The sequence below is a fragment of the Stenotrophomonas sp. CASM110 genome (assembly GCF_049384345.1).
GTDB lineage: Bacteria > Pseudomonadota > Gammaproteobacteria > Xanthomonadales > Xanthomonadaceae > Stenotrophomonas > Stenotrophomonas muris.
Genome location: NZ_JBMRGI010000005.1, coordinates 113,190 through 170,860 on the forward strand (window position 1 = coordinate 113,190; position 57,671 = coordinate 170,860).

Annotated in this window: 47 protein-coding genes (1 of these 47 only partly in view); 21 read left to right on the forward strand and 26 right to left on the reverse strand. The window is 66.7% G+C overall.

The window, feature by feature from the left end; genetic code table 11:
* The first annotated feature begins 354 nt into the window (after positions 1–354).
* Positions 355–1,716 (forward strand): glucosyltransferase domain-containing protein, encoded by a 1,362-nt coding sequence (locus VG561_RS05620; protein ID WP_188239221.1) that lies wholly within the window; start codon positions 355–357, stop codon positions 1,714–1,716.
* A gap of 193 nt (positions 1,717–1,909) precedes the next feature.
* On the opposite strand, the gene VG561_RS05625 is transcribed toward VG561_RS05620, so the two are convergent.
* The 6 genes from VG561_RS05625 to VG561_RS05650 all read right to left on the reverse strand — a co-directional run bounded on the left by VG561_RS05625 (position 1,910) and on the right by VG561_RS05650 (position 9,317).
* A complete protein-coding gene (locus VG561_RS05625) occupies positions 1,910–2,881 on the reverse strand; it encodes an NAD-dependent epimerase/dehydratase family protein (protein ID WP_069118022.1) in 972 nt (323 codons plus the stop codon).
* Between the two features lie 3 nt (positions 2,882–2,884).
* On the reverse strand, positions 2,885–3,262 hold the full coding sequence (locus tag VG561_RS05630; protein ID WP_053494798.1) for an SMR family transporter: 378 nt from the start codon (positions 3,260–3,262) through the stop codon (positions 2,885–2,887).
* 29 nt (positions 3,263–3,291) lie between these two features.
* Positions 3,292–4,698 (reverse strand): UbiA family prenyltransferase, encoded by a 1,407-nt coding sequence (locus VG561_RS05635; RefSeq protein ID WP_053494813.1) that lies wholly within the window; start codon positions 4,696–4,698, stop codon positions 3,292–3,294.
* 106 nt (positions 4,699–4,804) lie between these two features.
* A complete protein-coding gene (locus VG561_RS05640; RefSeq protein ID WP_423179444.1) occupies positions 4,805–7,486 on the reverse strand; it encodes a sulfatase-like hydrolase/transferase in 2,682 nt (893 codons plus the stop codon).
* A gap of 146 nt (positions 7,487–7,632) precedes the next feature.
* Positions 7,633–8,571: an electron transfer flavoprotein subunit alpha/FixB family protein gene (locus VG561_RS05645; RefSeq protein WP_014645853.1), complete on the reverse strand. Its 939-nt coding sequence runs from the start codon at positions 8,569–8,571 to the stop codon at positions 7,633–7,635.
* Complete coding sequence (locus VG561_RS05650; RefSeq protein WP_014035896.1) at positions 8,571–9,317, reverse strand: electron transfer flavoprotein subunit beta/FixA family protein; 747 nt, start codon at positions 9,315–9,317, stop codon at positions 8,571–8,573. Before VG561_RS05650 ends, VG561_RS05645 begins: the two co-directional genes overlap by 1 nt.
* A gap of 247 nt (positions 9,318–9,564) precedes the next feature.
* Between VG561_RS05650 and VG561_RS05655 the strand changes: the two genes are divergently transcribed.
* From VG561_RS05655 to rfbD, 5 genes are all read left to right on the forward strand, one after another.
* Entirely contained in the window at positions 9,565–10,782 is a 1,218-nt protein-coding gene (locus VG561_RS05655) for an ArnT family glycosyltransferase (protein WP_423179445.1), read from the forward strand.
* 68 nt (positions 10,783–10,850) lie between these two features.
* Positions 10,851–11,906: a dTDP-glucose 4,6-dehydratase gene (gene rfbB / locus VG561_RS05660; protein ID WP_069118021.1), complete on the forward strand. Its 1,056-nt coding sequence runs from the start codon at positions 10,851–10,853 to the stop codon at positions 11,904–11,906.
* 14 nt (positions 11,907–11,920) lie between these two features.
* Positions 11,921–12,808, forward strand: a complete 888-nt coding sequence (rfbA, locus tag VG561_RS05665; RefSeq protein WP_053494803.1) for a glucose-1-phosphate thymidylyltransferase RfbA — start codon at positions 11,921–11,923, stop codon at positions 12,806–12,808.
* Positions 12,805–13,362, forward strand: coding sequence for a dTDP-4-dehydrorhamnose 3,5-epimerase (gene rfbC, locus VG561_RS05670; protein ID WP_423179446.1), 558 nt, complete (start codon positions 12,805–12,807; stop codon positions 13,360–13,362). Before rfbA ends, rfbC begins: the two co-directional genes overlap by 4 nt.
* Positions 13,359–14,252 (forward strand): dTDP-4-dehydrorhamnose reductase, encoded by an 894-nt coding sequence (rfbD, locus tag VG561_RS05675; protein ID WP_423179447.1) that lies wholly within the window; start codon positions 13,359–13,361, stop codon positions 14,250–14,252. Before rfbC ends, rfbD begins: the two co-directional genes overlap by 4 nt.
* A gap of 103 nt (positions 14,253–14,355) precedes the next feature.
* On the opposite strand, the gene VG561_RS05680 is transcribed toward rfbD, so the two are convergent.
* Positions 14,356–15,759 (reverse strand): mannose-1-phosphate guanylyltransferase/mannose-6-phosphate isomerase, encoded by a 1,404-nt coding sequence (locus tag VG561_RS05680; RefSeq protein WP_053494806.1) that lies wholly within the window; start codon positions 15,757–15,759, stop codon positions 14,356–14,358.
* A 13-nt stretch (positions 15,760–15,772) separates the two neighbouring features.
* Entirely contained in the window at positions 15,773–17,119 is a 1,347-nt protein-coding gene (locus VG561_RS05685) for a phosphomannomutase/phosphoglucomutase (protein WP_053494807.1), read from the reverse strand.
* A 657-nt stretch (positions 17,120–17,776) separates the two neighbouring features.
* Between VG561_RS05685 and VG561_RS05690 the strand changes: the two genes are divergently transcribed.
* On the forward strand, positions 17,777–18,508 hold the full coding sequence (locus tag VG561_RS05690; protein WP_053494809.1) for a CoA transferase subunit A: 732 nt from the start codon (positions 17,777–17,779) through the stop codon (positions 18,506–18,508).
* A gap of 1 nt (position 18,509) precedes the next feature.
* Entirely contained in the window at positions 18,510–19,139 is a 630-nt protein-coding gene (locus VG561_RS05695; RefSeq protein ID WP_142235414.1) for a CoA transferase subunit B, read from the forward strand.
* A gap of 30 nt (positions 19,140–19,169) precedes the next feature.
* Here the strand turns inward: VG561_RS05695 and VG561_RS05700 are convergent, their stop codons facing one another.
* Positions 19,170–21,062: a glycoside hydrolase family 99-like domain-containing protein gene (locus tag VG561_RS05700; RefSeq protein WP_197574385.1), complete on the reverse strand. Its 1,893-nt coding sequence runs from the start codon at positions 21,060–21,062 to the stop codon at positions 19,170–19,172.
* Positions 21,063–21,180: 118 nt separating this feature from the next.
* Here VG561_RS05700 and VG561_RS05705 point away from each other — a divergent pair, with 118 nt between their 5' ends.
* Positions 21,181–21,768, forward strand: coding sequence for an alpha-ketoglutarate-dependent dioxygenase AlkB family protein (locus tag VG561_RS05705; protein ID WP_014645863.1), 588 nt, complete (start codon positions 21,181–21,183; stop codon positions 21,766–21,768).
* Positions 21,769–21,843: 75 nt separating this feature from the next.
* On the opposite strand, the gene VG561_RS05710 is transcribed toward VG561_RS05705, so the two are convergent.
* The 4 genes from VG561_RS05710 to VG561_RS05725 are packed head-to-tail and all read right to left on the reverse strand — an operon-like array spanning position 21,844 to position 25,362.
* Positions 21,844–22,485, reverse strand: a complete 642-nt coding sequence (locus tag VG561_RS05710) for an ABC-type transport auxiliary lipoprotein family protein (protein WP_014645864.1) — start codon at positions 22,483–22,485, stop codon at positions 21,844–21,846.
* Positions 22,482–23,408 (reverse strand): MlaD family protein, encoded by a 927-nt coding sequence (locus tag VG561_RS05715; protein WP_014645865.1) that lies wholly within the window; start codon positions 23,406–23,408, stop codon positions 22,482–22,484. Before VG561_RS05715 ends, VG561_RS05710 begins: the two co-directional genes overlap by 4 nt.
* A 3-nt stretch (positions 23,409–23,411) precedes the next feature.
* On the reverse strand, positions 23,412–24,239 hold the full coding sequence (locus tag VG561_RS05720) for an ABC transporter ATP-binding protein (RefSeq protein WP_014645866.1): 828 nt from the start codon (positions 24,237–24,239) through the stop codon (positions 23,412–23,414).
* A gap of 1 nt (position 24,240) precedes the next feature.
* Positions 24,241–25,362 (reverse strand): MlaE family ABC transporter permease, encoded by a 1,122-nt coding sequence (locus tag VG561_RS05725; protein ID WP_423179448.1) that lies wholly within the window; start codon positions 25,360–25,362, stop codon positions 24,241–24,243.
* A gap of 92 nt (positions 25,363–25,454) precedes the next feature.
* Here VG561_RS05725 and VG561_RS05730 point away from each other — a divergent pair, with 92 nt between their 5' ends.
* Positions 25,455–26,714, forward strand: coding sequence for a threonine/serine ThrE exporter family protein (locus tag VG561_RS05730; protein ID WP_046428410.1), 1,260 nt, complete (start codon positions 25,455–25,457; stop codon positions 26,712–26,714).
* A gap of 92 nt (positions 26,715–26,806) precedes the next feature.
* Here VG561_RS05730 and VG561_RS05735 read toward each other — a convergent pair whose 3' ends face one another.
* From VG561_RS05735 to VG561_RS05745, 3 genes are all read right to left on the reverse strand, one after another.
* A complete protein-coding gene (locus tag VG561_RS05735) occupies positions 26,807–27,190 on the reverse strand; it encodes an H-NS family nucleoid-associated regulatory protein (protein WP_010480700.1) in 384 nt (127 codons plus the stop codon).
* Between the two features lie 221 nt (positions 27,191–27,411).
* Complete coding sequence (locus VG561_RS05740; protein ID WP_046428415.1) at positions 27,412–29,115, reverse strand: proline--tRNA ligase; 1,704 nt, start codon at positions 29,113–29,115, stop codon at positions 27,412–27,414.
* On the reverse strand, positions 29,055–29,468 hold the full coding sequence (locus tag VG561_RS05745; RefSeq protein WP_423179449.1) for a DUF4124 domain-containing protein: 414 nt from the start codon (positions 29,466–29,468) through the stop codon (positions 29,055–29,057). The genes VG561_RS05740 and VG561_RS05745 overlap by 61 nt, the downstream gene beginning before the upstream one ends.
* 80 nt (positions 29,469–29,548) lie before the next feature.
* On the opposite strand from VG561_RS05745, the gene pssA reads away from it, so the two are divergent.
* Genes pssA through rimI form a run of 3 tightly spaced genes read left to right on the forward strand, consistent with a single transcriptional unit; the run spans position 29,549 to position 31,319 of the window.
* Entirely contained in the window at positions 29,549–30,325 is a 777-nt protein-coding gene (gene pssA / locus VG561_RS05750; RefSeq protein ID WP_005415206.1) for a CDP-diacylglycerol--serine O-phosphatidyltransferase, read from the forward strand.
* On the forward strand, positions 30,322–30,825 hold the full coding sequence (locus tag VG561_RS05755) for a hypothetical protein (RefSeq protein ID WP_014645872.1): 504 nt from the start codon (positions 30,322–30,324) through the stop codon (positions 30,823–30,825). Before pssA ends, VG561_RS05755 begins: the two co-directional genes overlap by 4 nt.
* Positions 30,822–31,319: a ribosomal protein S18-alanine N-acetyltransferase gene (gene rimI, locus VG561_RS05760; protein WP_014645873.1), complete on the forward strand. Its 498-nt coding sequence runs from the start codon at positions 30,822–30,824 to the stop codon at positions 31,317–31,319. Before VG561_RS05755 ends, rimI begins: the two co-directional genes overlap by 4 nt.
* 45 nt (positions 31,320–31,364) lie before the next feature.
* Here rimI and VG561_RS05765 read toward each other — a convergent pair whose 3' ends face one another.
* From VG561_RS05765 to VG561_RS05785, 5 genes are all read right to left on the reverse strand, one after another.
* The gene (locus VG561_RS05765; RefSeq protein WP_032962266.1) at positions 31,365–32,186 is read right to left on the reverse strand and encodes an EamA family transporter; all 822 of its coding nucleotides are present in this window, start codon (positions 32,184–32,186) and stop codon (positions 31,365–31,367) included.
* A 183-nt stretch (positions 32,187–32,369) separates the two neighbouring features.
* Positions 32,370–35,198, reverse strand: coding sequence for a valine--tRNA ligase (locus VG561_RS05770; RefSeq protein ID WP_046428421.1), 2,829 nt, complete (start codon positions 35,196–35,198; stop codon positions 32,370–32,372).
* A gap of 33 nt (positions 35,199–35,231) precedes the next feature.
* On the reverse strand, positions 35,232–35,408 hold the full coding sequence (locus tag VG561_RS05775) for a YqaE/Pmp3 family membrane protein (RefSeq protein ID WP_423179450.1): 177 nt from the start codon (positions 35,406–35,408) through the stop codon (positions 35,232–35,234).
* Between the two features lie 19 nt (positions 35,409–35,427).
* A complete protein-coding gene (locus VG561_RS05780; RefSeq protein ID WP_014645876.1) occupies positions 35,428–35,853 on the reverse strand; it encodes a DNA polymerase III subunit chi in 426 nt (141 codons plus the stop codon).
* Positions 35,854–35,935: 82 nt separating this feature from the next.
* Entirely contained in the window at positions 35,936–37,414 is a 1,479-nt protein-coding gene (locus VG561_RS05785; RefSeq protein WP_197574388.1) for a leucyl aminopeptidase, read from the reverse strand.
* A gap of 104 nt (positions 37,415–37,518) precedes the next feature.
* Here VG561_RS05785 and lptF point away from each other — a divergent pair, with 104 nt between their 5' ends.
* A complete protein-coding gene (gene lptF / locus VG561_RS05790) occupies positions 37,519–38,601 on the forward strand; it encodes an LPS export ABC transporter permease LptF (protein WP_032962260.1) in 1,083 nt (360 codons plus the stop codon).
* A complete protein-coding gene (gene lptG / locus VG561_RS05795) occupies positions 38,598–39,704 on the forward strand; it encodes an LPS export ABC transporter permease LptG (RefSeq protein WP_032962258.1) in 1,107 nt (368 codons plus the stop codon). Before lptF ends, lptG begins: the two co-directional genes overlap by 4 nt.
* A 179-nt stretch (positions 39,705–39,883) precedes the next feature.
* Here lptG and VG561_RS05800 read toward each other — a convergent pair whose 3' ends face one another.
* Complete coding sequence (locus VG561_RS05800) at positions 39,884–40,375, reverse strand: RDD family protein (RefSeq protein ID WP_423179451.1); 492 nt, start codon at positions 40,373–40,375, stop codon at positions 39,884–39,886.
* Between the two features lie 56 nt (positions 40,376–40,431).
* Here VG561_RS05800 and xerD point away from each other — a divergent pair, with 56 nt between their 5' ends.
* Together xerD and VG561_RS05810 are read left to right on the forward strand one after the other, a co-directional pair.
* Entirely contained in the window at positions 40,432–41,409 is a 978-nt protein-coding gene (xerD, locus tag VG561_RS05805) for a site-specific tyrosine recombinase XerD (RefSeq protein ID WP_423179452.1), read from the forward strand.
* Between the two features lie 100 nt (positions 41,410–41,509).
* Positions 41,510–42,295, forward strand: a complete 786-nt coding sequence (locus VG561_RS05810) for a thioredoxin fold domain-containing protein (RefSeq protein ID WP_014645882.1) — start codon at positions 41,510–41,512, stop codon at positions 42,293–42,295.
* A 121-nt stretch (positions 42,296–42,416) separates the two neighbouring features.
* Here VG561_RS05810 and VG561_RS05815 read toward each other — a convergent pair whose 3' ends face one another.
* Positions 42,417–44,516, reverse strand: coding sequence for a glycosyl hydrolase family 18 protein (locus tag VG561_RS05815; RefSeq protein ID WP_241887265.1), 2,100 nt, complete (start codon positions 44,514–44,516; stop codon positions 42,417–42,419).
* Between the two features lie 769 nt (positions 44,517–45,285).
* Complete coding sequence (locus VG561_RS05820) at positions 45,286–45,834, reverse strand: Dps family protein (protein WP_049440318.1); 549 nt, start codon at positions 45,832–45,834, stop codon at positions 45,286–45,288.
* An 86-nt stretch (positions 45,835–45,920) separates the two neighbouring features.
* Here VG561_RS05820 and hrpA point away from each other — a divergent pair, with 86 nt between their 5' ends.
* Complete coding sequence (gene hrpA, locus VG561_RS05825; protein ID WP_423179453.1) at positions 45,921–50,003, forward strand: ATP-dependent RNA helicase HrpA; 4,083 nt, start codon at positions 45,921–45,923, stop codon at positions 50,001–50,003.
* Positions 50,004–50,078: 75 nt separating this feature from the next.
* On the opposite strand, the gene VG561_RS05830 is transcribed toward hrpA, so the two are convergent.
* Positions 50,079–50,603, reverse strand: a complete 525-nt coding sequence (locus VG561_RS05830) for a hypothetical protein (protein ID WP_014648104.1) — start codon at positions 50,601–50,603, stop codon at positions 50,079–50,081.
* 130 nt (positions 50,604–50,733) lie between these two features.
* On the opposite strand from VG561_RS05830, the gene VG561_RS05835 reads away from it, so the two are divergent.
* Both VG561_RS05835 and VG561_RS05840 read left to right on the forward strand, forming a co-directional pair.
* Positions 50,734–52,890, forward strand: a complete 2,157-nt coding sequence (locus VG561_RS05835; RefSeq protein ID WP_032958977.1) for a RelA/SpoT family protein — start codon at positions 50,734–50,736, stop codon at positions 52,888–52,890.
* Between the two features lie 30 nt (positions 52,891–52,920).
* Positions 52,921–54,486, forward strand: a complete 1,566-nt coding sequence (locus VG561_RS05840; protein ID WP_046432065.1) for a hypothetical protein — start codon at positions 52,921–52,923, stop codon at positions 54,484–54,486.
* Here the strand turns inward: VG561_RS05840 and VG561_RS05845 are convergent.
* Positions 54,483–56,582, reverse strand: coding sequence for a glycosyltransferase (locus VG561_RS05845; RefSeq protein ID WP_423179454.1), 2,100 nt, complete (start codon positions 56,580–56,582; stop codon positions 54,483–54,485). The genes VG561_RS05840 and VG561_RS05845 overlap by 4 nt on opposite strands.
* Positions 56,583–56,678: 96 nt before the next feature.
* On the opposite strand from VG561_RS05845, the gene mrcB reads away from it, so the two are divergent.
* Positions 56,679–57,671 carry the 5' end (the start) of a penicillin-binding protein 1B gene (mrcB, locus tag VG561_RS05850; protein WP_014648100.1) on the forward strand. 1,446 nt of this gene lie beyond the right edge of the window, so 993 of the gene's 2,439 nt are visible here — the first part of the coding sequence; its start codon is at positions 56,679–56,681; its stop codon lies off the right edge, out of view.

Here is a 57,671-nt window from a genome sequence, read left to right on the forward strand (position 1 = left end):
TCCTGTGATGCACGAGACTGTCCATGGGGCAATGTGCCCTATCGCTCGCTGGATCGGCTGCAGGTAGCCGCGCGGGCCTGCCCAACCATGCCGTTGGCTCACAAAGGATTGGCTTGGCCATCATCCAGTCGAGTAGCATTCCGCACGGGATACGACGTCTTCAGGGCAGTCAAAGAGCCGATTGGGCCCGTTCACGGCCATCGGTACCTCGGCCTGGATGATGCTAGGCCGGTCAAATTCAGTTGGGCGAATCTGGAGTTAGGGGAAGATATGGATTGGAGTAACTTGGCTGGGCGGGCGCGGTCGCAGCTGCACTCGATGTGCACTGATGCCCCGAGCCATGGCGGATTCAAGATGGTGGCTGCGCTTCTGTCCATGCTGCTCGTGGCATCCGCTTATAGCCAACTATCGAATCTGCATGTGTTCGGTCACGATGAAGTTCACTACAACCACTATTTCCAGCTGAAGCTGTTGCAGGATGGCCGGTGGCTGAACTACATCTTCAAGGATGTGCTTGTCAGTATTGACGCGTCGGCTTGGTTCGCCGCGTATATCGCCGCACATCTTTTGCTGGTCTATCGCATTGCGCGCCGCGCAGGCCTGTCGGTTGCACTGGCACTGATCATTTCGGCCGTCGTTTCGATCTCTCCGCCAGTCGTGGAACAAAGCATGTGGCCGGCCACTGCGTTCTCGGCAGTTGCAGTCCTGATCCTGGCCGAGGTGGTCACGCGGCGAGTGGCGATAGCACCGGTTGCGGTCTATGCGGCGCTCGGGATCCTTCTGTTCGGGACGATGCAGAGCTACTACTTCCTGGTCCCGCTCCTGTTCATCGGCGAATTCGCGTCCGAACAGCGGAGTGCTCGAGATCGATGGAGGTTGTGGTTGCAACACACGCTCAGCTGGGTGGGAGGGGCGGTACTCGGCGCTTTGGTCATGTCGATGATGCTGCTGCTGCTGGCAGGGCATTTCGGTCCGCAGGTGGATGACTGGCGATCGCCACATCCGGCCAAGGATCTTCCCTCTTTATGGCAGAACGTAAGCTACGTCATTGGATCATTCGGGAAGTGTGTAGCTTCCATTGGCAAGGCCTCGAACCTGGATGGTTGGTTGCTGTTGGCAACCGTGCTGCTGCTCGTTCCATTCGCCGTTCGCCGGAAGGGTTCAATCCAGATCCTGTTGACGCTCGCAATGGTCGCTGCGGCGTTCCACGCATTCTCTATTCCGTTGGCACCAGTAATTACCACGCGCAGCCTGATCGCGCTGGTACTTGGACTGGCGCTGTTTTTCGGCCTTCTTGGAGGCGGGAATCGTATCTCACGGGCGGTCGTATTCCTCCTCCTGCTGGCGGGCGGTATTGGATTCCAGGCACAGGCCCGTACGTTCCTCCAGACCCAGGTGGAAACGACCTCCTTCCTGTTTGAGAAGATCCACACGCTATTGCCATTGCCGGCAGACCGGTATTCAGTACTGGCGGTTTCCGGCCGCATGCCGGGTGGCAAAGAGCCAGCTGCCACTTTCAACAACGAATACTTGATGAATTCGGTGGTGGTGGCTACCGGGGCCAGGAGTTTTGTTGATTGCCGGACGCACGAGGCAGAAGTGTGCGCGATGGCGGTGGAAGGTGACGCCGTGAATGAAACCGGGCTGGGTGAAGGGCGACTGAGGCTCTTCCAGGATGCAAAGGGTGGCGCGGTCATCGTCTATAGCGATGACTGATCAGGCGCCGCCAGTGCGTCCGGCCCGACGTAGATCGCAGCGGCTCCCGTGCAAGGAGGTCATCGCCATTTCCTTGCTGGGGCAGCATCGTGGTGGTTTGCCGCGCTGATCTCTATCCCGCCTCGCCGGACTTTTCTCCGGCGAGGCCAGTGATACGGAGGCGACCCCATCCAGGTCCCTCCATGCAGATCATTCAGATCTGCTTCCGGTAATGTGCGTACGCTGCAACGAGCATGTCCTCGTCATTGCGTGTGGGATGCCAATCCAGAACTTCCTGCGTAGGTGCAATGTCGACCACGTAGTTGATGTCGGCGATCTGATACTGCTCCCGATGCAGCAGCGGTTTGCCCAGCTTTTCCAGAAGCGACAGGGTCATCTTCAACGGCTTGGCGGGTACCGGCACTACAATCGAGCGCGAGCCGATACGCTTGATCGTATTGCGCAGCAACTGGCGAACTGGTGGTGCATCGCCCGATCCCAAGCTCAGTGCGACGGCGGGGAATCCCTTCTCGACCGCAGCAAGAATTGCGCTGACGACATCCTCCACGGCGATCATCTGGTAGCGGTTCCGACCGCTGCCGATGGTTGGCACGGGAAGGCCAAGGTCCATCAGCCGGAACAGCTTGATCAGGATGCCAAAGCGTCCGGGGCCCACAATCATGCGTGGACGCAGGACGGTAATCAGGTAGCCCTCGGTTCGTGCTTGTTCGCACAGTTGTTCCGACGCCGCTTTGCTGCGTCCATACGGCCCCAACGGGTTGCGTCGGTGCGTTGGAGGTACAGGCAGCGATTCCGGCAGCCCGTACACCATGTCCGTGCTGGTATAGATCAAGCGTGGCTGGCGCAGTTTACGCATCCACTTCAGTACATTGGCTGTACCGGTAACGTTGACCTCGGCGAACCAGGCGTCCTGCTCTTTTGCCGGCACGGCGTTATGGAATTGCCTTGCCGCAAGATGGTGGACGACATCACCTTCATCCAATGGCACGCGCGACAGCGCCGCAGTATCCAGAATATCCAGCTGGTGATGGACGACCCTGCCGGAGAATTCTGCAGGCAGAGGCAGCAGGTCAACGGTCTGAACCTGCTGGCCCTGTGCAAGGAGGGTCCGGACGAGATGCGATCCGGTGAAGCCTGAGCCACCAATGACAATATGCTTGGTCACGGCTCAGCCCCCACGCGCGACGAGAACGACGCCAGCACAGATCAGCGCGATTCCAGCCAGCTTCATTACGCTGACCGGTTCACGGAAGAACAGATATGCAGCACCAACGACAATCACGTATCCCACGCTCAGGAAGGGGTAAGCGAAACTCACCTGGACCTTGGAGAGGACGTACATCCAAAGCACGATGCTGATCGCATAGCACGACAGTCCGCTGAAGACCCACGGATTGAGGACAACGCGGATGGCGCCCTGTGCGAGCTCAAGCACGCCCTGGTTGGTCACCAGCGAAACATTTGGCATGCCTTTGCGAAGGAAAAGCTGCGCACTCGCATTGAGGGCTACGGAGAACAGAATGAGTGGGATGAATTTGAGATACATGCGATCAACTTTGGAATGATGAGGAGGCATTACCAGTGGCGTGTCGCCGCCATTACGATGATCAGCCCGGCGAGGCCGACGCCCTGGCTGACGCGGTCGCGCGCTGCGAACACGATGGGGTCATCATGCATGTCGCCCCGGTGGGCGACAAACCAGGCACGGCTGATCCAGTACAGCAGCACAGGACAGAGCAGCCAGAGCACTTGGGGCGTGGCGTACAGTCTGAGGCTGTCAGGGCTGTTGATGTAGAGGGCGAAGACCAGAACGCCGATGTAGCCCGCAGCTGTCCCGAATGACTGCACCAGCGGCAGATCGGCCACGGAGTATCCGCGACCGGAGGCTTTCTGCTTTCCCTGCGTTGCAGCCGCGGTTAGTTCGGTATAGCGCTTGAGAAGGGCAAGGCTGAGGAAAATGAACATCGAGAACGCGAGCAGCCAGAATGACCGTGGCGAATCGATTGCAAAAGCGCCGCCGATGATCCGCACGGTGTAAAGCGCCGCCAACACCACGACATCGATCATCACGATGCGCTTGAGCGTGAACGAATAGGCCAGGGTCGTGATGAAGTAGATCAGCAGGACCAGTGCAAACGCAGGACTTGTCCACAGCGCCAGTGCGAAACCGGCCAGTGTCAACAAGGGGGTGGCGACCAGGCCATGAAACAGGGGCAAGGTCCCGGCCGCGAATGGTCGCTTCCGCTTCCGTGGATGCTGCCGGTCTGGCGCCAGATCCAGCAGGTCGTTCAGCAGGTAAACGCCGGATGCGCACAGGCCGAAGGCAAGGAAGGCGAGCGCCGCGTTTACTACGGCTTCTGGTTCGAACAGACGGTGCGCGGTAAGCAGTGGAACCAGTACCAGAAGGTTCTTCAGCCACTGGTACAGCCGCAGGGCCTTGATCCAGGTGCGGAGCCCTCCGGGCTGTCCAGGCAGGTGGTCGATCAACCGGGTTTGCGCGCGGGCCTGGTTTGCCAGCGATCCGGTGGCGTTGACGACGACAGCACCTGCGGCGTGCTTCCAGACCGGCAGGTCAACGCGGTGGTTGCCAAGATAGTCGAACCCCCGTTCCCCATAGCGCTCGACAAGGGCTTCAGCCTTGGCGTGCCCGGCCAGATTGCGGGCCCCATCGCTGGCGATGACCTCGTCAAAAACGCCGAGATGATCGGCGATCGGCTGGACCAACAGCCGGTCCGAGGCGGTGCACAGGACACGCGGACGCTGCGGTGTCGCGCGCAGCATGGCCACGACACGCTCATCGTATGGCAGGGTTTCAACCTGCAAGGCCACCCGGGAAGCGAGCTGGCGCTTAACATAGGCCTTGCCGCGCAGCAGCCAGAACGGTACCAGCAAAGCAAACAGCGGGTTGCGCGCCAGCAGGGCCAGCAGTGATTCGTACAGCAGGTCGCTACGCAGCAGCGTCCCGTCCAGATCGACGCACAGGGCTGCTCCCGGCGTCAACTCACCGGATCCAGCCGGTACATCATTGTGATGCGACATATGCCGCAGTTCCCCTCATCCAATAGTGCGGGGAGTATACGAGGGGGAGTTACATTGCGACAGATTCAGGTACCAGCGCGGGGGCGTGAAGGCAGCGCATCCCGGGACAGGCTGGAGCAGCCGGTTGAGCCGTCGCAGCCGGGGCCAAGTGCAGGCGGTGCAGGGTAATCAGCTCGCAGTCCTCCGTAGCGCAGGTCGTTTGTCCAGGCACCAGCGTCAAGGTGAGCTGCCCGCCGGCGGCGCTGGACAGGCCTGCCAGGTCGACGGGGTATTCACGCGTCCCTGCTTCGATCTGAAGCAAGCCGAGCGGGGCGTCGTTGGCCAGCACCGTGAGCTCGCGAGGTGACTGCGCCGACAGTGAAAGGACTGCCTGCAGCCGGGCGGGCTCGGATGGCAGGCGCAGTCGTAGCGAGGCGGCCGCGCCACGAACGCTGCGCCCTTGGGGAGAGGGACCGTGCCAGCCACAGGAAATGAAACGATTGCTGGCATCGGCGCTGAAATCCACCGACGATCCCACAGGCAGTGCCTCGTAGGCAGGCAGCAGGGTATAGCCATCCAGTCGCACCGCAGCGTCTGGCGATACGCCGACACGGACTTCAGCCAGGGGCAGGTCTTCAGGGAATACATACCTGGCTTCCAGCATCGTCCCGTCACGTCCATCGGCCGTGTCCAGCAGCGCATGGCGGTCGTAGGTCTGTGCCCCGTAACTGGCAACGACGTCGGCCCAGGCACCGTTGGCGGGGTGGGCCACGCCCTGCAGGCTGAGGGTGTAGTTGCCTGCGCACAGATCCTGGTAGGCGCCATAGGCCAAGGTCCCTTCCGCACCCTGCGAGAACAGCTTTCCATCCATCACTTCACCGACGATCGTATGGCTCGCATCGAAGTGGGTGCGGATGATGAAATCGTTGCGCAGCTGGGATGCCGGGGGCGCTTCGCGTGCAGCCTGCAGCAGTTCCGGCACCAACGCGCCGGCCTTGAGCGATTGTTGTGACACCACGCGAGCCGTTCCGTCAGCGCTCCCCCACAGGCACCACTCATCGGCGGGCTGTCGTTCGTCGAACGCAAAGCAACGATCAATGTAGAGGACCTGCTGGGAATCACCGCCGGCCAGAAGGTGGCCAGAGCGGATGCCGTTCGTGCCAAGCTGGGCAATTCGGCCGCGGTCATCGGCAGCGATGGCCAAGGGCGGAGTCAGCGTCTGCTTACCCAACTGGATGACGCCATCCACCAACTGCAGGTGATCGTCGATCCGGCCCAGCTCCCATAGCGTGCTGGAATAGGCCATGAAACCTGGCAGGTGGTCCTCGCTGGCATCTGGTTCCCGACCGGGTCGGACACTCAATGAAGTACCTGCGCCCTTCACGGAAAGCTGTGAGCGGCCAAAGCCGAGTGCCACTCCCCCTTGCAGGGCATCAAGCAGTGAGGCGCCGGTATCGAGGGTGGTCGCGGGTCGATCAACCTGCCTCGCGCGCAGGTCGCTGCCGAACATGAGAAGAAGGTTGCTGCGATCAGCATCTCGCAACAGGTCGGCAATGTCGTTGGGCAGGGCCAGATGGTCCGATGCAACAACAATGATTGTATTGCGAGCGTAGGGACTGGCGCGGATGCGGCGTACGAAATCAGCAACCAGTCGGTCCGAGCAATGGATTGCGTCGAGCATCGGCCTGCGCTGGCCAAGCCCCTCATAGGCGACATCGAGGCAGGCATGGGGGATGTGTCCGCTTGGATGATGTGTATCCAGAGTCAGGCCGACGAGGGCGAAAGGCGTGGTCTGCTGCGAGAGCGCAGCGAAGCGGTCCCAGAGCGCATCCAACAGGACATCATCGTGGACGCCCCATGGCGAGAAACGGTTGTCGCCCAGCTTCAGGCTCTTGAAATAGGAGCGATCGCGTACCGTGCCGAAGCCGTGGCTGGCGAGGAACTGTCCCTTTCCAGCGAAATCAGAAGCGGCGCCACCGATGAACTCGACGTCGTATCCGCGCTCGCGCAGGTGATCGGTCAGGCAGTACGCGCCAGGCAGGAAGCGGCCGATGCTTGCATAGCCATTGGCGTCCTGGCTGAGGGAAAGGGGGACGCCGCACAGGGAACTGACCATGCCGGCGATCGTCCACGTGCCGCCTTCGCGCGAGTCCACGTGCCGGAAATCCACGGCCTCGCTGCGCAGCTTGTTCAACTCTGGCGCAAGGCCAGGGAATCGCGACTCATCGAGATAGGTGCGCTCGAAGCTTTCGGCGTAGAGAATCACCACGTTGCGGTGATTCCCGAGCGGGGCGTCGGGACGTACGTACTGGTCCCCTTGTGCCGGTGCAAGACGTGCCTGCCGATCCTGGCGTACCAGTGTCGCGACGTCGTAGACGATCGGATTGAAAACCAGCGTCGCCAGCAGAGAAGCCGCGAACAGGGGACCGGCGGGTGCCCACCTCCGTGCCGAATGCAGGCGGGGCATGAAAGCGAGGGCCAGGCATGCCACCAGTGCTGCCGAAAGCAGGCCGATGGGCAAGCTGAAATCAGCGGCGCCTGCGCCGCGCATGCCTGCGCGCAGATGATAGATCACGGCGTAATCGATGCCGTTGACACTGAGTGCATCAATGAAAAGCCAGATCGCCAGCAGTGCTCCGCAGAGCGCAGTGACCAGCAGCTTCCATCGCTGTCCATGTGTGCAATGTCGCGCAAGCAACGCGAGCATTCCGATCCATGCCGCAAAAAACAGGCATTTCATCGCCATCTGCATTCTCTCCCTCCGGTTGGAGCGATGGGAGGGGAAATGCTACAGAATCAAGACAGCGCAAAAGGCGTGTTGCAATATGCCGACATGTTTTGACGAGTGGCAGGGTGGGCAATGTCTGCCCACCCTGCGAGTTGCTACGCAGGTTTCGACTACAGCGCCTTTTCCAGCTCCGGCAGGATTGCAAACAGATCGCCCACCAGGCCGATATCGGCAATCTCGAAGATCGGCGAATCCGGATCCTTGTTGATCGCGACGATCGTGCCGGCATCCTTGATACCGGTCAGGTGCTGGATGGCGCCACTGATGCCGACGGCCACGTAAAGTTCCGGCGCGATGATCTTGCCGGTCTGGCCGACCTGCAGGTCGCTGGGCACGTAGCCGGCATCAACCGCAGCGCGCGAGGCACCGACGGCGGCACCGAGCTTGTCGGCCAGCTGGAAGATGACCTTGAAGTTCTCTTCCGAACCGACACCACGGCCACCGGAGACCACGCGCTTGGCGCTCTGCAGGTCCGGGCGGTCGCTGGCACCAGCGGCGAGGCCGACGAAGCGGGTGTGGGTCGGCAGGGCAGCATCGACGCTGGCCGCTTCGATGGTGGCGCTGCCGCCCTGGGCGGCTTCCGGCCACGAGGCGGCACGCACGGTGGCAACCACGATCTGGTCGGCCGGGGCTTCCACGGTGATGATCGCGTTGCCGGCGTAGATCGGGCGCTTGAAGGTGTGGCTGCCTTCAACGCTCATCAGGTCGGAAACCTGGTTGACGCCCAGCAGGGCGGCCACGCACGGCATCAGGTCCTTGCCGAAGGTGGTCGACGGGCCGAACACGTGGGTGTAACCCTTGGCCAGCTGCGCGATCTGCGGTGCCAGCACCTGGGCGATGGCCTGCGCGTTGGCAGCGTTGGCCACGGTCAGGACCTTGGCGACGCCAGCGATCTTCGCGGCCTCGGCAGCCACGGCAGCCGGATCGGCGGCCAGCACCAGCACGTCGATGCTGGCGCCGCTGATGGCGGCAGCAGCGCTGACGGTCTTGGCGGTGGCGGCGTTGAGCTTGCCGTCGTGGTGCTCGGCGATGACGAGAATCCTGCTCATTACAGCAACCCCTTCTGCTTGAGTGCGGCAACCAGTTCGGCCGCGTCCTTGACCATCACACCCTTGCTGCGCTTGGACGGCGCGGCGTACTGGGTGGTCTTGAAGGTGTCGGCGGCTTCAACGCCGAGGTCGGCCAGCTGCAGGGTCTCCAGCGGCTTGGCCTTGGCCTTCATGATGTCCGGCAGCTTGATGAAGCGCGGCTCGTTCAGGCGCAGGTCGGTGGTGACCACGGCCGGCAGATCGACTTCCAGCGTTTCCAGGCCGGCGTCGACTTCGCGGGTCACCGTGGCCTTGCCGTCGGCAATGTCCAGCTTGCTGGCGAAGGTCGCCTGCGGGCGCCCCCACAGCGTGGCCAGCATCTGGCCGGTCTGGTTGGCGTCGTCGTCGATCGCCTGCTTGCCCAGGATCACCAGGTCCGGCTGTTCCTTCTCGATCAGCTTGAGCAGGGTGCGCGCGGCGGTCAGCGGCTGGATGGCCTGGTCGGTGACCACATGGACGGCGCGGTTGGCGCCCATGGCCAGGCCGTTGCGCAGGTGCGCCTGGGCATCGGCCGGGGCGATGGTGGCGACCACGACTTCGCTGGCGATGCCCTTGTCGCGCAGGCGCAGGGCCTCTTCCAGGGCGATTTCATCGAAGGGGTTGGGGGACAGCTTGACGCCGTCGGTGACCACGCCGGAACCGTCCGGCTTGACCTGAATGCGGACGTTGTAGTCCACCACGCGCTTGTACGCGACGAGGATTTTCATCTGGTACGGGGTCCTTCAATAACGGAGAGAACGTCCGGTCCTCGCACAGCAACCGGTTCGGGGGTGGGACCCCGATTCTAACTGGCCTTTGTCGACCATGCGAATGCGTATGGTGAAACGGCGTCCTGTATCCACGTCGCCTGAGTGGCTACTCTAGCGGCCGGTTCCGCTGCCCCGCCACATGCCTTCATTGACCTCGCCCCCTCCATACCGCCTGCTGCTGGCGATTGCCGTTGCTGGTGTGGCCATGCGCCTGCTGTTCGTGCAATGGATCCCCTTGCAGCCCGTTGCCGATTTCGGCCGCTATCTGGAGGTTGCCAGCAGCGTTGCCAGCGGTGGCGGCTTCCGGATTTCAGGCATTCCCTATGTGTCCCAGCCTCCGTTGTACCCCGGAGTGCTCGGCGCCTGGTTCATGCTCACCGGCGTGAACGTGGGCGCGGGCAAGATTCTCAATGTCCTGCTCTGGGCCGGCACGCTGGTTTCGTGGATCGTTCTGGGGGTGCGCCTCCAGCTGCGCCCGGCCTGGCAGGTTGCCTCTCTGGCAGTGCTGGCATTCCATCCGGCGCTGGTCGCCTACAGCAATGTACTGGGTACCGAATCGCTGTCACTGTTCCTTGCCGTGTTCGGCATGCTTGTGGCGGTCGTGCGTTTTCCGGGCCGATGGCTGCTGCTGGGAGCCGTGCTGGCACTTACCGCGTTGAACCGGCCACAGATGCTGCCGTTGCCGGGAGCCGTGGCACTGGCGTTGCTCCTGCGTGATGGGATGCGCATCGCCACCTGGCGGCGGATCAGCATGGTGGTGCTGGGTTTTCTGCTGGTACTGGGGCCGTGGACCCTGCGCAACGCAGTTCTTTTCGGCCAGTTTGTGCCCGTCAGTGCAAACAGCGGGTATGTGCTGATGGTCAACAACAACGATGCCAATGCGCATGGCGGGTGGATGCCCTTGAAGGATGTCCCGCTCCAGGCTGACGACAAGGCCCGGTTCGCCGATGCTGGATTTCCCCAAGGGTTCTTCAGCGGAGAAAGCGAGGACTGGAAGCTCCGCCACTGGACGCCTGCGGCCGACGTGATTGGCTCAGCAATTGGCCGCCGTTGGATTTCCGAACACCCCGGCCGCTTCCTGGAGTTGGCGCTGCTGCGCGTGCGCGGATCGTTCGATGTCGGCAGCCTCCTGCATTGGCCGTTCCTGGAGAGAGGCGGTGCTCCGGTGTGGCTGGGTAGGTTGACGCTGGCACTCAACATTGCGTTGACGGCCTGGACGATGGTTGCGCTGCTGCGCATCTGCCTCCACCTGCGCCGCTGGCAGCCCGTTCATTGGCTTGCCGTGGCCACACTTGGCCTGGGAATGGTGTCGATCCTGCTGTTCGAGGGGCAGGGACGCTACCTCCTGCCACTGGTCCCAGGGGCGCTGTTCATCATTGCCGCCGCGGGCAGGCTACGCTTGCCCAGCCGGATCAACGCTTGATATCCCGTGGTCCTCCGAACCCTTCGCTGCAGACACGTCCCAACCCGTACCAATCAGGAGAACAGGTAGTGCCCACATGGCTTGTCACCGGCGGTGCCGGATTCATTGGCGGTAACTTCGTTCTCGAAGCGGTCGCCCGTGGCATCAAGGTCGTCAATCTCGACGCACTGACCTACGCCGGCAACCTGAAGACCCTGGCCAGCCTGGACGGCAACCCGCGGCATGTGTTCGTGCAGGGCGATATCGGCGACAGCGCGCTGGTCGCCCGCCTGCTGACCGAGCACCAGCCCGATGCAGTGCTGAACTTCGCCGCCGAAAGCCACGTGGACCGTTCCATCGACGGCCCAGGCGCCTTCATCCAGACCAATGTGGTGGGCACCCTGGGTTTGCTTGAAGCGGTACGCGACTACTGGAAGGCGCTGCCGGCCGGACAAGGGGCGGCCTTCCGCTTCCTGCATGTGTCCACCGATGAGGTGTATGGCACCCTGGGCGAGACCGGCAGGTTCAGTGAAACCACCCCGTACGCCCCGAATTCGCCGTACTCGGCGTCGAAGGCCGCTTCGGACCACCTGGTGCGTGCGTTCCACCACACCTACGGGCTGCCGGTGCTGACCACCAACTGCTCCAACAACTACGGCCCGTATCACTTCCCCGAGAAGCTGATCCCGCTGGTGATCGCCAAGGCGCTGGCTGGCGAACCGCTGCCGGTGTACGGCGATGGCAAGCAGGTGCGCGACTGGCTGTTCGTGTCCGACCACTGCGAAGCGATCCGCACCGTGCTGGCCAAGGGCCAGGTCGGCGAGACCTACAACGTCGGCGGCAACTCGGAAAAGCAGAACATCGAAGTGGTGCAGGCGATCTGCGCACTGCTGGACCAGCGCCGTCCGCGCGAGGACGGCAAGCCGCGCAGCAGCCAGATCACCTATGTCACCGACCGTCCTGGCCATGACCGCCGCTACGCGATCGATGCTTCCAAGCTGAAGAACGAGCTGGGCTGGGAACCGGCCTACACCTTCGAGCAGGGCATCACCTTCACCGTCGACTGGTACCTGGACAACCAGGACTGGGTCAACGGCGTGCTCGACGGCAGCTACCGCCTGCAGCGCATCGGCACCACGGACTGAACCCAGGAGACACCATGACCCAGCGCAAGGGCATCATCCTCGCCGGTGGCTCCGGCACCCGCCTATATCCAATCACCAAGGGTGTCAGCAAGCAGCTGCTGCCGGTGTATGACAAGCCGATGATCTACTACCCGCTCAGCGTACTGATGCTGGCGGGCATCCGCGAAGTGCTGATCATCAACACCCCGCACGAGCAGGCGCTGTTCCAGCAGCTGCTGGGCGACGGTTCGCAGTGGGGAATGGACATCCAGTACGCGGTGCAGCCGAGCCCAGATGGCCTGGCCCAGGCCTACCTGATCGGCCGCGACTTCGTGGCTGGCAAGCCGAGCTGCCTGGTGCTGGGCGACAACATCTTCCACGGCCACGGCCTGCGCGAGGTGCTCAAGCGTGCTGACGAGCGCGTGCACGGCTCGACCGTGTTCGGGTATTGGGTCAATGACCCGGAACGGTATGGCGTGGCCGAGTTCGACCAGGGCGGCAAGGTGATCGATCTGGTGGAGAAGCCGGAAAAGCCGCGCTCCAACTATGCGGTGACCGGCCTGTACTTCTATGACGGCAAGGCCTGCGATTACGCGGCCGAATTGAAGCCGTCACCGCGTGGCGAACTGGAGATCACCGATCTCAACAAGCGTTACCTGGCCGAAGGCGACCTGCACCTGGAGGCGCTCGGCCGTGGCTATGCGTGGCTGGATACCGGTACCCACCAGTCGCTGCTGGAAGCATCCAACTTCATCGAGACGATCCAGACCCGTCAGGGCCTGCAGGTCTGCTGTCCCGAGGAAATCGCGTTCGGCAAGGGCTGGATCAACGCTGGACAATTGGAAGCGCTGGCCGCGCCGTTGATCAAGAACAGCTACGGTGAATACCTGCATAAGCTCGCCGTGCGTGGAGTCGTTCCATGAAAGTGATTGAAACCCGGTTGCCCGGCTGCGTGGTGATCGAGCCGGCGGTGTTCGGCGATGCCCGCGGTTATTTCTTCGAAACCTGGAATGCCGAGCGCTTCGCCGCGCTGGGCCTGCCGGACCGTTTCGTGCAGAGCAACGTGTCGACGTCCGCACAGGGCGTGCTGCGCGGCCTGCATTACCAGTGGCCGCGGCCGCAGGGCAAGCTGGTCAGCGTGCTGGAAGGCGAGGTCTACGACGTGGCCGTGGATATCCGCTGCGGTTCGCCGACCTTCTGCCAGTGGGAAGCGGTGGTGCTGAGCGCGGAGAACAAGAAGCAGTTCTGGATTCCGGAGGGCTTTGCCCATGGCTTTGCCGTGTTGTCCGAGCGTGCGGTGTTCAGCTACCTGTGCACCGAGGTTTATCTGAAGGACTTCGATGCAGGTGTCCGCTGGAACGACGCCGACATCGCGGTGGACTGGCCGGTGAGCACACCAACGCTGTCGGCCAAGGACGAGAACGCGCCGTTCCTCAAGGACATTGCTGAAGATCGCCTGCCGGTCTACGTGCCATGACCGTGCTGGTGTTCGGTGGCAACGGGCAGGTGGGCCAGGAGTTGCTGCGCGCGCTGGCGCCGCTGGGGAAGGTGATTGCAACCACGCGCAGCGGCCAACTGCCCGACGGAAGTACCTGTGAAACGGCCGATTTCGGCCAGCCCGACAGCCTGCCGGCATTGCTGGACCGCGTGCAGCCATTGGTAGTGGTCAATGCGGCGGCTTACACCGCTGTTGATCACGCCGAACAGGACGTCGATGCGGCCTTCGCCGCCAACGCGCAGGCACCAGGCGTGATCGCGCGCTGGTGTGCGGCGCATGGCGTGCCGTTCGTGCATTACTCCACCGACTACGTGTTCGACGGCCAGGGCAGCGCGCCCTACCGCGAGGACCAGCCGACCGCACCGCTCGGCGTGTATGGCACGAGCAAGCGCGATGGCGAGGACGCGGTGCGTGCGGCCGGTGGCCGCCATCTGATCTTTCGCACGGCGTGGGTGTATGCCTCGCACGGCGCGAACTTCCTGCGCACCATGCTGCGCGTGGGCGCCGAGCGCGATGCGTTGCGGGTGGTGGCCGACCAGATCGGTACACCGACGCCGGCCGCGTTGATCGCCGATGTCACCGCGCAGGCACTGCAGCATCCTGGGCAGTTGTCGGGTACCTGGCACCTGACCGCCAGCGGCCGGACCAGCTGGCATGGCTTTGCCGAGGCCATATTTGCCGAGGCGTTGGCCAGCGGCGTGTTGGCCAAGGTGCCGACGGTCGAGGCGATTCCCAGTTCCGAGTATCCGACCCCGGCCAGGCGCCCGGCCTGGTCGGTGCTGGACAACCGCAAGCTGCAGCAGGATTTCGGCGTCGTGCTGCCGAGCTGGCAGGATGGCCTGAAGCGGGTGATGGCGGAGCTGGCCTGACGGCCGTAGCGCCGGGCCAAGCCCGGCGACGCAGCGCTGCCGGGCCGATCAGGAACGGGTCAGAGCCCGTTGCGCAGCAACGGGATCCGACCCCGGGCAAACCTCAGCTGCGCCCGTAGGTATCCTCGAACCGCACGATGTCATCCTCGCCCAGGTAGCTGCCGGACTGCACTTCGATCAGTTCCAGCGGCAGCTTGCCCGGGTTGCGCAGGCGGTGGGTCACGCCCAGCGGAATATAGGTGCTCTGGTTCTCGCTGAGCAGGATCACCTCGTCACCACGGGTCACTTCAGCGGTGCCGCTGACCACGATCCAGTGTTCGGCGCGATGGTGATGCATCTGCAGGCTCAGCGTGCCGCCGGGCTTGACCGTGATCCGCTTGACCTGGAAGCGCTCGCCGTTGTCGATCGAATCGTAGGCACCCCACGGGCGATAGACCTTGCGGTGCCAGGTGGCCTCGCTGCGGCCTTCGGCCTTCAGCTGCGCCACTACGGTCTTGACCTCCTGCATGCGATCGGCCTTGCCGACCAGCACCGCGTCGTCGGTTTCCACCACTACCACGTCATCCAGCCCGACCAGCGCCACCAGGCGCTGTGCGTAGGCATAGGTGTTGCGGCAGTCGATGGCAATCACGTCGCCCTGGTGGGCGTTGCCATCGCCGTCCTGCTGCGAGACATCGCGCAGCGCGGTCCACGAGCCGACATCGTTCCAGCCGGCATCCAGTGGAATCACCACGGCATCGGCGGTCTTCTCCATCACCGCATAGTCGATCGAATCGGACGGAACGGCAGTGAAGGCCTCCTTGTCCAGGCGGGTGAAATCGGCATCGCGACGCGCCTGCTGCCAGGCCTGGCGGCTGCCGGCGAGCATGGCGGGCTGGAAGCGTTCCAGCTCCTGCAGGTAGCGCGAGGCCTTGAACAGGAACATGCCGCTGTTCCAGTAGTACTGGCCGCTGCTGACGTAGCGGGTGGCGGTGCCCAGGTCGGGCTTCTCGACGAAGCGCTCGACCGCGCGCAGGCCCTGGCCATCGGCGGCCTTGATATAGCCGTAGCCGGTTTCCGGGCCGGTCGGCACGATGCCGAAGGTCACCAGCTTTCCGGCTTCGGCAGCAGCGGCGGCGGCCTGGACGGCGCTGCGGAATGCAGTCTCGTTGTTGATCACATGATCGGAGGGCAGCACCAGCAGCAGCGCGTCGCCGCCGTCGCGGGTGGCTTCCAGCGCGGCCACCGCGATCGCCGGTGCCGTGTTGCGGCCGACCGGCTCAAGGATGATCGCGGCTGGCTCGGCGCCAACCTGCTGCAGCTGCTCGGCGGCAACAAAGCGGTGTTCCTCGTTGGCAATCACCAACGGGCCGCGTGCGGCAATCGGCGCCACCCGCTGCCAGGTGGCCTGCAGCATCGTCTGTTCGCTGGCCAGCGGAAGGAACTGCTTGGGATAGGCTTCGCGCGAAAGCGGCCACAGACGGGTACCGGAGCCACCGGACAGGATGACAGGCTGGATAGTGCTCATGGCCTTCCTTTGATTATTTCTGCAGCAGGGAGGAAATCTCGTCGGTACGCGCCTGCATCAATGCAGCGTCTCCCCGCGATTCCACATTCAGGCGCAGCAGCGGTTCAGTGTTGGAGCTGCGCAGGTTGAAGCGCCAGTCGCCGAAATCGGCGCTGACGCCATCGGTGTAGTCCAGCGCGGGCGACTGCGCGGCGAAGTGTTCCATCACGCGTGTGACCGCAGCCTTGGCATCGGCAACCTTGAAGTTGATCTCACCGCTGCAAGGGTAGGCGGCCATGCGGTCTTCAACCCAGTCGGCCAGCGAGCGGCCGCTTTCGGAGACCAGCTGGGCGATCAGCAGCCACGGAATCATGCCCGAGTCGGCATACGCGAACTCGCGGAAGTAGTGGTGGGCGCTCATCTCGCCGCCGTACACGGCATCCTCCGCGCGCATCTTTTCCTTGATGAAGGCGTGGCCACTCTTGCACAGCACTGGCACGCCACCGGCCTGTTCGACCATCTCCACGGTGTTCCAGACCAGGCGGGGGTCATGCACGACCTTGCCACCCGGATGGTGGGCGAGGATTGCCTTGGCCAGCAGGCCGACCAGGTAGTAGCCCTCGATGAAGCGGCCGTTGTGGTCGAAGAAGAAACAGCGGTCGAAATCGCCATCCCACGCAATGCCGAAGTCCGCGCCATGTTCGCGCACGGCGTCGGCGGTGGCGGCGCGGTTTTCCGGCAACAGTGGATTGGGAATGCCGTTGGGGAAGCTGCCGTCCGGTTCGTGGCAGATGCGGATGAACTCGAACGGCAGGTGCGGTGCCAGCAGGTCGACGATGGCACCGGCGCCGCCGTTGCCGGCGTTGACAACGATCTGCAGTGGCTTGAGCTTGCTGGTGTCAACGTAGCTCAGCAGGTGCTGGATGTAGGCGCTCTTGTCATGCTGGGCGATCTGGCCGGCGCAAGGCGGCTGTGCCGCGGATGAATCGGCGGCGACCGCATCGGAGATCGCGAACAGGCCGGTATCGGAGCTGATCGGCCGGGCGTTCTCCTTGACCAGCTTCATGCCGTTGTAATCCATTGGATTGTGGCTGGCAGTGACCATCACCCCGCCGGCAGCCCCCAGGTGATCGGTCTGGAAATAGACCTCCTCGGTGCCACACAGGCCGATGTCGATGACTTCGCGGCCGGCACCGCGCAGGCCGGCCGCCAGCGCGTCCTGCAGCGCGGGGCTGGTCAGGCGGACGTCGTGGCCCAGCACCACCGGGCCCGGAGCGAGCTGTGCATTCAGGGCCGTGCCGATCCGGCGTGCCAGGTCTTCGTTCAGTTCTTCCGGCACGCGGCCGCGGATGTCATAGGCCTTGAAGGCGGGCAGGGGCATCGGTCAGATCCAATGTGAGCTTAGCCACTGATTGTAGCCTTTGTCCTGTATGGGAATCGTTTCCATTCCGCAACTCCCGGTGATTGGCTGGGGGTATCGGGTACGCGGGGGCGCCCGTACCGCTTGGCAAGCGGGTAAACGGCCGCTGGCTGGGCGATCACGGCCAGGCCAGCCTGCGTCAAGTGGCCGGGAGCCAGCAGCAGCCCCAGGAGTTCCTGCCACTGGCAGCCAAACGCGATCACGCCGTTGCTGGCGTACTTGACGTGGCGGAGCAGGACCGGCGGGCGATGGCCGGACGCGGACAGCTGCAGGGATGACGCAGGCTTGTGGCGCGGTTGCTTCCCCCCGCCAGGAACTTCTGGCCGAGCATTTCACCCTGGCGACGCGCCTGTCGCCGCATGGCTGCGTGCCGCGACATCTGACAGGCAGCGTTCACCCTTTTCCAGCGGCCACGCGTCCGTCCCGCGAAGCAGGCCCTCTTCGTTGCAGGTCCGGGCCATCAGTGCGGGCGAGCCGGGCGCCGCGCCCACCACCGGCAGGAGAAACCCCCATGCAACGCAGCCCTTGGCGATGCCTCGGCAATGCTGCGGCGCATCCAGCTCTTTCGTTGCCTCCGGCTAGAATGCGGTCATCCTCAACGTGCAGGGCAGTAGAGCAATGCAGCAATCGACTTCCGGCGGAAAGCGCGGCAAGCGCTTCGCCAGTGCGACGGAGGCCCTGCAGGGGGTGGTCGCCGATGGACAGACCCTGGCCGTGGGCGGCTTTGGCCTGTGTGGCATTCCCGAGGCGCTGATCGCTGCGCTGCGCGACAGTGGCGTCAAGGGCCTGACCGTGATCTCCAACAATGCCGGTGTCGATGGCTTCGGACTGGGCCAGCTGCTGGAAACCCGGCAGATCAAGAAAATGATTTCGTCCTACGTGGGCGAGAACAAGGAATTCGAACGGCAGTTTCTGGCTGGTGAGCTGGAGCTGGAGTTCAACCCGCAGGGCACACTGGCCGAGCGCCTGCGTGCCGGTGGTGCGGGTATTCCGGCGTTCTTCACTGCCACCGGCTATGGCACGGTGGTTGCCGAGGGCAAGGAAACCCGCGAGTTCGACGGCAAGCACTACGTGATGGAGACGGCGCTGCGCGCCGATGTGGCACTGGTCAAGGCCTGGAAGGCCGACGAGGCCGGCAACCTGGTGTTCCGCAAGACCGCACGCAACTTCAACCCGGCCTGTGCGATGGCCGGCAAGGTCTGCATCGTGGAAGTGGAGGAGGTGGTGCCGGTCGGTGCCATCGACCCGGACCAGGTGCACCTGCCAGGCATCTATGTGCACCGCATCGTGCACAACGCGCATCCTGAGAAGCGAATCGAACAGCGCACCATCCGCGCGGAGGGCAACTGACATGGCGTGGACCCGTGACGAGATGGCGGCACGCGCCGCCCAGGAGCTGATCGATGGCGCCTACGTGAACCTGGGCATCGGCCTGCCGACGCTGGTTGCCAATCACATTCCCGAAGGCGTGGATGTGTGGCTGCAGTCGGAGAACGGCCTGCTCGGCATCGGCCCGTTCCCGACCGACGCTGAAGTCGACGCGGACCTGATCAATGCCGGCAAGCAGACGGTTACGGCGCGTGCCGGTGCCAGCTACTTCGGCAGCCACGACAGCTTCGCGATGATCCGCGGTGGCCATGTGAACCTGGCCATCCTTGGCGCCATGCAGGTCACCGACCAGGGTGACCTGGCCAACTGGATGGTGCCCGGCAAGATGGTCAAGGGCATGGGCGGGGCAATGGACCTGGTCGCCGGCGTGCAGCGCGTTGTGGTGCTGATGGAGCACACTGCCAAGAACGGCGAGCACAAGATCCTGGCCGAATGCACGCTGCCGTTGACCGGCGTGGGCGTGGTCGACCGCATCATCACCGATCTGGCGGTGTTCGACGTGACTGACAAGGGCCTGTTGCTGGTGGAGGCCGCGCCGGGTGTCAGCGATGAAGAACTGAAGGAAAAGACCGGCGTCGCGTTCCGGCGCTGAGGTCAACGATGTTGTCGCGCAGCGCCAGCCTCAGGGTTGGCGTTGTGGGCTTGCGACGACGTAGCCGGCGTTGGCAACAAGGTCCGGCAGCAACTGCATGACCGGATCAAGTGCATTGTCGTTGTCCAGCTCACTGGGATAGCAGTGCGCATCCAGCAGTGACCGCAACGCCGACGCCCGCAGCCACATCGTGCCTGCTGTCTGCGGCGTAGGGGCGTCGGCCATCCCAAGCCGCGCCGCCCAGCGGAGATGACGGCGTGTAACGGCGACGGCCTCCGGAGTGGATGCCGCGAACATGCCCAGCGCAGGTTGCTCATCGAACTGTTGAAGCACAGCGTCGAGATCCGCCGTTCCTGGTAGCTGCGGTCTTGCCTCGCCGCTTCCGCGGAGGTCCAGCCAGCAGGCCAGCAACGATGGATCCGGACCAAAAGCCTCCAGGACCTGCACGATGCTGGACAGGGCATTGCCCGCATGGCCGATGATATCGACCGCAGCGTCATGAGGGCGCTGCGCCATTGGAATGAAAACACGGTAGCTCACGCCCAGGCCGCTGGCGGCCTCGCAAGCTGTAGCGATCAGCCCGGGATCATCAATGAGAATCAGCAGGCAGGCCCGCAGGGGGCCGGCGGGCGAAGCCGGGGACAGCGCTTGGCGCGTCGCGTCAAGCCAGGCATGCCCAAGCCGGGCATCCGGTTCCAGCACCGCGCCTTCGGCCCATTCGTTCCAGGCATTGATGAAGACCATGCGTTGGCGCGCAGGCGCCAGGGCCAGGCGTTCATGGATCGTGGTGCGCAACCAGTCGCGGTAGCCACGGGGTGAGGCGTGCAGGTACACGCGGCCGCGGCCGGAACGACGCGCCTCGTTGTCCCAGCCCGGGTTCACGCCAGGATAGAGCGGATAATCCGGCAGTGGCCGCGCTGCGATTTCTGCAGCCAGTTCGCGCCAGTCGCGTACATCGCCATTGAAGGCAGGATTGAGCAGCCACTGCTGTGCCGACAACGAGCGCGGGTTACTCATGTTCGGCGGGAATTCGACGGCGGCATCAAAGCCGATATCGCGCGGATCCGGTCGCTCGAAGCCTTGGACGTAGGCCAGGTGGATCTCGCCCACGCCGTTGTCGCGGCACCAGCGGCGCCAGCGCTCGGCAGTCGCCCGGGCGTCGGGCAGCAGGTTCGGGCGATAGACCAGCAGCATCGGCCGACCCTCGACCTTCAATGCACGGCGGTCGCGCAGGTAGGGCGCGACATGTGCGATGAAGGCCAGATCGTCCTCTGCGCTGTGCTGCTGGCCGATCAGGATGTCGTCGTCGCGGCCGTCCCAGCGTCGTGCCCAGTTCTCGTTGGCCCAGCACAGGCAGAACGGCAGGTCGATGCTGTCATCGGCCAGCCATTGACGCAGCGGGTCCTCCATCAGGGTGCGGCCGCTGAACCAATAGTAGTAGAAGCAGAATGCGCCGATGCCGTACTCCGCAGCCAAGCGTGCCTGGTCACGCATCACCTGCGGGTTGCGCAGGTCATAAAAGCCGAGGTCGGCCGGCAGGCGGGGTTGGATGTGACCCTCGAACTGCGGCAGGGCGCGGGTGACGTTGCGCCACTCGGTAAAGCCCTTGCCCCACCAGGCGTCGTTCTCCGGGAAGGTATGGAACTGCGGCAGGTAGAAAGCGACCAGCGTCGCCGGCATGGGTGACGGCAATGCTCCCTCACGCCATGGCACGTGGCCGATCGCCGGTTCATCGGCACGCCAGCGCAGCTGGGCACTGGCGCGCGCGCCCCCCTCATCCTGCTGCCCCTTGGGGGGCGGCGGCACCCAGTCGCCATGCCGTGCCAACAGCCGGGTGCGCAACCGGTCGCGCTGCGCCTGCGGCAACGGCAAGGCCCGGAACACGGCGCGCAGCAACGGGAACAGCGACTGGCGCAGGCTCATCGGGCGAGGCCTCGCGACAGCGGGCGGTAGGACGGGATCAGCATCTGGGCAACGGTCATGGCGCCATTTTCGGTGCTGGCGGCCATGACGGCAAACGGCGGCGTGCTAGCGTGTGACCATGCTGTTCCCCCACGACCTGCCCGATGCCGATGTCCTGCACCTGCCGGGATGGCTGGCTGCGGCCGAGGCCGACCAGCTCCTGTATTCGCTGCAGGCCGAAGTGCCCTGGGAAACCCATCGCATCCGCATGTTCGGCAACTGGGTGGACTCGCCGCGGCTGAGCTGCTGGATCGGCGACCCGCAGGCCCGCTATCGCTATTCCGGTGCCGAGTTCGTGCCGCGCCCCTGGCCACCGGTGTTGCAGGCCATGCGCGGGCGCCTGGAAGCCGAAGGCCACGGCCGCTTCAACAGCGTGCTGCTGAACCGCTACCGCGGTGGCGGTGACTACATGGGCTGGCACAGCGATGACGAGCCGGAGCTGGGTCCGGCCCCGGTGATCGCTTCGCTGAGCCTGGGCGCGGCGCGCCGATTCCTGCTGCGACGCCGCGACGACCCGGCACGCAAGGCTGAATTCGTGCTGGGCCACGGCGACCTGCTGCTGATGGCCGGACAGACCCAGCGCTTCTACCAGCACGCGCTGCCGAAGATGGCGCGGGTTCACGGCGAGCGGATCAACCTGACCTTCCGTTGGATTTCGCCGCGTTGACGAAGAAGGGGTCAGGTCCCTTTCCGGCCGGAAAGGGATCTGAGCCCGTAACCACGCGCCCGGCGAATGCTGCGATCAGCGCGCAACGGTCGGCTGGTCGGCCTGCCCGCTCTGCAGCGTCCAGCCCACCACGTCCTGCGCCAGCTGCTGCAGGCCACGCTCGAACGCGGCGGTCACCGCCGGTACGTCGGTGCTGCCGACCGGCTGCGCCTGGCGGAAGGTGCGGTCAGCGACCACACGCTGGTCGGCGACATGGATCAGCTTGGCGTTGACCTCGATCACCACGGTGGGCGTGGCCTGGCCCTGGTAATCCGATTCGAAGCGGCGCACATCGGTGGACAGCTTGTAGTCGGCGCGGATGCCGGCGGTGCTGCGGGCCACGCCGCGGATGCGGCCGGAATCCTCGAAGCCACGCAGCAGGGTGTCTTCGATCATGTCGGTGGCCGGTTGCGCCCAGCTGGCACCCTTGTAGATCTCAAGCTGCGACGGTGTCGGCCGCACATTGATGCGCGGGCTGTCGACCATGCGCGCGGCGCTGGGCTTGGCCAGTACCAGCTGCCAGCTGGCCTGCGGCCACGCCGGGTCCGCCTTGACCTGCACGGACGGCGAGTACAGCGTCACCGCGGTTTTCTCGCTGCTGCCGAGGATGGAGCAGCCCCCCAGCAGGGTGACCATCGAAGCGGCCAGCAGCAGGCGCGGAAGGGTGGTCGGGCTCATTTGGGTTCGAACTCCTTCGGTGCGTCGCGGCCCAGCAGGTAGCGCGCGGGGTTGTTCTCGAGGCGGTCGCTGACCCGGCGCAGGTCGCGGATCAGGCCGCGCAGTTCGGTCAGCGTCGGGCCCAGCTGGCCGAGGCCATCGTTGGCGAAGCTGTTGATCGCGGCGCGGTTCTCGCCAAGGATCGAATCGGCGTTGCCGGCGGCCGAGTCGAGCTTGGCCAGGGTCGCGTCGAGCTTGTCGATGATGCCGGGCAGCTGCTGCACCAGGTTCCTGTCCAGGCGCTCGATGGTGCCGTTGGTGGTCTTCAGCGTGGTGTCCAGGCTGCGGGCGGCATCGCGCGCGCTGAGCAGCAGCGCCTGCGTGCCCTGGTCACGGTCGGCCAGGCCGCCGCTGATCGTCTCCAGGTTGGCCAGCGTCGCGTTGATCGAGGCCACGTTGCGGTCGCTGAGGATCTGGTCCATGCGCTCGACGATGCGGTTGGCGACGTCGGTGATGTTCTGCAGCGCAGAGGGCGTGGTCGGGATGATCGGTGCCGGGTCCTTGTTGACCGTGGTCAGCGCCGGCGACTGCGGCGTGCCGCCGCTGAGCTGGATGATCGACGGGCCGGTCAGGCTGGTGATCGCCAGCTTGGCGCGGGTATCGGTCTTGACCGGCGTGTTGGAGTTCAGGCGGATGCGCGCGACTACCTGGCGCGGGTCGTCCGGCACCAGGTTCAGTTCGGTGATCGAGCCCACCGCGATGCCGTTGTACTGCACCGGGCTGCCCACCGACAGGCCGGTCACCGCTTCGCGGAACACCACGCGGTACTCCTGCCAGGTACGGTCGGAGGAGTATTTGGCGGCCCACAGGCCAAAGGCCAGCAGGGCCAGGCCGGTGATCAGGGTGAACGCGCCGATCAGCACGTAGTTGGCTTTGGTTTCCATGGCTCAGGCACTCTCGATCTGTTCGCCACGCGCGGCGCGCGCGCGGGGTCCGTGGAAGTATTCCTGGATCCACGGATGATCCAGTTTCTCGATGTCAGGCAAGGGTGCGTTGGCCACCACCTTGCGGTCGGCGATCACCGCGACCCGGTCGCAGATCGCGTACAGCGTGTCCAGGTCGTGGGTGATCAGGAACACGGTCAGCCCCAGCGCTTCCTGCAGGGTCTTGATCAGGCGGTCGAACGCGGCCGCGCCGATCGGGTCGAGGCCGGCGGTGGGTTCGTCCAGGAACAGCAATGGCGGATCCAGCGCCAGTGCCCGGGCCAGGCCGGCGCGCTTGCGCATGCCGCCGGACAGCTGTGAGGGCAGCTTGTTGATCGCATCGGCGGGCAGGCCGGCCAGCTTCACTTTCAGCAGCGCCAGTTCGTAGTGCCAGCGCTCGGGCAGCTCGCGATGGTGTTCCTTCAGCGGCACCTGCACGTTCTCGCCCACGGTCAGCGAGGAGAACAGGGCGCCATCCTGGAACAACACGCCGGTGTTGCGCTCGATGTGCAGCCGGCTCTCGGCGTCGTCGGCACGCGCGTCGCGGCCGAGTACTTCGATCTGCCCGGCATCGGGCACGCGCAGGCCCAGGATCGAGCGCATCAGCACCGATTTGCCGGTACCGGAGCCGCCGACCACGCCCAGGATTTCGCCGCGACGCACATCCAGGTCCAGGTCTTCGTGCACGGTCTGGCTGCCGAAGCGGTTGACCAGGCCACGCACGCGGATGGCCAGTTCGTGGCCCTGGTCGTCGCGCATGTCGATGGAGTCGGGGAGGGCGGATGTGCTCATGTCACCAGTCCATGTGCATGAACCACAACGCCGCGAAGGCGTCGATGATGATCACCAGCGAGATCGTCTGCACCACGCTGGAGGTGGTGCGCTCGCCGACCGACTGCGCGGTGCCCTCGACCTTCAGTCCTTCCAGGCAGCCGATCAGGCCGATCACCAGCGCGAACACGGGTGCCTTGGACAGGCCGACCAGCAGGTGCCGCACTTCCATCGTCTCGTGCATGCGCGCGATGTACATCTGCGGCGGGATGTCGAGGTCGAACGCGCCGACGGTGATGCCGCCGGCCAGGCCCGCGATCATCGCGATGAAGGTCAGCAAGGGCAGGGTGACCAGCAGCGCCAGCAGTCGCGGCAGCACCAGCAGGTCGACCGGGTCCAGGCCCAGCGTGCGCATTGCATCGATCTCCTCGCGTGCCTTCATCGCACCAATCTGCGCGGTGAACGCACTGGCGGTGCGGCCGGCCAGCACGATCGCGGTCAGCAGTACCGCGAACTCGCGCAGGAAGGCGATGTTGACCAGCTCGACCACATAGATCTCGGCGCCGAAGTCGCGCAGGATGGTCGAGCCGAGGAATGCGATCACCGCACCCACCAGGTAGGACAGCAGCGCCACCAGCGGTACCGCATCCAGCCCCACCTGCTCCATCTGGTGCACGGTGGCGGTCAGCCGGAAGCGGCGGGGTTCCTTGACCAGCCGGGCCGCCTTGACCAGGTTCTCGCCGAGGAAACTGCACAGCGCCTTGATGTTGTGGCCAGTGGCGTGGACGCTGACACCCAGCCGTTCCAGCGCGGCCAGCACGCCGAAATCGCGCTTGGGCTTGGGGCGGTCGTCGGCCACTTCCTCGATGGTGCACACCAGCGCCTGGTGGTCCGCGCGGAACTGCAGTGCGTCTTCGTGCAGATCGGCACGGTGGGCCACGCGCAGCACCTGCAGCACGCCGGCCGAATCCAGCTGCTCGATGCCGGTGGCATCGATGCCGGTCAGCTTGTCGGGAACGCCGTGCAGGACCTCGGCCGCGGCCAGCGCGGTCTTCAAGGTCCAGGTGCCGGACAGGTGGATCAGGCCCGGGTCATGGGCATCCTGTTGGAGCTGGGGGGCGAGGTTCGGGGTGACGTGGGCCATTCGGGTCGCAGCATAACCGTTCTGTATCGGGCTTCGCGTCGAACTCGGATGAATTTCTCCGGTGGGCCCCAGCGTAGGTAATACTACGGCGCATGTCCGCAGACGCTCACACGATCCCCACGCCCCAGGCCACCTACGCACAGCGCGTGGCCTTTGTTTCCGAGATCGCCGGACGCCTGCACAGCTATGGCACCACGGCCCAGCGCCTGGAAACGGCGGTGGTGGCACTGGCCCGCCAGCTCGATCTGGATTGTGAACCGTGGTCGAATCCCACCGGTATCATCCTCAGCTTCAGCGATCCGGCGCAGGCGATCGGCTCCAGCGACATCACCCGCGTGATCCGCCTGGCGCCCGGTGAGAACGACCTGCACAAGCTCAGCGTCGCCGACCATATCGCCGAAGAAGTGTCCAACGGGCGGATGAGCATCGCCCAGGGCCATACCGCGCTGCGCCAGCTGGACAAGGATCCGGGCCGGCGCGGCAAGCTGCGCACCATCCTGTCATTCACCCTCGGCGCGGCCGGCGTGGCCGGCATGTGGAAGCTGCCGTGGCTGGACATCGCCACCGCCGGTGTCATCGGCCTGATGATCGGCCTGCTCGGCATGGTCACCGACCGCCGCCCGGCCACCCGCGAAGCGGCCGAGGCGCTGGCGGCGCTGCTGGCCGGCATGGTCGCCACCCTGGTGGCGTCCTTCATTGGCGCGCTCAACCTCAATACGGTGATCATCGCCTCGCTGGTGGTGCTGCTGCCCGGCATGTCACTGACCAATGCGGTCAATGAGCTGGCCAGCCAGCACTGGGTGTCGGGCACCGCGCGCTTTGCCGGCGCGCTGACCACCATCATGAAGCTCAGCGTCGGCGCGATGATCGCGGTGACCCTGGCCGACGTGCTCGGGCTGGATCCGGTGATCCGCGCCGCGCGGCCGCAGGGGCCGTGGGTGGAGTGGGGTTCGCTGCTGACCGCGGCCTTTGCGTTCGCGATGCTGTTCAAGGCCAACCGGCGCGATTACCCGTGGGTGATCGCCGCCTCGGTGGCCGGTTATGCGATCTCCAAGTTCGGCGGCCATGCCTGGGGGGCGCCGGCCGGCATCTTCCTGTCGGCGATGCTGCTGACCGCGGGCGGCAATCTGTTCGGTCGCCTGGTCGGGCGTCCGGGCGCGATCATCCGCCTGCCCGGCATCATCATGATGGTGCCCGGCAGCACCAGCCTGCGCGGCGTGCTGACCCTGGTCCAGCAACAGGATGTCGGCGCCGGCCAGAGCGTGTTCCTCACCGTGCTCAACGTGGTGATGGCGCTGGTCGCCGGCCTGCTGTTCGGCAACCTGCTGATGCCCGCTCGCAAGACCCTGTGATGATGTCGGTGGGTGTGGACCCCGGTCCACACACCCGAGAATGAAAAACGCCGGCGTCCGCCGGCGTCTTTCGTTCCAACCTGATCCCGGCCTCAGGCCTTCTTGATCAGGAAATCTTCCGGCTTCTTGTTGCCCTTGGCGGTCAGTTCAGCCATCCAGCGCGGCTGCTTGCCACGGCCGGTCCAGGTTTCCTTCGGATTGGCCGGGTTGCGGTACTTCGGTGCAACCTTGCCCAGCTTGCGGCCGGCGGTCTTCGACGGGGCCTTGGCGGCCGGGGCGGCCTTGCGGGCACGCGTGGCCGGGGCGCTGCCGAACAGTTCTTCGATGGTGTAACCCTCGGTCTTGGCCAGCTTGGTCAGCTGGGCCCGGACCTTGGTGATCGGCCGGCGCTTGGCGACGATGGTCTGCTGCTTCTTGGCGGTACGGATCAGGGCGCCCAGCTCGCGTGCTGACAGGCCGGTCAGGTCAATGCTCATTTACGGTTACTCCGGAAACTAATGTGTGGACGGGACAAGCCAGTCCATGGCGTCGGCGGACAGAATAGAGATGAATTAATCACAGCACAAATGCAGGCGGGTCATGGCGTGGCGGCATGCAGACGCCGTCGCGGTGATTTTGACCGGATTATGTCCGCTGCAATATCGGGGAAGGGCGCGGGCAAGAAAAAAGACCGGGGCAGGCCCCGGTCTTTTCCTGATCAGCCCTGCAGACGCTGCAGCAGGGAGGCCTTGTCCAGGTTCTCCGCGTCGCTGGCGCGGCGCGAGCGGTACTCGTAGGTGCCAGCGGCCAGGCCGCGTTCGCTGACCACCACGCGATGCGGAATACCGATCAGCTCCATGTCGGCGAACATCGCGCCCGGGCGCAGGCCGCGGTCGTCGAGTGCAGCGTCCAGGCCCGCGTCGCGCAGCTCCTGCAGCAGGTTGGCAGCGGCGTCGGCCACGGCCGCATCGCCCTTCGGGTTGATCACGCACACCACCACCTGCCACGGCGCCATCGCGTCCGGCCAGATGATGCCGGCATCGTCATGGTTCTGTTCGATCGCGGCAGCCACCACGCGCGAGATGCCGATGCCGTAGCACCCCATCGCCATCACCGCGGCCTTGCCGTTCTCGTCCAGCACGGTGGCATCCAGCGCTTCGGCGTACTTGCGGCCGAGCTGGAACACATGGCCGACTTCGATGCCACGTGCGATCTTCAGTTCACCGCCGTCCACGGCACGGTCGCCGGCCCGCACGTTGCGGATGTCGGCCACTTCCGGTTCCGGCAGGTCGCGGCCCCAGTTGACGCCGGCCAGGTGGAAACCGGCTTCGTTGGCGCCGACGACGAAGTCGGCCATCGCCGCCACTTCGCGATCGGCGACCACGCGGATGGCCTTGGCCGGCGCGACCGGGCCAAGGAAGCCCGGCACGCTGCCCAGGTGCTCGGCGATTTCCGCCTCGCTGGCGAAGCGCTGCTCGTCCAGGCCGGCGACCTTGGCCAGCTTGATCTCGTTGACCTCATGGTCGCCACGCACCAGCGCCAGCACGAACTGCTGTGCCTTGCCTTCGCCGGCGATCAGCGCCACCGACTTCACCGTGCGCTGCAGGTCGATGCCGAGCAGCGCCGCGACGTCCTCGCAGGTCTTCTGGGTGGGGGTATCCACCTTGCGCATCGTTTCGGTGGCGGCCGCACGCGGCGCCGGGTCGGCGGCAATCGCCGCTTCCATGTTGGCTGCGTAGTCCGAGCCGGTGGAGAACACCAGCGCGTCCTCGCCGGAATCGGCGATGACGTGGAATTCCTGCGACGCATCACCGCCGATGGCACCGGAGTCCGCCTGCACCATGCGGAAATCCAGGCCGAGGCGGGTGAAGATGCGGCTGTAGGCCGACTTCATGTTCTCGTATTCGCGCACCAGGCACTCATCGTGCAGGTGGAACGAATAGGCGTCCTTCATCAGGAACTCGCGCGAACGCATCACGCCGAAGCGCGGGCGGATCTCGTCGCGGAACTTGGTCTGCACCTGGTAGAAGTTCACCGGCAGCTGCTTGTAGCTGGACAGCTCGCTGCGCGCGAAGTCGCAGGCGGCTTCTTCGGCGGTCGGGCTGTAGCAGAACACCTGGTCCTTGCGGTCCTTGATCTTCAGCAGCTGCGGGCCGAACTTCTGCCAGCGGCCGGTCTGCTCCCACAGTTCCTTCGGCTGGATGGTCGGGATCTGGAATTCCACGGCACCGGCCCGGTCCATTTCCTCGCGCACGATGCGCTCGACCTTGCGCAGCACGCGCAGGCCCAGCGGCGACCAGGTGTACAGGCCCGATGCCAGCTTGCGGATCATGCCCGCGCGCAGCATCAGCCGATGGCTGGTCAGCTCGGCGTCGCTGGGGGTTTCCTTGGTGGTATGCAGGTGGAACTGGGAGAGGCGCATCGTCGGCTTCGGATAACGGCAGAGACCTCTATTCTGCCAGCCCGGCCGGGGGGAGGGGTATCGGCCTTGCCATCACCATCGGTGTCCTGCATCACCTGGCCACCACCGTCCAGCAGGGCCAGGTTGGCCCGGGCCGTGCTGCACTGCCCAGGGACCGGCGCGGCCGGGGTCTCGGTGCTGGCTGCGGCCTGCGGGGTGCGGGCCTGTTCGCGGGTCTCGAACTTCTTGCCCGCCGGCGGGGTCTCCGAATACTGGGTTACGCCATGGGCGTCCTTCCATTTGTAGACGGGGCCGGCCAAGGCGTTGGCACTGGCCAACAGCAGCAGGCATCCAAGGCAGGACAGGGCACGCATGGCAGACTCCACGGAATGGGCGCAGAACGCCGATTGCAGCATTGGCGCCGACCGCTGGCAAGTCGATTAAACTGGATTCCATGGACCCGATCACACCGCCGCCGCGCTCGCGCACGATTTACCTGCTGCCCAACCTGTTCACCACCGCCGGCCTGTTCGCCGGTTTCTACGCGATCATCGCCGCGGCCAACGGGGATTTCGTTAATGCCAGCATCGCCGTGTTCGTGGCGGCGGTGATGGATGGACTGGACGGGCGCGTGGCGCGCCTGACCGGTACCAGCAGCGAATTCGGCGTGCAGTACGACTCGCTGGCCGACCTGGTCAGCTTCGGCATGGCCCCGGCGCTGGTGATGTACCACTGGTCGCTGTCGTGGCTGAAGTTCGACGATCCGCTGCTCGGCCGCGTCGGCTGGGCCGTGGCCTTCCTGTATGCGGCCTGCGCGGCGCTGCGCCTGGCCCGCTTCAATACCCAGGTAGCGGTGGTCGACAAGCGCTGGTTCGTCGGCCTGGCCAGCCCGGCAGCAGCGGGCCTGATGATGTCCTTCGTCTGGGCGTTCGCCGATGGCAACCTGGGCTGGGACGGCAACCAGCTGCGGTACGTGGCGCTGGCGGTGACGATCATCGCTGCGCTGCTGATGGTCAGCCGCATCCGCTTCTGGAGCTTCAAGGGTGGCGCTGCCAAGGGCACCCGTTCGGACCGCGTGCCGTTCCTGGTGCTGGCACTGGTGCCGGTGGCGATCGCCATTGCGGTCATCGACCTGCCGCGCGTGCTGTTCGCGGTCGGCATCCTGTACGCCTTGTCCGGCCCGGTGATGTGGGCCGTGCAGCGCCTGCGCAAGAAGCCCGAGGCCGCGTGAGCCAGGACCTGCCCGTGCTGTGGTCACCGGCCCAGCAGGCCTGGCTGCAGGCCATGGGCTACACCGTCTATCACGATGGCCAGCTGGCTGCCGAGCTGGATGCCGCGCTGCAGTTGAGCGTGGCCGAAGCCGAGGCCAGCGTCGCCCCGCCGGAACCGGTGCGGGCCCCCGTGCCGTCGCGCGAACAGCATGCCGGGGTGGCGCCCGCAGCCCGCCCGGAACGGCCGGCACCGCCGCGCCGCGAAACGCCGGTCAGTGCCCCGGATACCGTGCCGGCGGCTGAGCGCCCGATGCCCAGCGGCAACGCGCGCCAGCCGGTGGTCCGCCTGCCGGATCGCCTGCAGATCGCGCTGCTGCGTGCGTCCGGCTGCAACCCGAACGACCCGGCTACGCAGCGGTTGATGGACAGCTGGCCGCTGGACCAGCTGCGCCACGACCCGGCCGCCAAGCGTGCGCTGTGGCCGCAGCTGCGTGCCCTGCGCAAGCGGGGCACGCCATGAGCGCGGTCACCCGGCCCGGCCCGGTCAGCCTGCGTGCGTTGCGCGAGAGCGACCTCAATGCGGTAATGGCGATCGAACTGCGCGGCTACCCTTTTCCCTGGACCCGCGGCATCTTCATCGACTGCCTGCGTGCCGGCTATCCCGGCCTGGCGATGGAGCGCGATGGCCTGCTGGTCGGCTATGGCGTGCTCAGCATCGCCGCCGATGAAGCGCACGTGCTGAACATCTGCATCGATCCGCTGGCACAGTCGCGCGGGCTGGGCCGCCAGCTGCTGCGCGCGCTGGTGCAGCTGGCCGCCGACCGTGGCGCACAGCGCGTCTTCCTGGAAGTGCGTCCGTCCAATACGCCGGCGCTGGCGCTGTATCACAGCGAAGGATTCAACGAGATCGGCCGCCGCCCGCGCTACTACCCGGCTGCACAGGGCCGCGAGGATGCGGTCGTGATGGCGATCGAGCTGGTCGACGGCGATCTGCAGGAAATGCCGCCGCTGTAACGCAGACGGGTTGCCGGCCAGCGGCCGGCACTACCGATGCGTCGCTCACGCCAGCCGCAACGCCAGCACGCCGCCCACGATGAGCGACGCTGCCAGCCAGCGCGTGCGCGGCACCCGCTCGCGCAGCAGGAACACCGAGATCAGCAGCGCGAACAGGATCGAGGATTCGCGCAGCGCCGAGATCATTGCCACCGGCGCCTGGGTCATGGCCCACAACGCCATCGCATAGGAGGCGGTGGTGCCGACGCCACCGGCCAGTCCCAGCGGCCAATGCTGCCGCGCATAGTCCAGTACCGCGCCGCCGCGCGTATACAACGCCCACAGCGGCAGCGGGATGCCCGACAGCAGGAACAACCACAACGTGTAGCTGAGCGCGCTGCCGGACTGGCGCGCACCCTGCGCATCGACCAGCGTGTAGGTGGCGATCATCGCCGCTGTCAGCAGCGGCAGGCGCAGCTGGCCGCCGCGCGCACCCAGTGCCATGCACAGGATGCCGGTGCTCACCAGCACCACGCCCAGCCACGCTGCGGCGGGCAATGGCTCACCGAGCAGGGTGCCGGCCAGTGCGACCAGGATCGGCGCGCTGCCACGCATCAGCGGGTAGGCCAGGCTCATGTCGACCTGCTGGTAACAACGCGCGACCAGCCCGTAGTAGGTCACCTGCAGCAGCACCGACGCAGCCAGCCAGGGCCAGCTGTGCGCGGCCGGGAAGGGCAGGAAGGGCAGGGCGGCGGCCGACAGCAACGCGGCACTGCCGGTCACCAGCACGGTACCGAGGAACTTGTCCGGGCCGCGCTTGACGATCGCATTCCAGCTGGCATGCAGCGCCGCGGCAGCGAGGACGAGCAGGAAGATGGAAAGCGGCATCCGCCGATGATGCCATGCGGGGCAAATGGAAACGCCGGGCATCGCCCGGCGTTTCCGATTCCGCTTCGGTGGGTGCCAACCTCTCCCGCCGTGGTAGGTGCCAACCTCTCCCGCCGTGGCAGGTGCCAACCTCCCCTGCCGTGGCAGGTGCCAACCTTGGTTGGCACGCACCAGAGCGCGGCGTTACAGCTTCGCGCGCTGCTCGCGCAGGCCGGCCAGCTGGGTGTTCCAGTCGACCAGGCGCACGCGCTCCTGATCGACCACCGCCGGTGGCACCTTGTCGGTGAACCTGGCCAGCTTGGTTTCGCTCTTTTCCTGCTCGCCTTCCACGCGCTTGATCTCCTTGTCCAGGCGCGCGCGCTCGGCATCGAGATCGACCAGGCCTTCCAGCGGCACCAGCAGCTTCAGCTCGCCCACGATCGCGGCGGCCGCCGGCGGTGCGCTTTCGCCCTCGGCCAACCACTGGATGCTGTCCAGCTTCAGCAGGAACGACAGCGAGGCGCTGAAGCGTTCGATGCGCACGCGGTCCTGCTCCAGGCCGGCCTGCAGCCGCAGCGGCACCTGCCTGGACGGCGCGACGTTCAATTCGCTGCGCACGCGACGCACCGCACTGATCACCGCCTTCAGCCATTCCACGTCGGCCTCGGCCTGGGCGAAATCACCGGCGAATTCGGCGGCGGTCGGATACGGCCGCAGCGACAGCGTGGTTTCGGCCAGGCCCAGGCGCGGGGCCAGCTGCTGCCACAGCTGTTCGGTGATGAACGGGGTGAGTGGGTGCAGCAGGCGCAGCAGCGCTTCCAGCACGTACAGCAGGGTGTGGCGGGTGCTTTCGGCATCAGCCGCGTCGGCACCGTTCAGTGCCGGCTTGCTCAGCTCCAGGAACCAGTCGCAGAACGCGTTCCAGGCGAACTCGTACAGGCACTGCGCCAGCAGGTCGAAGCGGTACGCGGCGAAATGGCCCTGCGCTTCGGCGGTGGTGGCGGCCAGGCGCGAAAGGATCCAGCGCTCGGCATCGGTGCGCGGGGTCGGCACGCCGGTGAACGCCGCACCTTCGGTGTTCATCAGCGCGAAGCGGCTGGCGTTCCACAGCTTGTTGCAGAAGTTCTTGTAGCCCTCGGCGCGGTTCATGTCGAACTTGATGTCGCGGCCGTGGGTGGCCAGCGCGGCGATGGTGAAGCGCAGCGCATCGGCACCGTGGGCAGCAATGCCGTCCGGGAATTCCTTGCGGGTGGCCTTCTCGATCTTCTCCACCATCTTCGGCTGCATCAGGCCGCCGGTGCGCTTGGCGACCAGGTCGTCGATGGTGATGCCGTCGATGATGTCCAGCGGGTCGAGCACGTTGCCCTTGCTCTTGGACATCTTCTGGCCCTGGCCGTCGCGGATCAGGCCGGTGAAGTAGACGTCCTTGAACGGGATCTTCCCGACCAGGTTGTCGGTGGCCATGATCATGCGCGCCACCCAGAAGAAGATGATGTCGAAGCCGGTGATCAACACCGACGACGGCAGGTAACGATCGAAGCCGCGCTCGGCCATGGCCTGTTCGTTCGGCCAGCCCAGGGTGGAGAACGGCCACAGCTGCGAGGAGAACCAGGTCTCCAGCACGTCGCTTTCCTGGTTCAGCACCACCTCGCTGCCCAGGTTGTGCTTGGCCCGCACTTCCTCTTCGCTGCGACCGACGTAGCAGCTGCCGGTGGCGGCATCGAACCACGCCGGGATGCGGTGGCCCCACCACAGCTGGCGGCTGATGCACCAGTCCTGGATGTTGTTCATCCAGTGGCGGTAGGTGTTGATCCAGTTCGGCGGCACGAAGGCAATGCTTCCGTCCTCGACCAGTTCCAGGCCACGCTTGGCCAGGTCGTCCATCTTCACGAACCACTGGTCGGTCAGGTACGGCTCGATCACCTGGCCGGTTCGGTCGCCACGCGGCACCTGCAGCTTGTGCGCCTTGGTCTCGACCAGGATGCCCAGGTCTTCCAGCTCGGCCAGCACGGCCTTGCGTGCTTCATAGCGGTCCAGGCCCCGGAAGCGTTCCGGCGCGTTCTCGTTCAGCGCCGCCACCGGGGTGAACAGGTTGATCATCGGCAGGCTGTGGCGCACGCCCACTTCATAGTCGTTGAAATCATGTGCAGGGGTGACCTTGACCACGCCGGTGCCGAACGCGCGGTCCACGTAGTCGTCGGCGATCACCGGCACGCGCCGGCCGGTCAACGGCAGCACCACGTTCCTGCCGATCAGGTGCGCGTAACGCTCGTCTTCCGGGTGCACCATCACCGCGGTATCGCCCAGCAGCGTTTCCGGGCGGGTGGTGGCGACGACCAGGTAGTCGCGGGTTTCGCGCAGGGTTTCCACGCCGTCGGCATCGCGCTCGACGTGCTCGTAGCTCAGGCCGTCATCCAGCGTGTAGGCGATCGACCACAGGAAGCCGTCTTCCTCGGCGCTCTCCACTTCCAGGTCGGAAATGGCGGTCTTCAGCACCGGGTCCCAGTTCACCAGGCGCTGGCCGCGGTAGATCAGGCCCTGCTCGTACCAGCGCACGAAGGCCTCGTTGACCGCCGCCGATGGCTGCGGGTCCATGGTGAAAGTGCTGCGCGACCAGTCGGCGGAGGTGCCGAGGCGGCGCATCTGGCGTTCGATGGTGTCGCCGGACTGCTGCTTCCACTCCCAGACCTTGCCGATGAAGCCTTCGCGGCCCAGCGAATCGCGGGTCTCGCCCTTGCCTTCCAGCGCGAGGTTGCGGCTGACCACCATTTCGGTGGCGATGCCGGCATGGTCGGTACCGACCTGCCACAGCGTGTCGTAGCCGCGCATGCGGTGGTAGCGCACCAGCGCATCCATCAGGGTCTGCTGGAAGGCATGGCCCATGTGCAGGGTGCCGGTCACGTTCGGCGGTGGCAGCAGGATGGTGTACGGCTCGCCCGTGCCGGACGGCTTGAAGTGGCCGGCCTTCTCCCAGGCCTCGTAGAGGTCGGTCTCGAAGGACGTCGGGTCGTAGCTGGAGGCGAGTTGGGTCATGCGGGGGAACCGGTAATCAAGGCGGAAGGGAGATCAGCGCGACCCGAGGGCGCGGCGGATCTTCTGGTCGGTGTGGTACTGGCTGACCGCGTAGGCGGGCAGCCAGCCGATCAGGGTGATCTGCAGGATCAGGCAGACGATCCCGGCCAGCGGCCGGCCGATGGTGAAGAAGGACAGCCAGGGAAGAATCAGGGCGATCAGCAGGCGCATCAAGGGGTCCTCGCCGGGCTCACATGTCGTGCTTGTTGAGGTCGTAACCGGCGGCCTTGTACTGGCGCCAGCGCTCGCGCAGCGGTTCGCGCGCTTCCGGATCGGCCGGAACCACTTCCAGCACACGCTCGCACTGGCCCAGCCAGGGCTCATCGCGCAGGTTGATCACCAGCGGGCGTGCCGGCGCGTCGGTGCCGGGTACGGCGATCAGCACCAGGGCCTCTTCCTCGTCCATGTCTTCGCCGGCAATCTGGTGCGGGATGTAGGCATCGTTGTCGAACGCCCACAGCAGCTCGTCCAGTTCCTCGGCCTGGGCCTGGTCACGGGCCAGCACCAGGGTGAACAGCCCGGCGTCGTTGGCCTTGCGCGCCAGTTCGCAGACCAGGCGCAACGGCTCGGTCAGGAAGCGGGGCTTGGCGATCAGGTAGAAGTCGGCGCGGGGCATGGCAGGGTCCGGGTCAGGCAAGGGCCCGGCAGTGCCGGGCGAGGCCCCGGCCGGCGTCTGCCGGCCAGGGTCGGGTACGGCATCAGGCGCGGGCGACCTGGTCCAGCAGCCACTGGCTCAGCAGGCCGACCGGGCGGCCGGTGGCCATGCCACGCTTGCCTTCATCGCTGGCGACGCCTGCGATGTCCAGGTGGGCCCAGCGCTGGCCTTCGGTGAAGCGCGACAGGAAGCAGCCGGCGGTGATCGCGCCGGCCCAGCGGCCGCCGATGTTGTAGACGTCGGCGAAGGTCGAATCCAGCATCGGCTGGTACTCGTCCCACAGCGGCAGGCGCCAGGCGCGGTCGAACACGTGCTCGCCGGCGGCCAGCAGCTCGTTGGCCAGGTCGTCGTGCTTGCTCATCAGGCCGGCGGTCTGGTGGCCCAGGGCGACCATGCAGGCACCGGTCAGGGTGGCGACGTCGACCAGCGCGGCCGGCTCGAAGCGCTGTGCGTAGGTCAGCGCGTCGCACAGGATCAGGCGGCCTTCGGCGTCGGTGTTGCCGACTTCGATGGTCTTGCCCGACATCGAGGTGATCACGTCGGAAGGACGGTAGGCGTTGCCGTCGATGGCGTTTTCCACCGCCGGCACCACCACCACCAGGTTCAGCGGCAGCTTGGCCTTGACCGCCGCGACGAAGGTGCCGATGACGTTGGCGCCGCCGCACATGTCGTACTTCATCTCTTCGATGCCGCCTTGGGTCTTCAGGTTGACGCCACCGGTATCGAAGGTGATGCCCTTGCCGACCAGCACGTAGGGCTTGGCGTCGCCGCCATTGTTCCACTTCAGCACGACCAGACGCGGGCGGTTGGCCGAACCGCGGGCCACGGCCAGCAGCGAGCCCATGCCCAGCGCTTCCATCTGGTGCTCGTCGAGGATCTCGGCTTCGGCACCCTCGTGCTCGCCGGCGAACTTCACGCCCACGTCGGCCAGATAGGCCGGGGTGCAATAGTTCGGCGGCAGGTTGCCCAGCTCGCGGGCGAACTCGACACCGGCGGCGATGGCCTGGCCCTGGGCCAGGGCCTGGGCGTCGTCACCGGCCACGGCCAGCTGGGCCAGGCCGGCATCGTCGGCCTTCTTCTTGCCCAGGGTGGCGGTGTAGCGGTAGGCGGCGTGATCGGCGGCGATCACTGCCTGGCGGATCGCCCAGGCCGCGTCGCGGTCCTTGATGGCCAGTTCGGACAGGGTGAACAGCGCGCTGCGGACGGCGCCGGCCTTCAGCGCGCGCACCGCGTCGCCCACGGCCTTCAGGTACTGCGGCACGCCGAAGCGGGCGGCGTCGCCGAGGCCGACCACCAGCACGCGCGGCGCGGTCACGCCCGGCAGGTCGTGCAGCAGGGTGGTCGCACCGGTCTTGCCGGACAGGTCGCCACGCTGGGCCAGGGCGGCCAGGCGGCCACCGCTGGCGGCGTCCAGGGCCTGCGCGGCCGGGGTCAGGGTATGGTCGGCATACGCGCCGACCACCAGGCAATCAACGGTGGCGGCGGCCGGAGCAACGTGGTTCAGGGTGAATTCGAGGGCCATTGAGCAGATTCCATTGGCGAGTCCGTACAATCGCAGGCCGTTTACGCCCAGACAGTAGACTGGGCGGCACCGCGAACGAACCCCAGAGTTTAAACCACCGCCCCATGCTGAAGCTCGACCGATACCTGCTGGGCGATTTCGTCCAGAGTTTCCTGGCTACCCTGATCGTCCTGCTGGTGGTCAGCGTGGGCGGCGTGCTGGTGGACATCCTCGGCAACATCGCCGACGGACGCCTGCCGGCCAAGCTGCTGTTCTCCCAGCTGGGCCTGCAGTTCATCGCCTACCTGCCGCTGATCCTGCCGCTGGCGCTGATGCTGGGCCTGCTGCTGGCGGTGGCCCGGCTCTACCGCGACTCGGAGATGGCGGTCATCACCGCCATTGGCGTGGGGCCCAAGCGGCTGCTGCGGCCACTGCTGATGCTGGTGGTGCCGGTGGTGCTGCTGGTCGGCGCCTGCTCGCTGTGGCTGGGCCCGTGGGCCGGCCGGATGGCCGAGCAGATGATCATCGAGGCCAACCGCAGCGTGCTGATGGCCGGCCTGGAGCCGGGCCGCTTCACCCCGCTGCCCAATGGCGGCGTGGTGTACCTGTCCTCGATCTCGCCCGATGGCACCCAGCTGGGCAAGGTGTTCCTGCAGCGCCAGAAGGATGACCGCCTGGAAGTCGTGTCCGCCAATGGTGGCCGCATGTTCTTCGAGGGCACCCGCCAGCGCTTCCTGGAGCTGGATGATGGCCACCAGGTGGAAGGCCCGGTGGCCGGCGCGCTGGATTACCGGCTGGCGACCTTTGCCCGCAACGACGTGGCCCTGCCCGACGGTGCACAGACCCGCACCGAGGACGACCCGGAACTGATGCCGACCCTGCAGCTGATCGGCGATGAGCGCCCCCAGGCGCAGGCGCAGCTGCACCGCCGCCTGGCACCGCCGCTGATCGCGCTGGCCTTCGCCCTGCTGACCGTGCCGCTGGGTCGCAGCTCGCCGCGCCAGCAGCGCTACGGCCGCATGATGCTGGCCCTGATGGCCTACATGGTGGGCACCAACCTGATGTTCATCGGCAGTGGCTGGATCGCCAACGGCAAGATTCCGGCCGCGCTCGGCCTGTGGTGGTTGACCGTGCCGCTGCTGGCGCTGGCGATCTGGATGTATGCACGTGATGGCCGCCTGGGCCGCTCGAAGGGAGCCCGCGCATGAGGCTGCGCCCGATGCGTTTCGATCTGTACCTGGGCCAGTCGGTGTTCACCACGGTGCTGCTGACCTGGGCGGTGCTGGTCGGCCTGGACGTGGTGATGGCGTTCTCCGGCGAGTTCAAGGACATCGGCAAGAACGGCTACACCCTGGGCCATGCCGCCGCCTGGGTGCTGTACACGGTGCCGCGCCGCGCCTACACGATGTTCCCGACCGCCGCGGTGATCGGCGCGCTGATGGGTCTGGGCCAGCTGGCCGCGACCTCGGAGCTGACCGCACTGCGTGCGCTGGGCCTGTCGCGCAAGCGCCTGAGCGTGTCGGTGGCGATCGCGCTGTCGCTGCTGACCGCAGTGATGGTGCTCAGCGCCGAGACGCTGGGCCCGTGGGGGCAGGACCGTGCCGATGCATTGAAGGCCAGTGCCAAGTGGGGGCGGGACATCTCCACCACCCGCTACTCCGGCCTATGGGCACGCGAAGGCGACACCTTCCTCAACGCCCAGAGCGGCGAGGAACAGCTGGTGGGCGACAAGGGCACGCGGCTGATCCTGCGTGACGTGCGGCTGTACCGGATCGCCGAAGACGGCAATATCGCCTCGTTGACCCATGCCGCCACCGCCGAGCACGACAAGGACGGTTGGGTGCTGACCGGGGTGCGTCGCGACACCTTCGGCGAGCGCTCGGCCACCCGCCAGGAAGTGGCGCGTGAGCCGTGGAACTCGAAGCTGGATCCGGCGGCGCTGGCCACCGGCATCGCCAAGCCGCGAAACCTCAGCGTGGCCGAGCTGAGCACCAGCATTGCCTACCGCCAGCGCAACGGGCTGGATGCGCGCGATTTCGAGGATGTGTACTGGAGCCGCTGGTTCTACCCGGTGAACGTGCTGGCGCTGTGCCTGGCCGCGGTGCCGTTCGCGTTCGGGTCGCTGCGTAGCGGCGGCATGGGCAAGCGCCTGTTCCTGGGCATCCTGTTTGCACTGGGCTTCTGGCTGCTGCAGCTGTTCTTCGGCCGCATGGCCGGTGCGCTGAAGTTCGATTACCGCATTGCCTATGCGCTGCCGCCGATCGTCATGCTGGCCGTGTCCGGACTGTTGTTCCGGCGCAAGTCGGGCTGATTCTGGTAGCGCGGGGCCATGCCCGGCGCTACCGGGGCAATCCACCGCTTCGGCATCCGTGCCAGGACCACCAGCATCCCGGCCCAGCGTGCTGGATTCTGTAGAGCCGAGCCCATGCTCGGCTGCTTTTTGCGCACCGCCTGCCAGCCGAGCATGGGCTCGGCTCTACAGATCGTGCATCACCGCTTGGGCATGCGCACCAGGCGGGTGCCGCTGGCGCGGTCGTGCCAGGTCAGGCGTTGGGGGTCGACCCAGGCCCACCAGAATCCCAGGCCGCCCAGCAGCAGCGACAGCGTCCCCACCGCGAAGCGCAGCCACAGCTGGCCGTGCCGCAACGGCGTGCCATCGCGCGACTGCAGTTTCAGCCGCCACGGCCGCATGCCCAGCGTCTGCCCGCCGCGGCGCCAGCTGGCCGTGGCATACCACCCCGTGATCGCCCAGCACACCGCCCACAGCAGCCACTGCCAAGCGCTGAACGGTGCGATGTTCTCGCGCTGCGCGTGGCCGCTGAAGGTGTAGGCGAGGGTGAACAGCGTGCCGGCCAGCATCCACAGCGCCAGCACCGGCAGCGCGTCGTAGACCATCGCCAGCATGCGCCAGGGCAGCAGCGCGCGCGGACGGGGCGTTTCGGTAGCGGCCGCAGGGGCCGTGTCGGTGGCAGGGCGGGACATGCGCCGAGGATACGCAAAGCTGGCCGTGCCCGCAGTGGCCCTCGTATCCTGCATGCATGGCCCTTGTTTCCACCCCCGCCGAACGCCGCCAGCTGGTCCAGCAACTGCCCGAGCTGCGCGCCGACGACAGTGTGCGCATCCAGCGCTTCCTCGATGCGATCTGGGCCGAGAACGGCCTGGCCCGCGCCACCCTGGACAGCTATCGCCGCGACCTGGAAGGGCTGGCGCGTTGGATGGATGGACGCGACGGTGGCCTGGCCGGCATCGAACGTCCCGGGCTGTTCGACTACCTGGTCTGGCGCACCCGCCACGGCTGGTCGCCGCGCAGCAACGCGCGCCTGCTGTCGGCGCTGCGGGCGTTCTTTGCCGATGGCGTGCGCCGTGGCGAACGCAGCGAAGATCCCAGTGCGCTGCTCGACCCCCCGAAGCTGCCGCGGCTGTTGCCCAAGGCGCTGGCCGAGAGCCAGATCGATGCGCTGCTGGCGGCACCGGACATCGACAGCCCGCTGGGCCTGCGCGACCGCGCCATGCTGGAACTGATGTATGCCGCCGGCCTGCGCGTGAGCGAGCTGGTGCTGCTGCCGGCCACGGCGGTCAACCTGCGCCAGGGCGTGTTGCGGGTCACCGGCAAGGGCAGCAAGGAGCGGCTGGTGCCGCTGGGCGAGGAATCGCAGCACTGGCTGGAGCGTTACCTGCAGCAGTCGCGCCCGCTGCTGGTCGGCAAGGGCAAGGTGCATGCCCTGGCGGATGGTCAGACCCCGTTGTTCATCGAGCCGACGCTGCATGCGCTGACCCGGCAGGCGTTCTGGCACCTGGTCAAGCGCCACGCGCAGGTGGCCGGCATCGACCCGGCGCGGATCAGCCCGCATGGCCTGCGCCACAGCTTCGCCACCCATCTGCTCAACCGCGGTGCCGACCTGCGCGCGCTGCAGATGCTGCTCGGCCACAGTTCCTTGTCGACCACCCAGATCTACACCCTGGTAGCGCGCGAGCATCTGCAGAAGCTGCACGCCCGCCACCATCCGCGCGGCTGAGCGCCGGGCTGAATCGCTGCCCGGGGCCGTGCCGGGCGTCGCGGCCCGGTACCGGCGGCTGTGTCAGAATCCGGAGTCTTCTTCTGCTGCGGATCGCTCCATGCTCCGATTTGCCATCGCCGCCGTGTTCGGTGCGCTCAGCCTGACCGCCTGCGCCCAGCCGGCTCCGCCGGCCGCCAAGGCGCCTGCTGCCGCTGCGGCCAAGGCCAGCCCGGCCGCCAACGCGCCGGCCGACCAGGCGGTACGTGCCGCGTTGACCGCGCTCAATCCGGGTTTCCAGGTCGATTACATCGGTGCCGCGCCGTTCCCCGGCTTCCGCGAGGTCGTCGTTTCCGGCCAGCTGCTGTACGTGTCCGATGACGGCCGCTACCTGTTCCAGTCGCAGCCTTACGACACCCGCGCCAAGGGCCCGGCCAACAGCGAGGGCCTGCTTGGTTACCGCCGGGGCCTGCTGGCCAAGGCCAACCACGGCGATCGCATCGTGTTCGCGGCGCCGAACGCCAAGTACACCATCAGCGTGTTCACCGACATCGAGTGTGGTTACTGCCGCAAGCTGCACCAGGACATCGCCGAACTCAACCGCAACGGCATCACCGTCGAGTACCTGGCGTTTCCGCGCATGGGCCTGGGCAGCAAGGACTACACCGACATGATCTCGGTCTGGTGTGCAGCGGATCGTCGCCAGGCGCTGACCAACGCCAAGCGCGGTGGCAGCGTGCCGGCCAGGAACTGCACCAACCCGGTGGCGATGCAGTACGCGCTGGGCCAGCAGCTGGGCGTGAATGGAACGCCGGCGATCTTCGCGCCGGATGGCACCCAGCTGGGCGGCTACCTGCCGCCGGCGCAGCTGCGTGCCGCGCTGGAGAAGCTGTCGGCCAAGCGCTGATCGTCGCTGGTCTTTTTCTGTAGAGCCGAGCCCATGCTCGGCTGCGGAAACAGCAGCCGAGCATGGGCTCGGCTCTACAGGCAGGAAGCCAGGGATGCGTGTCGCATCCCCGGCCTTTTGCTTACTTCAGGCCATCACTGACCGCCTTGGTCAGCGTGCCCTGCGCATCGTCACCGCTGAACTCCCAGACGAACGCGCCGCCCAGGCCCTGGGTCTTCACGTAACCCATCTTGCGGGTGATGTTGGCCGGGGTGTCGAAGCTCCACAGCGTGCTGCCGTTGTAGATCCAGGTGGCACCGGCGGTGTTGTCGGTGTAGCCCGGCCACGCCAGGTTCTTCAGCACCTTCCAGTCCTCGATGCCGGCTTCATACGTACCCGGGGCGGCGCCGGTCGCGGTCTGGTACAGGCCGTTGTTGGCGTTGGCCACACCCGTCCAGCCACGCCCGTAGTAGCCAATGCCCAGGTTGAGCTTGGCGGCGGGCACGCCACGGCTGATGAAGGCCTCGATGGCGTCGTTGCTGTTGTACAGCTTCTGGTCGCCGGTGGACGGATCATTCGGCGAATCGAACAGCGCCGACTGGTGATTGGTCTTCGTATCCCACGCGCCGTGGAAGTCGTAGGTCATCACGTTGATGTAGTCCAGGTACGGGTGGTAGGCGGCCGGATCGGTGACACGGATCTTGTCGATGCCGGCACCCACCGCCACCGTCAGCAACAGGCCTGGCCGCACCGCATCGAGCTGGCGGCGGAACTCGGCCATCAGCGCGGTGAAGTTGGCGTTGTCTTCCGGCTTGCCGCATTCGATGCCACAGGCCACCGGGTATTCCCAGTCGATGTCGATGCCGTCGAACACGCCCAGCGCGGCACCGGCACCGCCGGCACCGTCGGTCACCGGCAGGTTGCCCTTGATGTAGGCGTCGATGCACGAGGCGACGAAGGCCTGGCGGTTTTCCGGGCGCGCTGCGCTGGAGAAGCCGCGCGACCAGGTCCAGCCACCCAGCGAGATCAGCACCTTCATGCCCGGGTATTTGGCCTTGAGCTGCTTGAGCTGGTTCCAGTTGCCGCGCAGCGGCTGGTCCCAGGTATCGGCACTGCCGCTGACGCTCTCGGCGGCACTGAAGGCCTTGGTGTAGTCGGCGAAGGCATCGCCACCGGCACCGCTGTTCGGATCCGACGGCTGGGTGATGCCGACTTCGCATCGGTTGTTGCGCACGTTGCCGAACGCGTAGTTGATGTGGGTCAGGCGTGCGGCCGAGCCGCTGCTGTCGATGTTCTTGACCCGGTAGTTGCGGCCGTAGATGCCCCACTGGGTGAAGTAACCGATGACCCGCTTGCCGGTGGTGCCGCCGTCACCGGCCAGCGTGGTGGCGCTGATTTCGGTGCCCTGCGCCGACGCGTTGCCGGCGTTGTCGCGCGCCCGCACGCGGTAACGGTAGGTGGTCGATGCGGTCAGCCCGCCATCCACATAGCTGGCGCTGGACGGCGAACCGACCAGGCTGCCGTTGCGGTACACGTCATAGCCAGCCAGGCCACTGCCACCGGTGTTGTCGGTGGACGGGCTCCAGCTGAGCGCGATGCTGTTGGCGGTACGGGTGCCGACCGCCAGCCCGCCCGGCACGCTCGGTGCGGTGGTGTCGCCACCGGCGGCGTTGACGGTGATGGTGATGGTCGGGGTGCTGGTGGTGGCGTTGTTGTTGTCGGTCGCGACCGCACGCAGGGTGTGGCTGCCGGCGCTGGCATTGGCCCAGCTGGCCGCATACGGCGCACCGGTGGCCACGCCCAGCGAGCTGCCGTCGCGGAAGAACTCGACCTTGGCGACGCTGCCGTCCGGGTCACTGGCGGTAGCGGTCACGTTGACCGTGCTGCCGGCGCTGAAGGTGGCGCCGTTGGCCGGCGAGGTCAGGCTGACCACCGGCGGCTGGTTGCTGCCGCTGCCATCGCAGGCACCAAGGTTGGTGTAGTAGGGCGCACCGGCCGGATGGTCCGGCGGCGCGTTCCAGATGTCCTGGTTCGCCCGATAGAGGACGCCTCCTTTCTGCAGGGTATCGCCGGCCCGGTAGATCCTGGCCTGGTCCCACTGGGCCACGCCGGCACAGCTGGCAGCCTGCGCCAGGCCGGGCAGGGCGGCGGTACCGGCGGCCAGGGCAAGCAGCCAGGCCAGGTGGCGGGGACGACAGCTTCGGGTCGAACGTTCGGCACTGCGCACAATCGGGTCGTACATGGGTAAGTCTCCGATCAAAGGGCGCGCGGGCCCCGATGGCGCCGCGCGTGACGCAGGTCCGGGCGTCGCCCGGGAAGGCGACGGAGGGGGCGGACGGGGTACCTGGGGGGCCGGGGAGAGAGTCCGGCGCCAGGTGGGGACAACGTTGTCATCAATCGCGTGGTCAATCCGTGAGCAAGCGCATGGTTCCGGGATTCGGGCGGAGAGCGGCGCTGCGCGCGGTCGGCGGCCATCGGCGGAGCCCCATCGTGGCTGGGGGCTTTCCGCGAAAAGCAGATTTCTGGGGTTGGCCGGGTGGGTGGGCTGCGCAGGGGACGCCGTGAATACGTCCCTGTAGGCTCGGGCGCGCCATCCATGGCGCTTACGCCCCTGCGCAACCCACCCGCCCGGCCACGGACAGGTTCCTGCGCGGCCAGCCACGAAAGACAGAACAAAAAATCAAAAGCAAAAGCCGGTCGCTTCGCTCTTCAATGCCTGACTTCTGAGATTTCCCTGGTTGCCGGCCAGCGGCCGGCACTACCGCAGAGCATGCACGCATGGCGTGGATTTACCGCAGATCGCGGAAATCTGTCGAAGGCGGGGTGGGTCCGGTGGCAGGGGTGTCCGCGGCATGGATGCCGCGGCCAAGCCCCCAAGGACGGGTTTACGGCGTCCCCTGCCACCGGACCCATCCCGCCTACCCACAGGAGGCCAGCTTTTGCTCTGGCTCTGGCCTTGGCTTTAAGGCCTCTGCGGGTGCAGGGCGCAGCCCTGCCGGGCCCCCCAACTCTTACTGCAGCAGCGAGCGCAGCATCCAGGCGTACTTCTCGTGGGTCTGCAGCCGCTGGGTCATCAGATCCTCGGTCGGGGCGTCCTCTCCCTTGGCCGCCACCTCCAGCACTTCACGTGCCGTACGGCAGACTGCTTCGTTGGCGACCACCAACTGGCGTACCATTTCACGCCAGTCCGCGCTGTCGGTCAGGCCCGGTTCCTCGGCGATCGAGGTCAGCGCAGCGAATTCCCGGTAGGAGCCCGGGGCATTGAAGCCCAGCGCGCGGATGCGCTCGGCCACGTCGTCCAGTGCCGCCCACTGCTCGGTGTACTGCGTCTCGAACATGGTGTGCAGCGAGTTGAACATCGACCCGGTCACGTTCCAGTGGAAGTTGTGCGTCTTCAGGTAGAGCGTGAACGCATCGGCCTGGAAGCGCGACAGACCGTCGGCGATCTTCTTGCGGTCGCCCTGGGTGATCCCGATATCGATGTTCGGCGCCGACGGTGCCGCCGCTGCAAGCTTCTGCTTGCCGGTCTTGGCCTTGGTCGTGCTCTTGGTCTTCGCCATGGGGTTCCTCCTTGTGGAATCGTTGGCCTTCACAATAAACCGGTCGTGATGACTGGTCGCTATCAAAGTTTTGAACGAACCGATTGATGAACTCTATCGATAAAAATCCATCGTCCCGCCTGCGCCAACAGCGCGCCGCCATCGACGGCGCCATGAGCCGCGACCGGGGCCGTTTGCTGGGGATGCTCTCGCGTTGCCAGGCCAAGCCACAGGATGCGGCGTTGGCCGCTACCTTCGAGCAGGCCTTGCAGGCGTCGGTGCAGCGCCGGCAGGTCCGGGCGCAGCAGCAGCCGTCCATTACTCTGGACCCGCAGCTGCCGATTGCGCGTGAAGCCGACGCCATCATCGGGCTGATCCGCGACCATCAGGTGGTGGTGATCGCTGGTGAAACCGGCTCGGGCAAGACCACCCAGCTGCCGAAACTGTGCCTGGCCGCAGGCCGTGGCCAAGCCGGCATGATCGGTTGCACCCAGCCGCGACGGATTGCCGCACGTGCGGTGGCAAGCCGCGTGGCGCAGGAACTGCAGAGCGAACTGGGCCAGCTGGTCGGCTACCAGGTGCGCTTCAACGACAAGGTCAGCGACGACAGCCGCATCAAGTTCATGACCGACGGCATCCTGCTGGCGGAGATCGCCAGTGACCGCTGGTTGTCGAACTACGACACGATCATCGTCGACGAGGCGCACGAACGCAGCCTCAACATCGATTTCCTGCTGGGCTACCTGAAGCAGCTGCTGCGCAAGCGCCCGGACCTGAAACTGATCGTCACCTCGGCCACCATCGATACCGAACGCTTCGCCCAGCATTTCGACAATGCGCCGGTGATCAGCGTCGAAGGCCGCACCTACCCGGTGGAAGTGCGCTATCGCGCGCTGGAAGGCGAGGGCGAAGACCAGGGCGAACGCACCGTCAACGACGCTATCGTGTCGGCCATCGACGAGATCACCCGCCTGGATGCGCGCGGCGACGTGCTGATCTTCCTGCCGGGCGAACGCGAGATCCGCGATGCGCACCAGTCGCTGGAGCGCCGCAAGTACCGCAACACCGAGGTGCTGCCGCTCTATGCGCGGCTGTCCAACCAGGACCAGGACCGGGTGTTCAATCCCGGGCCGAACCGGCGCATCGTGCTGGCCACCAACGTCGCGGAGACCTCGCTGACGGTGCCGCGCATCCGCTACGTGGTCGATCCGGGCTTTGCCCGCGTCAAGCGCTACAGTCCGCGCAACAAGCTGGACCGCCTGCACATCGAGCCGATCTCGCAGGCCAGCGCCAACCAGCGCAAGGGCCGCTGCGGCCGTATCGCCGAGGGCATCTGTTACCGCCTGTACGCCGAAGCCGATTTCCAGGCGCGGCCGGAGTTCACCGATCCGGAAATCCGCCGCTCCAGCCTAGCCGGGGTGATCCTGCGCATGCTGCAGCTGGGCCTGGGCCGCATCGAGGAGTTTCCGTTCCTGGAAGCGCCGGACGAGCGTGCGGTGGCCGATGGCTGGCAGCAGCTGACCGAACTGGGTGCGATCGACGCCGAGCGGCGCATGACCACCATCGGCAAGCAGATGGCACGCCTGCCGGTGGACGTGAAGCTGGCGCGCATGCTGGTCGCCGCGCAGGCCGCCGGCTGCCTGCGGCCGATGCTGGTGATCGCCTCGTTCCTGGGCATCCAGGACCCGCGCGAACGTCCGCCCGAAGCACGCGGTGCCGCCGACAGCGCGCATGCGCAGTTCGCCGATGGTCGTTCCGAGTTCGTTGGCGTGCTGCGCCTGTGGGATGCCTACCGGCAGGCCCATGAAGACCTGACCCAGTCCAAGCTGCGCGACTGGTGCGGCCGTCATTTCCTCGGCTTCCTGCGCATGCGCGAGTGGCGCGAGCTGCACCGCCAGCTGCGGCTGCTGTGCGAGGAACTGGGCTGGAAGGAAGAGGCCAACGAGGCGTCGATGGCGCCGTTGCTGGCCGGCAGCAGTGCGCCGGCGGCAGCGCGTGATGATGCCGCCGCAGTGAAGGCCACCCGTGGCCAGCTGCACCGCGCTGCACGCCTGGCCCGCGAAGGCAAGGCCGAAGCGGCGCCGACGCCGGTGGCCGTACGTGCACAGAAGGAGCAGGCACCGGCGGGCGGCGGCTTCAGCGAACGCGTGCGCGCGGCTGCCTACCAGACCCTGCACCGGGCGTTGGTGGCGGGCCTGCCGACGCAGATCGGGCACCGCACCGAGAAGGGCGATTTCCAGGCGCCACGCCAGCGCCGTTTCCTGCCGTTCCCCGGTTCGGCGCTGTCCAAGCGCCCGCCGCCGTGGTTGCTGGTGGCCAACCTGCTGGACACGCAGAAGGTCTGGGGCATGACCCTGGCCGCGATCGAGCCGGACTGGGTCATCGCCGAACTGCCGCACCTGCTGCTGCGCAAGCACTTCGACCCGCACTGGTCGCGCGCGCAGGGCCAGGTGCTGGCCTCCGAGCAGATCAGCCTGTTCGGCCTGGTGCTGGCACCGAAGAAGCCGGTGCACTACGGCCGCATCGCACCGGGCGAGGCGCACGACATCTTCGTGCGCCAGGCGCTGGTGACCGGCGAGATCAACACCCGCGCCAGCTTCGTGGCCGACAACCAGAAAGTGCTGGAGGTCGCCCGCGAGGAGGAAGCGAAGCTGCGCCGCGCTGGCATCGTGGCCGACGAGGACTGGCAGGCGCGCTGGTACCTGGACCGGGTGCCGCCGCAGATCCATTCGGCCGCAGGGCTGGATACCTGGTGGAAGGGGCTGGCGCCGGAACAGCGCAAGACCCTGCACTGGTCACTGGTCGACCTGTTGCCGGGTGAGGGCAGCGAACAGGAGCGCTACCCGAAGTACCTGCCACTGGGCCAGGCGCGCCTGCCACTGCACTACCGCTTCGAGCCGGGTGCCGATGATGACGGCGTGACCCTGGACGTGCCGCTGCACCTGCTCAACGCGCTGGACCCGGTGCAGCTGGGCTGGCTGGCGCCTGGCTTCGTCGCCGACAAGGCCTCGGCACTCATCCGCAGCCTGCCCAAGGCGATGCGCCGCAACTACGTGCCGGCGCCGGACTTCGGTCGTGCGTTCTTCGAGGCATTCCCGCAGCCCAGCGCCGATGCCATCACTGGCGAACTGGCGCGCTTTTTGTCACGTGCCACCGGCGCGACGGTGACGGCGCTCGATTTCGACCCCGCTTCGATCGAACCGCACCTGCACATGAACCTGCGCCTGCGCGACGAGCACGGCAAGGTGCTGGCGACCTCGCGTGATCTCGATGCGTTGCGCGCGAAATTCGGCGGCCGTGCCGGCGATGCCTTCGCTGCACGCGCGGGGCGCGAGATGGCGGCCGATGGCCTGCGCACGTTCCCGGCCGCGCCGATTCCGCTGCAGGTGCCCGGTGAAGCCGGCGTCCCGGCCTATCCGGCGCTGCTGGACGAGGGCGACAGCGTGGCGCTGCGCATCTTCGCCGATCGCCAGCAGGCGCAGGAGGCCCACCCGCTGGGTGTGCGCCGGCTGCTGGAGATTGCCCTGGCCGAGAAGGTCAAGCAGGCGCGCAAGCAGCTGCCGGTGGGTGCCAAGACCGGCCTGCTGTATGCCGCGATCGAATCGCAGGAACGCCTGCGTGGAGACCTGGTGGATGCGGCGATGAACGCGGTGCTGGCCGAAGGCCTGGAAGACATCCGCGATGCGGCAGCCTTCGAGCAACGCCGCGAGCATGCGGCCAAGGCCCTGTTCGGCGAGGCGATGTCGCGGCTGAAACTGGCCGAGTCCATCCTGGCGCTGGTGGCGGAACTGAAGCCGTTGCTGGAGGCGCCGTTGATGGGCTGGGCGCGTGGCAACCTGGACGACATGGAAGCGCAGCTGGCCGGGCTGATCCACCCCGGCTTCCTGCGCGACACGCCGGCCGACGCGCTGGCGCAGTACCCGCGCTACCTGAAGGCGATGATCCTGCGCACCGAGCGTGCCAAGCGTGATCCGCCGCGTGACCAGGCGCGCATGCTGGAATTGCACCCGTTCCTGGAGGCGCTGGAAGCGGGCGAGCAGCAGGGCCTGCGTGATCGCCCGCAATGGCAGGCGCTGCGTTGGGATCTGGAAGAGCTGCGGGTGTCGTTGTTCGCGCAGGAGCTGGGGGCACGCACCGGCATTTCGGCGAAGAAGCTGGCGCAGCGGGTGGCTGCACTTCGCCAGGCGTGAACGCGCGCCATGGTCGCCCCATCGGGCGACCATGGCCGCCGGGCATGGATCCGGCACGGCCGGAATGCCCGGGCGTTACTTGGTGCGACGAACCTTCGGTTGCACGTTCACCCCGTCCACCTTCATGTACCAGGCGCCCATCACGCCTGGGCGCATGCTGACGTTCGGCGCTTCCTTGCGGCCACCGGAATAGTGCGTGGCGTCTATCTGCTCCCACTCCTGGCCGTTCTGCAGCACGTAGCGGCGGCCCTGGCCGAAGCCACGGAATTCGCCCTGCAGGGTGCTTTCGATCGGTTCGCTGCTGCCGAAGTCCAGGAAGCCGCGGTTCTTCTTGATCACTTCCTGGCGGCCTTCTTCGCGCGCTGCGGCGACGGCCTGGGTGGTGGCCGCCTCGACCTTGCCCTGCAGCCAGCGGTTGAGCGTGGCCAGTTCAGCGGCGCTGAGCTTGTCCAGGCCGGCGGCCTTGAACTCGGTGGGCGACATCTGCTGCTGCAGGTCGCCCTCCACCACGCGCTGGGCCAGCGCAGGCGCGGACAGGGACAGCAACACGGCGGCACAGGCCAGCAGCCGTGGACGGACGCGCAGGGCAATCGAAGGCATGGCGGGTCTCTCCTGGATGTGTTGGCGAGTGTAGCGGCATGTCTTCATGCCGGGTGATGGTGGCCGCAGTGATTGTCCCTGAACGACGCCGGCGCTAGTGTAGGGGCCTCTGTCTTGCCTGCTCGATGCTGTGAACCGCGCTTCCGTCCCTGGCCTGGATGCCTTGTTGAACCGTCCCTCGGCAGCGGTGCTGCCTGCTCCGCTGCGCCAGGCCCTGCGCGAGCATTGGGAAGCGCCGGATTGCGACCACCAGATGCGTGCCACCTGGTCGGTGCTGGGCGATACCCTTGATGCGCTGGCGATGCTCTCGGCCGACGAAGGCGCGGTGGTGGCAGCATTGCTGTTCGACCTGCCGGGCCTGCGCGCCAGCCTGGACCAGCTGCCGCTGGGCAGCCACCAGGCGGCGGTGATCGGCCTGCTCGATGGCCAGGATGCGGCCGATCCGGTGTGGGCGCTGCACGCCGGCCGTGAGGCCGGACGCAACAGCGAGGGCCTGCGCCGGCTGCTGCTGGCGATCATCCGCGACCTGCGCGTGGTGCCGATCCTGCTGGCGCGCCAGCTCGCGAGGATGCGCGCGGCCGACAAGCTGGACGACGAGCAACGCCGCGCGCTGGCCCAGCTGACCCGCGACATCCACGCGCCCCTGGCCAACCGCCTGGGCATCTGGCAGCTGAAGTGGGAGCTGGAGGACCTGGCGTTCCGCCACCTGGAACCGGAAACCTACCGCCGCATCGCCCGCGAGGTGGACGAAACCCGCATCGCCCGCGAGCGTTACGTCGAGAACGTCAAGAAGGTGCTGTCGCGCGAGCTGGTCGCCCAGGGCATCAAGGCCGAAGTCAGCGGCCGCCCGAAGCACATCTACAGCATCTGGCGGAAGATGCAGAAGAAGCGGCTGGCCTTCGACCAGCTGTATGACATCCGTGCGGTGCGCGTGATGGTCGACGACGTCGCCGCCTGCTACGCCGCGCTGGGCGTGGTGCACGCGCTGTGGGCGCCGGTACCAAGCGAGTTCGATGATTACATCGCACGCCCGAAGGCCAACGACTATCGCTCGCTGCATACCGCCGTGGTCGGCCCGGAAGGTCGCACCATCGAAGTGCAGATCCGTACCCATGAAATGCACTCGCAGGCCGAGCTGGGCGTGGCCGCGCACTGGAAGTACAAGGAAGGCGGCAAGGGCGCGGAGAAGTCCTTCGATCGCAAGATCACCTGGATGCGCCAGCTGCTGGAGCAGGCGCAGGACGGGCAGGGCAATGAACTGGCCGGGGCGCTCGATGCCGAGCTGACCGAGGACCGGGTCTATGCGCTGAGCCCGAAGGACGAGGTGCTGGACCTGCCGCAGGGCGCTACGCCGCTCGATTTCGCCTACCAGGTGCACACCATGGTCGGGCACCGCTGCCGCGGCGCCAAGGTCAACGGCCGTATCGTGCCGCTGACCTATCGCCTGCGCAGTGGCGACCGCGTCGAGATCCTGACCGGCAAGGAGGCCGACCCGCGCCGCGACTGGCTGATGCCGGCCAATGGCTTCCTGGCCAGCAACCGCTCGCGCGAGAAGGTGCGCAGCTGGTTCCACAAGCTGGACCGCGCGCGCAACGTGCAGGCCGGTCGCGAGCTGCTCGAGCGCGAGCTGAAGCGGCTGGGCCTGCAGCACTCGGACCTGGCCGTCGCGGCGAAGAAATTCCATGCCGACAGCGTCGATGACCTGTACATCCAGGTGGCGCTGGGCGATACCGGCCCGAACCAGGTCAGCCGGACGTTGCTGGAGGCGGAACGTGCCGCCAGCCAGCCCGCGCCCGCGCCGACCCTGCCGCGGCCGACCGCGCGCCGCGAGAACCTGGGCAAGTCCAAGTTCACCGTGCAGGGCGTGGGCAACCTGCTGGTGCAGCTGGCACGCTGCTGCCAGCCGGTAGCCGGCGAGCCGATCGTCGGCTACCTGACCCGTAGCCGTGGTGTCACTGTGCATCGTGCAGACTGTGCCGCGCTGGCCCGGCTGGCCGCCGCCAGCCCGCAGCGCATCCTGCCGGTGGAGTGGGGCCAGGCCGGTGGCGGCTACGAAGTGGACGTGGTGGTCGACGCGGTCGACCGCCGCTGGCTGCTGAAGGACATCACCAACCTGATCGCCCAGGAAGACGCCTACGTGCTCGACATCCACAGTGACAACGTGCGCAACAGTGGCCGTGCCCATCTGCGGCTGCGGCTGAAGGTCAGCGACTACGGGCAGTTGTCGACGCTGCTGGGCAAGCTTGATGCGCTGCCGGGCGTGAGCGAGGCACGTCGCCTCGGCTGAGCTTCACGCTGCCCCGGCTACCCTGCACGCATGGAACGCGAGCCCCCGCATCGCCCGCATGGCGCTGAACATCCTGCGCTGGACCGCGTCCGTCGCGAGGGTCGCTGGTGGTGGCTGCAGGCACGCCATGCGCGCCGGGTCTGGCGCTGGGCGCTGCTTGCGGCGCTGGCCGTGTTCGTGCTGCTGGTCCTGCTGCGCAAGCCGCTGGCCGACTGGTTCTGGGATGAGCCGCAGATCGAACAGCTGCTGGCCGAGGGGGATCGTGCGCTGGCCGCCGGTCGTTTGAGCGATGCCGATGGCAGTGGTGCGCGCGAGCGCTACCAGGCGGTGCTGGCGCTGGACGGTGATCGCCCGCAGGCGCGCCAGGGCCTGGCCAATACCGGCGCGGCAGCGCTGCAACAGGCGCGCGATCGCCTGCACGCCGGTGACCTGGACGGCAGCGCGCAGGCACTGGCACTGGCCCGTGAGCTGCAGGTGCCGCAGGGCGAAGCCGATGCGGTCGCCCGCCAGCTGCAGGCGCGACGCAGTGCCGGAGCCGGTATTGGTGCGTTGTTGGCCCAGGCACGCAACGCGTTCGCGGCCGGACGCCTGGATGATGGCGACAGCAGTGCGTTGCCCTTGTTCCAGCGCATCCTTGCCCTGCAGCCGGACAACCTGCCGGCGCTGGAAGGTCGCGAAGATGCGCTGAGCGACCTGCTGCTGCAGGCGCGCACGCTGGCAGGGCGCGGAGAGCTGGCCGAGGCGGCCGCGATCCTGCGTCGTGCCCGCCAGTTCGATGCCGGTCATGCCGATCTGCCGGCCAGCGAGGAAGCCCTGGCGCGCGCGGTGGACCAGCGCCTGCGGCAGGCGCAGCGGGCACTGCAACGACAGCAGCTGGACGCCGCGGCCCAGGGTTTCCTGGCAGTGCTTGCGGTGGCGGCCGATGATCCCAATGCCCAGCGGGGGCGTGAGCAGGCGCTGCAGGCGGTGGTCGTGCGCAGCCAGACATCCGCCGACGACTTCCAGTTCGATGCGGCGCAACGCGATGCAGCCCTGGCGGCGGAGCTGGGCGCTTCGCAGGCAATCCGGCAGCAACTGGCACAGCGCCTGCAGCGTGCGCGCCAGGCGCAACAGGCCCTGCAGCAGCCCGCGATCAGTACGGCGCAGCGCGAACGCCAGCTGCGCGACCACCTGCGCAAGATCGAGCGTGCCGAACGTGCAGGGCAGTGGATCAGCCCACCGGGGCACAGCGCGTTCGACGCACTGCGCGAAGCCCAGTCACTGGCCCCCCGCGACACGCGGGTCAAGGCTGCCGCAGCACGCCTGCTGCCCGCCAGTCGCCGCTGCTTCGACGACAATCTGCGGCAGAACCGGGTACAGGCGGCGGGTGCCTGCCTGCAGGCCTGGCAGACGCTGTCACCGACCGCAGCGGGCCTGCCCTCGGCGCGGCTGCGGTTGGCCCAGCGCTGGCTGGCGATCGGCAGCGAACGGCTCGGCAATGGCGACCTGGCCTTTGCCGCGCACGCTGCCGAACAGGCGCGGTTGCTGCAACCGGACCTGGCCGAACTGCCGGCGTTCGAAGACCGCCTGCGTCGCGCCGGTGGACGGGCGGACTAGGCGAAGAACACCCGCTGCACGGTCGCGCGGGCGGCATCAAGTGAGAAATGCTGGGCGACGTTGGCCAGGCCGGCATCGGACAACTGCTGCCACAGCTGTGGATCCTGGTACAGGCGGATCACCGCATCGGCGAAACCGACAGCGTCATCGGCCACCAGCACGTCCTGGCCGGGATGCAGGTGCATGCCTTCCACGGCGCAGGTGGTACCGACCACCGGCTGGCCGTGGGCCATGCTCAGGTTGATCTTGCCCTTCACGCCGGCGCCGAACCGCAGCGGCGCAATGGCGATGCGCGCGCCGTCCATGTAGGGCGTGATGTCTTCGACGAACCCGTGCATCTGCACACCGGGCTGGCGTGCGGCCAGTGCCAGCAGCGACTCCGGCGCCGCGGCGCCGATGCAGTGCAGGCGCACTTCCGGCAACCGGGCGCGGATGTGGGCAAAGACCTCGCCGATGAACCATTCCATGCCGTCCAGGTTCGGCGGATGACGGAAGCCACCGACAAACACCAGGTCGCGCCGCTGCTCGAATACGGCGCCGGCACCGGCGACCTCATGCAGGTTGGAGATCAGCTCCACCCGCACCTGCGGCGCATCGGACTGCAGCTGCTCCCGTTCGGCCGCACTGACCAGCACGGTGATGTCGCACTGCTCCATCACGGCCAGTTCGCTGCTGCGGGTACGTTCCGCTGCACGCAGCAGGGTTGCGTCGCCGGCGACTTCGGCACCGCGGCGTTCGCGCAGGTAGTGCAGGTCAACGGTGTCGAACACGGTCCGTGCCTGCGGTGCATAGCGCTTGAGCAGCGGCAGGCATTCGTGGGCGACGTGGTGACGCACCAGCATTGCCACGTCGAAACGCGATCCGTGGCTGCGCAGCCAGCCGGCTACGCCGTCCAGGAAGGGCGCGTACCAGACTTCCACGCCCATCCGTTGCAGCGCTTCGGTGGCCGCACCGGCGTGCTCGCGCCGGGTCGGTACGAACACAACGTGGGCGCCGCCCTGCAGCAGCAGGCGGATCAGATTGACCTGGCGCAGTGACCCGGAATCGCGATCCGGCTGCGGTACTTCCTCGTCCAGGATCAGCACCTGGCGCCGGCCGCGCAGCAGCAGCGCCGGAGACGGCACTTCGCCGACCGCCGGATGACGGCCCAGTTCGGTGGCCCAGCGGGCGGCGAAGATGGCCTGGTTGCGTACCTGGTAGGCCTTCACCCCGCTGCCGGTGTCGGTACCGTTGCTGGTGCCTTCGTCGTGGATCACCCGGCTGGCCGGCTGCACCAGCACGCGCAGGCCGTGTGCACGCACGCGGAAGGCCAGGTCGGTGTCCTCGTAGTAGGCCGGCTTGTAGCGGGTGTCGAAGCCGTCCAGCTGCTGCCAGAGGGCGCGTGGCAGCATCAGCGCCGCGCCCGAGCAGTAGTCGACGTCGCGCAGGCTGGCAAAGCGCGGATCATCGGCGGCCTCGAAGCGGCCGTAGCTCCAGCCACTGCCATCGGCGAAGATCACCCCGCCCGACTCCTGCAGGCGGCCATCCGGGTACAGCAGCTGGCTGCCGACCAGGCCGGCGTCGGGCACGCTGCCGAAGGTGTCCAGCAGGGCGTCGAGCCAGCCCGGCTGCGGCACCGTATCGTTGTTCAGCAGTACCACGTAGCGGCCGCGTGCGCGCGATACACCGTCATTGCAGGCTTCAATGAAGCCGCCGTTGTGCGCGCGCACTTCATAGCGCAGCCCGGCCACCTGCGGCATCCACTGCACGGTGGCATCGCTGCTGCCGTCATCCACTACCAGGATCTCGCACGCGGCGGCCGGCGGGTGCGCCGCCAGGGCGCGCAGGCAGGCCACGGTGTGGGCGACGTGGTTGTAGACCGGGATGACGATGCTCACCTCCGGCGACTCGCTGAACGGCACCGTGAAGGGGGCGAAATCCTGCGCTGGCGGCAGGAACAGTGGCGTGCGCGGGGCGGGAACGGCGCGCTGGGCATGCACGCGGATGCGTTGCCAGGTGGCCCGCCAGCCACGGGTGCGCAGGCTTGCCAGGCTCCGGCGGGCCAGGCCCGACAGGCGGTTGATCAGGTATCGGATCTCGGCCAGGGACATCGCCATCCGGTTGCAACTCCAGCTTAAGCAGGGGAACCCGGGAGAATTCGCCAGCCGCAGCGGCTGGGGTAGACTCGCCAGACCCTACATTCTCGCATTCCCGTGCCCCGACGCTACGATTCCGACGACATCGACGATTCCGACGACGACCAGCAGGACAACGGTCCGCTGTGGCGGCGCCGGCTGATCACCTGGAGCATGGCTGCGGTCGCGTTGGGATTGGGTTTCCTCATTCCCTATACGCTGTACCTGAACCAACAGGTGACCCAGCGTTTCGGTGAACTGCGCTGGCAGATCCCGACGCGCGTGTACGCGCGCCCGCTGGTGCTCACCCCCGGCAAGGCGATGGATGCGTCTACGCTGAAGACCGAGCTGGCCGCCTCTGCCTACCGCGATGACGGGCAGGGCAAGGAGCCGGCCACCTATGCGGTGAACGGCGGGCGCTTCGTCATCTCCAGCCGCGGCTTCAACGACGTTGACGGCCGGGTGGCCCCGCGCCGGGTGGAGCTGTCGCTGGCCGATGGCGGCGTGGCCTCGCTGCGCGACGCCGACAACCGCAAGGCGCTGAAGGCCGCGCGGCTGGATCCGGCGCGCATCGCCACCCTGTACGGCCAGAAGCAGGAAGAGCGCCGCCTGATCCGCATGGACGAGGCGCCGGACCTGCTGGTGACTGGCCTGCAGGCGGTGGAGGACAAGGACTTCAACCGCCACCACGGCATCGACCTGTCCGGCATCGCGCGCGCGGTGTGGGTGACGATCCGTTCCGGTGGCCAGAGCCGCCAGGGCGCTTCGACGCTGACCCAGCAGCTGGCCCGCAGCGGCCTGCTCGGCATCGGCAAGGAGCAGACGGTCACCCGCAAGTTCAATGAGGTGCTGTACGCACTGATCATGGAAGCGCGTTATGACAAGCGCACCATCTTCGAGGCCTATCTCAACCAGGTGTACCTGGGCCAGCGCGGCAGCCAGGCGATCCATGGCATGTCCTCCGGCGCCGAGTTCTGGTTCGGCCGTGACCTGCAGTCGCTGGAGACCGAGCAGATCGCACTGCTGATCGGCCTGGTCAAGGGGCCGTCCTTCTACGACCCGCGGCGCAAC

Coding starts and splice junctions, on each gene's coding strand:
- VG561_RS05620 (WP_188239221.1), top strand. CDS start 355: ATGGTGGCTGCGCTTCTGTCCATGCTGCTCGTGGCATCCGCTTATAGC.
- VG561_RS05630 (WP_053494798.1), bottom strand. CDS start 3,262: ATGTATCTCAAATTCATCCCACTCATTCTGTTCTCCGTAGCCCTCAAT.
- VG561_RS05640 (WP_423179444.1), bottom strand. CDS start 7,486: ATGCAGATGGCGATGAAATGCCTGTTTTTTGCGGCATGGATCGGAATG.
- VG561_RS05645 (WP_014645853.1), bottom strand. CDS start 8,571: ATGAGCAGGATTCTCGTCATCGCCGAGCACCACGACGGCAAGCTCAAC.
- VG561_RS05650 (WP_014035896.1), bottom strand. CDS start 9,317: ATGAAAATCCTCGTCGCGTACAAGCGCGTGGTGGACTACAACGTCCGC.
- VG561_RS05655 (WP_423179445.1), top strand. CDS start 9,565: ATGCGCCTGCTGTTCGTGCAATGGATCCCCTTGCAGCCCGTTGCCGAT.
- rfbA (WP_053494803.1), top strand. CDS start 11,921: ATGACCCAGCGCAAGGGCATCATCCTCGCCGGTGGCTCCGGCACCCGC.
- rfbC (WP_423179446.1), top strand. CDS start 12,805: ATGAAAGTGATTGAAACCCGGTTGCCCGGCTGCGTGGTGATCGAGCCG.
- rfbD (WP_423179447.1), top strand. CDS start 13,359: ATGACCGTGCTGGTGTTCGGTGGCAACGGGCAGGTGGGCCAGGAGTTG.
- VG561_RS05680 (WP_053494806.1), bottom strand. CDS start 15,759: ATGAGCACTATCCAGCCTGTCATCCTGTCCGGTGGCTCCGGTACCCGT.
- VG561_RS05685 (WP_053494807.1), bottom strand. CDS start 17,119: ATGCCCCTGCCCGCCTTCAAGGCCTATGACATCCGCGGCCGCGTGCCG.
- VG561_RS05690 (WP_053494809.1), top strand. CDS start 17,777: ATGCAGCAATCGACTTCCGGCGGAAAGCGCGGCAAGCGCTTCGCCAGT.
- VG561_RS05695 (WP_142235414.1), top strand. CDS start 18,510: ATGGCGTGGACCCGTGACGAGATGGCGGCACGCGCCGCCCAGGAGCTG.
- VG561_RS05700 (WP_197574385.1), bottom strand. CDS start 21,062: ATGAGCCTGCGCCAGTCGCTGTTCCCGTTGCTGCGCGCCGTGTTCCGG.
- VG561_RS05705 (WP_014645863.1), top strand. CDS start 21,181: ATGCTGTTCCCCCACGACCTGCCCGATGCCGATGTCCTGCACCTGCCG.
- VG561_RS05710 (WP_014645864.1), bottom strand. CDS start 22,485: ATGAGCCCGACCACCCTTCCGCGCCTGCTGCTGGCCGCTTCGATGGTC.
- VG561_RS05715 (WP_014645865.1), bottom strand. CDS start 23,408: ATGGAAACCAAAGCCAACTACGTGCTGATCGGCGCGTTCACCCTGATC.
- VG561_RS05720 (WP_014645866.1), bottom strand. CDS start 24,239: ATGAGCACATCCGCCCTCCCCGACTCCATCGACATGCGCGACGACCAG.
- VG561_RS05725 (WP_423179448.1), bottom strand. CDS start 25,362: ATGGCCCACGTCACCCCGAACCTCGCCCCCCAGCTCCAACAGGATGCC.
- VG561_RS05730 (WP_046428410.1), top strand. CDS start 25,455: ATGTCCGCAGACGCTCACACGATCCCCACGCCCCAGGCCACCTACGCA.
- VG561_RS05735 (WP_010480700.1), bottom strand. CDS start 27,190: ATGAGCATTGACCTGACCGGCCTGTCAGCACGCGAGCTGGGCGCCCTG.
- VG561_RS05740 (WP_046428415.1), bottom strand. CDS start 29,115: ATGCGCCTCTCCCAGTTCCACCTGCATACCACCAAGGAAACCCCCAGC.
- VG561_RS05745 (WP_423179449.1), bottom strand. CDS start 29,468: ATGCGTGCCCTGTCCTGCCTTGGATGCCTGCTGCTGTTGGCCAGTGCC.
- pssA (WP_005415206.1), top strand. CDS start 29,549: ATGGACCCGATCACACCGCCGCCGCGCTCGCGCACGATTTACCTGCTG.
- rimI (WP_014645873.1), top strand. CDS start 30,822: ATGAGCGCGGTCACCCGGCCCGGCCCGGTCAGCCTGCGTGCGTTGCGC.
- VG561_RS05765 (WP_032962266.1), bottom strand. CDS start 32,186: ATGCCGCTTTCCATCTTCCTGCTCGTCCTCGCTGCCGCGGCGCTGCAT.
- VG561_RS05770 (WP_046428421.1), bottom strand. CDS start 35,198: ATGACCCAACTCGCCTCCAGCTACGACCCGACGTCCTTCGAGACCGAC.
- VG561_RS05775 (WP_423179450.1), bottom strand. CDS start 35,408: ATGCGCCTGCTGATCGCCCTGATTCTTCCCTGGCTGTCCTTCTTCACC.
- VG561_RS05780 (WP_014645876.1), bottom strand. CDS start 35,853: ATGCCCCGCGCCGACTTCTACCTGATCGCCAAGCCCCGCTTCCTGACC.
- VG561_RS05785 (WP_197574388.1), bottom strand. CDS start 37,414: ATGGCCCTCGAATTCACCCTGAACCACGTTGCTCCGGCCGCCGCCACC.
- lptF (WP_032962260.1), top strand. CDS start 37,519: ATGCTGAAGCTCGACCGATACCTGCTGGGCGATTTCGTCCAGAGTTTC.
- lptG (WP_032962258.1), top strand. CDS start 38,598: ATGAGGCTGCGCCCGATGCGTTTCGATCTGTACCTGGGCCAGTCGGTG.
- VG561_RS05800 (WP_423179451.1), bottom strand. CDS start 40,375: ATGTCCCGCCCTGCCACCGACACGGCCCCTGCGGCCGCTACCGAAACG.
- xerD (WP_423179452.1), top strand. CDS start 40,432: ATGGCCCTTGTTTCCACCCCCGCCGAACGCCGCCAGCTGGTCCAGCAA.
- VG561_RS05810 (WP_014645882.1), top strand. CDS start 41,510: ATGCTCCGATTTGCCATCGCCGCCGTGTTCGGTGCGCTCAGCCTGACC.
- VG561_RS05815 (WP_241887265.1), bottom strand. CDS start 44,516: ATGTACGACCCGATTGTGCGCAGTGCCGAACGTTCGACCCGAAGCTGT.
- VG561_RS05820 (WP_049440318.1), bottom strand. CDS start 45,834: ATGGCGAAGACCAAGAGCACGACCAAGGCCAAGACCGGCAAGCAGAAG.
- hrpA (WP_423179453.1), top strand. CDS start 45,921: ATGAACTCTATCGATAAAAATCCATCGTCCCGCCTGCGCCAACAGCGC.
- VG561_RS05830 (WP_014648104.1), bottom strand. CDS start 50,603: ATGCCTTCGATTGCCCTGCGCGTCCGTCCACGGCTGCTGGCCTGTGCC.
- VG561_RS05840 (WP_046432065.1), top strand. CDS start 52,921: ATGGAACGCGAGCCCCCGCATCGCCCGCATGGCGCTGAACATCCTGCG.
- VG561_RS05845 (WP_423179454.1), bottom strand. CDS start 56,582: ATGGCGATGTCCCTGGCCGAGATCCGATACCTGATCAACCGCCTGTCG.